Here is a 57671-nt window from a genome sequence, read left to right as displayed (position 1 = left end):
AACCACCGCGAACACATTGTTGAGGTCACCAAGACGGTGAAGAAGCGGGTCGGAGCTCCGGCGGCCAGGCAGTGCTATATTGACCACTCTCCGCCGCCGCCTCCGAGGGAGATTCTCGCCTCGATGCCGATGCGCGACCGCGGTGCCGGGCGGCCTACGAAGCGCGATCGCCGTCAGCTCGATCGTCTTCGGGGACGTCGCTCATAGGCATCCCGGCCTCCGCTAGTTGCTGTAATCGTGCGCGCAAACGAGCTGGTCGACGCTTCGGGTTATGGCTGGTATCCGCAGTGGCCTTAATGTGCTTGTCGCCGCGAGCCGCTAGTAGTAGGTCATCGATAACACGAACATGACCTGGGTTAAAGCGGTACTTCATGGCCTTGCTTACCGCGCTGAGGCGCTGCGGATTAAGTAGCTCTCGCAGCTGCCCGACAGTGCGAATGCCATTGCGTTCGAGCAGCTCTTCTGCCCAGCCGTAGTGCTCTGATTTTGAGCGGGGTGCATCTGGAAGCAGTATCGTCAGCACACCGGGTAGGGTTTCCTCAGTTACCACAATGTCATCGGCGGTCGTCTTTGCCGGAACTGAGGGCTGTTCGCCCTCTCCATTCGCGGAATTGTCGGGTGCAGATTCCTCCAGCACGGCAACGACTTGGTCGAACTGCTGGTCCGCGAGCTCAATAAGACCAGCGGCCAGCGCAAAGGCCCTATCAATCCGCGGGTCTGTCGCTCCTTCAGGGGCCTTGTAGCGAATATCGTGTTCAAACTCTGCCCATGCATGCTGCAGAACCGTGCGCAGTTGCACCTCAAACTGCATGTCCGCATATGGAGTTAGCTCTGCTGGTGCCGCCGTCGACACCTTGCAGATCAAGTGCTGGGAGCCGTATCCCAACCGGCCGCTGATTCGTGTCTCCGCGGTCTTGTCAATCGTGCGCAGCACAGTCAGCGAATCTCCCAGCGCATCCATAATCGCGGGAATCTCCGTCGAATGGTACGTGGTTACACGCACGCCGATGATGTCGTGGATATCGTGCCACGGGTCAGGGTAGACGTAGCTGCCGTCCGCTTCACGACGCAGGGCCTTCTGCCGCAATGAGCGGAAAGACTTCACCCGCGCTGTGACATTGTCAAAGGCCAAACCGGCATCGGAGAGAATCTCTTTAATCGCATCGACAAAGTCCTGCGCGGCAGTGGGGTTCCGAGTTGCCCACGAGTCGTACTTCGACTGCAGCGCACGTGTAACCTCTCGATCCTCCGCCAACTGAGCCTTGCGGTTCTGCTCGCGGGAATCGTCGGCAAGCGAATCCTTCATCCGATTAGTCGTCATCGTCCTCGCGTACCAGCAGTGCTACTGGGAAGGAGCTGAACAGAGAAGCCACGGCGATGGTACCCGACCAGGTATGGCCGGTGAAACGGTCGGTCCAGAATCCCTTGGGAAGTGTCACTGTAGTGTCGCCCCAACCGCCTTCGCGCTGCAGCCCCAGCGGACGGCGCGTCACCAGCGCGATAACATCTTCCGGCTCGCCCTTCGGTCCACGCGCTGCACCGACCAGATGGCGCTCACCCACACCGACGGAAAATACTGGCTGGTAGGCACCGCCGACGAAGGACTCCGGGCGCTCCGCACGCAGCTTCACGCCGTGGTGAGTCACCATCAGCTTTGCGACGTCCGCATCGGCATCCGTAAAGTCCTCCGGCAGCTCAGCTGGGTGCTCTGGACTCTTAGTCACCGACGTGACCTCATCGCGGGCAACCTTATCCAGCGCCGCGACGCGCGCATCGTAGTCGACGAAGCGGCGGTTGTCGGGATCAACCAGGGAGTCCTCTGTGAACTCCGTCCCCTGGTAGGTATCGGGGATGCCGGGGCCGACAAGCTGGAGGAGCTTGCGCGACAGAGACGTGGTCAGGGCAGCTGGCGCAATGGAGCGGACGAACTCTGTGATGGAGTCGGTCAGGGGGCCGTCGAGAAGCGCGTCGATCCAGCTGCGGATGCCGAGTTCGAACTCCTCGACCGGCTCCGTCCAGGAGGTGTGCACATCTGCCTCGCGGATGGCCTTGATGGTGTAGTCGTGGAGGCGTTCACGCAGTTCATCGGTAATTACGCCGTCGGTCGGCCAGACTCCGATGATGTTCTGCAGCAGGAAGTAGCCGGTGGCATCGTCCGGGGCGGGGGTGATGGCCATCCAGTTGCGGACATTTTCAGCCCAGTCGCCGGAGACATCGGAGAGCTGGAGAATGCGGGCGCGGACATCTTCGCCGCGCTTGGTGTCGTGAGTAGACAGCGTGGTCATCGTTCGTGGCCAGAGGCGAGCACGTTCCGACTGCAACAGGTGGAATTCCGCTGCCGACATGCCGTAGCGACCGAGATCACCGCCGACTTCGTTTAGGCTGATCAGGCGGCAGGCGCGGTAGAAGGTGGTGTCTTCGACACCCTTTGCCATGACCGCACCACAGACCTGCGCGAACCGCGTGGCGGCCTCACCACCGGCTACCAAACCTGCCGAAATGAGGTCGAGAGCAAAGACGCGCGAGGGGAAACGCGCTGCCATTTCACCAATGACCGTGGAAGCCACTCGCGACAGGGAGACATAGTCCGAACGGTAGACAGGCATTGCAGCGACCAGCTTGCAGATGGTGTCGATAAGCACTTCATCGCTGACGCTGGTGCCGCTGATAGACCAGTTGTCCCGGCGCAGAGCCCGCGCTAGACGACGGACCTCCGCAGCCAGCTCGTGAGCAGCGACATCGTGCTTGAGAGCCTGCGCAGTTGCCTGCACGGCAGTCTTGTCCCAGGTTGAGCCGGACTGCTGCAGAGCCAACATGCTCATGGCGTCTCGGGAGTCGCGGTTGACGAAGACATTGTCGAACTCACGCAGGGCGTCGTAACCCGTGGTGCCGTCAACCTGGAGCCTTGGATCCAGTGGCTCTTCGGCACCCAGAATCTTCTCGATAACCAGCCACTTGTCATCGCCGAGTAGACGGCGCAGCTCACTGAGGTATCCGAATGGGTTGCTGAGACCATCCGGGTGGTCAATGCGGACACCGTCAATGATGTCCGCAGCCAGCAGCTCGCGGATGATGCGGTGTGTGTGCTCGAATACCACCGGATTTTCCTGGCGGATGCCGGCCAGACCGTTGACGCTGAAGAATCGACGGTAGCCAATGACCCCGTCCTTCCAGTACATCAGGCGATAGGCCTGGCGATCATGTACTTCCTGCGGGGTGCCGTCCTCGGTTCCAGGGCGCACCGGGAATTCATTGTCGTAGTAGCGCAGAAGTGGGTCATCGCCAGAGGTGTCGAGCTCCAGCTTGTCGATATCTTCCAGGGAGCCCAGAATCGGCAACCCCATCTTGCCGTTGGCACCGTTGTCCTCGTGCCAGTCGATGTCGAAGTATGGCTCGAACTGAGAATCCTTGCCATAGGTCAGAACGTCCCACCACCAGGCATTGAGCTTGGGTTCCTCAACACCGAGGTGGTTCGGTACCAGGTCGATAATGATGCCCAGACCGGCCTTGTGCGCCACCTGCGCGAGCTTCTGCAGCTCTTCCATGCCGCCGAGCTCCGGGTTCACAGTCGTCGGATCGATGACATCGTAGCCATGGTTCGACTCCGGTACGGAAGTGAGGATAGGCGACAGATACAGGTGTGAAATTCCGAGGTCTGCCAAGTAGCCGACCTGTTCAGCCGCGTCAGCGAACGTGAAAGCGCGCCCGTTTGGATCGGCCTTGGGGCCACGGAGTTGGAGACGGTAGGTGGACGTAATTGGTCGGCGACTCATGTTCCCCTTTATACCGCCCACCAGGAAAAGCTGCTGCCTGACCGCTGTGGCAGCAGCTAGCCCCAGAGCCTGCGCCCGCCTTCCGAATGCGAATTTCTTCCCGTGAACGTGGCCTAGAAGGGCGGCATTCCGTCATCGCCGGGCAGGGAAGTGGAACCAAACAGCGGAACCGACTCACTGGAGTTGTTTCCGTCGCTGGCGCTAGGCGTCCCTTCCACAGTGCCTCCTGCTTCGGACGCGCCATCCTCTTCCGGATTCAGCCCGAGTGCAGTGAAGAGCTCCTTCTCGCTCCAAATCTGGATTTCCTGGCCTTCGGCCTGCAGCTGTCGAGCCCTCTTCTCCTTCGACGTCACCGAATCCCACGGACCGGCGACCAATATGGTCGTTTTCTTCGTAACACCCTTATTGATATTCGCACCTGCAAAGGCAATCTTGTCCCACAGAAAACCCTTGTCATACGGTGCAAAATCGCCCGTCAGTGTCACACGCTGCTGGTACAGAAGGCCGCTTGGATCCGCGTCCGGATTCGGGTCTGGAATGGTGTCCGGTGTCTTGGCTGCATCCCATTTCGCATTGCGACGCGGCCGACGTGACGGCGTGGAACTGCCGGACTGCGCACCAGCACTAGCACCAGTGCCCGCGTTGGTTCCGGCTCCAGTGCTGGCGACACCAGACGGGTCATAGCGCACCATCCGCACTCGTCCACTGCCAATCTGGCCCAAGCTCAGCGAGACCTTCTTGCTCAAATCAGCCACCGATGTCGCGCGCTGGTGCTCCATCAACCACAGCGCTACCTCAGCACATGCGACCGCATCCGCCGTCGCATCATGATGATTCTCCAGTGACGCTCCCGCGGCCTCCGCCAACGTCGGCAGCTTCAAGTTGGGCAGCCCCAACTGCATCTGCCGAGCCCACATATAAGTACACGCAAAATTCAACTTCGGTGCTGGAATGCTTTCCGCCCGGCACGCCCGCGACAGGGCTGTGAAATCAAACCGCGCATTGTGAGCAACTACGTCCAAATCCCCGACGACGTCAACAAACTTCGCCAGCTGCTCCGGAAATGACGGCTCACCGGCCACATCTGCTGCCGTGATGCCATGAATCGCGACATTGGCTTCATCAAAATACTCCAACCCCTTTGGCGGACGGCACATCCAGGAATAACGCTCCGTCACCTTCCCGCCACGCACGACCGCAACGCCAAGCTGAATAATCGAGCCGGTGTCTTCGTTCGCTGTCTCTACATCGAACGCCGCAAACGGTGCGATGTCCGACACCGCAACCTCATCCCCCGAAGGAAGCGGCGCAAAAGGCACAGAGTGCTTTACGACGTCGCCCGCGCCCTCAACCACACTCACGCCTTCGGTGACCGCCGCGCGCTGTGCCATCCACGGCATCAACGTGGAAGTAAAAGCATCAGCTGAACTGTAGAACTCCGGATTCTTGGCCATCTCCGCCATGAGGTCTGCCAGCAACTGCGCTGCTGCCTGGCGATGAGACATCACACGAGCCTTTGGCAAAGCTACTCCGAGGTCTACCGTGCCGGGGAAGAAGCGGTTGGCCGGAGTGTAGACACCGTTTTTACTTGCCGATGCGACCTCGGCAACGTCGGCAAGCGGGAGGGGCTTCGCGGGGGCGGTGCTAGCCGTGTTGATGGTGTGGGTAAGACGGAGCCCATCTGCGGTAATAGTCACCGTGTCGCCGGTGAGCTCGAAGACGACGGCGGGCTCGGAGGATGGCGTGGTCGTAGTCATGCACTAGATGGTAGCGCCGATGGCGGATTGAGCCCTATAGAGGCTGCGGTACCTGCGGTTCTAGCCGAGTACATGTGGCTTCCGACAATGTGGAAATGTCCACAGAAATAGGAATATTTATGGAGCGTTCGGACAGTGGGGGTGTCTGTACCCCTGAAAACCACATGTTTTGGGAGGTTAAATGTCCGGATGCATTTTGAGCGGGCGCTCCTTATACTTTTCGACGAACGGCGGTAACTGGTCGTTCGAGCTTTCGAGCTCAAGCGAAGGGCAAAGCGGAAACAACGTATGCCAGTGAAGCGATGAAATAAGGAGTAAATATTTTGAGCACGCATCCTGTGCACCCTGGTTCTATCTTGAACGATAATTTCCTCGAGCCGCGACACCTCTCTATCTACCGACTGGCTCTTGCCATCGGCGTGCCAAGCTCAACTCTGGAGCGCTTTCGCACCGGCCGCACTGCGGTCACCACTGACCTCGCAAATCGACTGTCCGACTACTTTGACACCGAGCCTGAGTACTGGTTGAACTCTCAGGCGGAGTTTAATATGCGCGCATCTGCGTAAGAAGACTTCACGCCAGCTCGGCTCCCGCGGTGCTGTGTTGACCCAATGCGAGTTACTGACTGCGTTTATGGCTGGCGGCGGTGGGTCGATGCGAGTTACTGACTGCGTTTATGTCAAAAATGGCCCGAAAAATGGCCTGAAAGCGTCATAAACTCACACAGTTTCAAATTTGCAGCCCTCAATTTTTGCTACGTACCCCTGTTTTGAGTTGAACTCAGAGCCGAAAATCTCCTGTCAGTGGAAGAAAAGTCTTCCGCCGACAGGGGATTTTTGTGTAGGACCCAACGCGGACGCGGCTAGTGTCGCTCGATCAGCACAATGGTCGAACGGGCCGGCACGCGGAGCTCGCCTTCCGGCTCAACGATGCGCTCGCGAGTCGGTCGACCCGTGATCTCTGCGGTGTCGATGATGACTTCCCAGCTGTGTGCGTATTCGGTGCCCGGAATTTGGAACATGATGTCCTCGTGGTGGGCGTTGAAGCACAGCAGGAAGGAGTCATCTTCAATCCGGTGACCTCGGCGATCAGGTTCAGTGATGGCATCGCCGTTGAGCCAGACCATCAACGACTTGCCGAAGTCGAAGTTCCAGTCATCGGTAGTCATGACACGACCCTCATAGGTCAGCCAGGCAATGTCACGATCATCGGTTTCCGCACCGAGCGGGCCACCGCGCAGGAAGCGGCGGCGCCGGAAGACTGGGTGTTCCGCACGCAGTTCAGTCAGGAACTGGGTGTATTCGACCAGTTCAGAGTTGGTACGAGTCTGATTCCAGTCCACCCATGACAAACGGTTGTCCTGACAGTAGACGTTGTTGTTGCCCTTCTGGCCGCGTCCCATTTCGTCGCCATGGCTAATCATCGGAGTGCCTTGGGACAGTAGGAGAGTGGTCAGGAAGTTACGATGCTGACGGGAGCGCAGAGAAAGAACGCGCTCGTCGTCGGTCGGGCCTTCCACACCGCAGTTCCACGAACGGTTGTGGGACTCGCCATCGCGGTTGTCCTCGCCGTTGGCCATATTGTGCTTCTCGTTGTAGCTGACCAAGTCGTTGAGAGTGAAACCGTCGTGCGCGGTAACGAAATTAATCGACGCAGTGGGGCGGCGGTCATTGTTTGCATACAGGTCCGAGGAACCGGTGATACGCGAAGCGAACTCGCCGAGCGTGGATGGCTCGCCGCGCCAGAAGTCGCGGATAGTGTCGCGGTACTTACCGTTCCATTCAGTCCACTGTGGCGGGAAGTTACCGACCTGGTAACCGCCCTCACCGACATCCCACGGCTCTGCGATGAGCTTGACCTGGCTGACAATCGGGTCCTGCTGCACCAAGTCAAAAAAGGCAGACAGGCGATCCACATCGTGGAATTCTCGAGCCAGGGTGGAGGCCAAATCGAAGCGGAAGCCGTCGACATGCATCTCGGAGACCCAGTAGCGCAGCGAATCCATAATCAGCTGCAGGGAGTGTGGGTGGCGCACGTTCAGGGAGTTACCGGTGCCGGTGTAGTCCATGTAGTGCTGTCGGTCACCCTCGACCAAACGGTAGTAGGCCTCGTTGTCGATGCCTCGGAAGCAGATGGTTGGGCCCATGTGGTTGCCCTCAGCGGTGTGGTTGTAGACCACGTCGAGGATAACCTCAATCCCCGCATCGTGAAATGCGCGCACCATGCCCTTGAACTCGCTGACTGCGCCGCCTGGCTTTTGGGAAGCCGAGTAGTCCTGGTGTGGCGCCAGGAAGCCGAAGGTGTTGTAGCCCCAGTAGTTGCGCAGCCCCTTTTCGCGCAGGTGGTCGTCCTGGAGGAACTGGTGGACAGGCATCAGTTCGATAGCCGTGGCACCAAGGTCCTTGAGGTAGTCAATAATCGCCGGATGAGCGAGACCGGCATAGGTACCGCGTAGCTCCTCCGGAATATCCGGGTGAGTCATGGTCATGCCCTTGACGTGGGCCTCGTAAATCACGGTCTCGTTGTACGGCGTGCGAGGTGCGCGGTCAGCGCCCCAGTCGAAGAATGGGTTGATGACCACGGAGGTCATGGTGTGTCCCAGGCTGTCCTCGGTGTTGCGCTTCGAGTGGTCATGAATGTCATAGTTGAACAGTGATGGGTGACCGTCGAATTCGCCGTCGAAAGCCTTGGCGTATGGGTCGACCAGCAGCTTGTTGGGGTCACAACGCTTACCGTTTGCCGGATCGAATGGGCCGTGTACACGGTAGGCGTAGCGCTGGCCCGGCATGATGGACGGGATGTAGCAGTGCCAGATATGCGCATCGACTTCTTCCAGCGCAATGCGTGTTTCTTCGCCTTCGGCGCTGATCAGACAAAGCTCCACCTTTTCCGCGACATCGGAAAAGAGCGCAAAGTTGGTGCCAGCGCCGTCGTAGGTAGATCCGAGCGGGTAAGGCTCACCCGGCCATACTTGATAATCGCCGACTGTATTTGCTTGGTTCATGTGACTACCTTAACCGTTTTGTAAAAAACATGAGCCATTTTCAGTCCAGTGTGAGCGCGCAAACCGACCCATTCGTCGAGCGCACTTCGCAAAAACGACCCCCAGACAAAAAGTCGAGTTGAACGGTTAAGTGCGTAAACTTCGCGCGAAAATAAGTATTTAACCCTGCAAGTGGGCAATTTGACACTCTAAACGCACCTTGGTGGGCACCGAATCCCCAATATTCGCGGTCACCAACGCGCGAAGATTCCCAAAGGCCTTTACTTTTGGAATTATGAGTCCACGAACCATTGGTGTAACGGAAGTAGCGTTCCGAGACGCTCATCAGAGCCTCATGGCAACGCGAATGGCTATGGAAGACATGGTCGATGTCTGTGAAGAAATGGACAAGGCCGGTTTTTGGAGTGTGGAGTGCTGGGGTGGCGCAACCTTTGATGCCTGCATCCGCTTCCTTAATGAAGACCCCTGGGAGCGACTGCGGACATTCCGCAAACTGATGCCGAACAGCCGCCTGCAGATGCTGCTGCGCGGTCAGAATCTCCTCGGCTACCGCCACTACGAGGACATGGTGGTTGACAAGTTTGTCGAAAAGTCCGCTGAAAACGGCATGGACGTATTCCGTGTTTTCGACGCCCTCAACGATCCACGCAATCTCGAGCACGCCATGCGCGCGGTCAAGAACGTCGGCAAGCACGCGCAGGGCACGATCTGCTACACGACGTCTCCGCTTCACGACGTCGACGGGTACGTCAAACTCGCTGGTCGTCTACTGGATATGGGGGCGGACTCCATTGCGTTGAAGGACATGGCAGCGCTGCTGAAACCCCAGCCGGCTTACGACATCATCCGCGGCATCAAGGAAACTTACGGCGAGGACACCCAGATTAACGTCCACTGCCACTCGACCACCGGTGTCACCATGGTGACTTTGATGAAGGCCATCGAAGCTGGTGCGGATGTCGTGGACACGGCAATTTCGTCGATGTCGCTGGGGCCGGGGCACAATCCGACCGAGTCGCTGGTGGAAATGTTGGAGGGAACCGACTACACCACCGACCTGAACATGGATAACCTGATCACCATTCGTGACCACTTCCGCAAGGTGCGTCCGAAGTACGCAGAGTTCGAGTCGAAAACCCTGGTCAATACCGACATTTTCATGTCGCAGATTCCTGGCGGCATGTTGTCGAACATGGAAAACCAGCTCAAGGCCCAGGGCGCGGGCGACCGCGTCGAAGAGGTCATGCGTGAAGTGCCGATTGTCCGAAAGGACGCCGGCTACCCGCCGCTGGTGACTCCGAGCTCGCAGATCGTCGGCACGCAAGCTGTGTTTAACGTGCTGATGGGACGCTACAAGGTCATGACGGCTGAGTTCGCCGACCTCATGCTCGGCTATTACGGGCAGTGCCCGGGTGAGCGCAACCCAGAGCTGATTAAGCAGGCAGCGGAGCAGACCAAGAAGGAAGAAATCACGGTTCGTCCGGCTGATCTCCTCGAGCCAGAGTGGGACGACCTGGTCGAGCAGGCCAAGGAGCTCGACGGTTACAACGGCACCGCCGAGGATGTCCTGACCAACGCGCTGTTCCCATCTGTCGCACCGGGATTCTTCACCGCGCGCGGCGAAGGGCCGAAGAACGTCGGCAAGACCGCCGAGCAGCTCAAGCGCGAGGCAGAGCAGGCCTCTGGTGCTGCCAATGCCATTCGCGAGCCAATTCGCTACAAGGTCACCGTCGGCGGTCGCTCGCAGACCGTCCAGGTGGAACCCGCCTAGGAACATCGGGAGAAGAGATAGCAATGTCGCAAAGTTCAGCAAACCAGCCGACTTCGGCGGATGCCGTCGCGCCGGGCGTCGATGCCTCGATGGCGGAGCGCCTGGATTATTTGGATGCTCAGCGTCGCCGTGTTGAGGCCGGTGGCGGTGAAGCTCGGCAGGCCAAGCAGCACGAACGTGGGAAGATGACGGCCCGCGAGCGTATCGACAACTTCGTCGACGAGGGCACTTTCCGTGAAACCGGCATGTTCATGACTCACCGCACCACCGACTTCGGCATGGATACCGCCGATGCGCCTGCCGACGGTGTGGTCACCGGCACTGCCGCGGTTCTCGGCCGGGCAGTGCACGTGGCCTCCCAGGACTTCACAGTCATGGGCGGCTCCGCTGGTGAAACGCAGTCCCGCAAGGTTGCAGCCACTATGCGTGCCGCTGCCGACAACGGCACTCCGTTCGTGTTTATCAACGACTCCGGTGGTGCTCGCATTCAAGAGGGGATCGACTCTCTGTCGGGCTATGGCCAGGTCTTTTACAACAATGTCTGGCTGTCCGGTCTGGTGCCGCAGATTTCCATCATTGCAGGTCCATGTGCTGGTGGCGCTGCCTACTCGCCAGCGCTGACCGACTTCATCATTCAGACTCGCAAGGCACAGATGTTCATCACCGGTCCGGGCGTTATTAAGTCTGTGACCGGCGAGGAAGTCACCTCCGAGCAGCTCGGTGGCGCTGATGCGCACATGGCTAAGGCCGGTAATATCGACTTCGTTGCCGACGATGACGAGCAGGCCATCCTGATTGCGCAGAAGCTCTTAAGCTTCCTGCCACAGAACAACACCGAAGAGCCGCCGGTTGTTGATCCGGTATTCGATGCCGAGCCGGATCCAGAGCTCCGCGACATCGTCCCCGTGGACGGCAAAAAGGGCTACGACGTCCGCGAGGTCATCATCCGTATCGCCGACAATGGCGACTTCCTCGAGTGCCAGGCGGGTTTTGCCACCAACCTGGTTGTCGGCTTTGGTCGAGTTCTGGGCCGTACCGTGGGCTTTGTCGCAAACCAGCCGAATGTGATGTCCGGTGTGCTGGACATCAATTCCTCGGACAAGGGCGCAAAGTTCATCCGCTTCTGCAACGCCTTTAATATCCCGCTGGTCACCCTGGTTGACGTTCCTGGCTTTATGCCGGGCGTCACCCAGGAACACGGCGGCATCATCCGCCACGGCGCAAAGATGCTCTACGCATACTCCGCAGCGTCTGTGCCCAAGGTGACCGTCGTCATGCGTAAGGCCTACGGCGGTGCGTACCTGGCGATGTGCTCGAAGGACCTCGGCGCGGACTACGTATTCGCATGGCCGACCGCAGAAATTGCGGTGATGGGCGCAGAAGGCGCGGTCAACGTGGTCTTCCGAAAGGAAATTGCGGCCGCGGGCGACGAGGAAGAGCAGGCACGCGTGCGCGACGAGCGTATCGCCGATTACAAGACACGCTTCTCGACGCCGTATGTCGCTGCCTCGCGAGGACTGGTCGACGACGTGATTGACCCGGCGGAAACTCGCCTGCGTGTGGCTGACGCACTGTCGGTTCTGCGTAACAAGCGTGAGGTTCGCCCGGCCAAGAAGCACGGATTGGGGCCACAGTAATGTCGGACAGCATCGGTGAGATTAAGGAGCTGCGAGCGCTCGTCGCTGAACTGACCGACCGGTTGGATGCGACCTCGACAAGCTTGCAGAAGGCCACGGCACGCCTGAATCAGGCAGAAAGCGAGTTGGCTGAACTGCGCAAACGCGTGGACGCAGATATCCCCGAGGACACTGTCATCGCCATTTCGGCAGCGGTGTCTGCGTACCTAGGCAATCGCGGCAAGGTGAAGGCAATTCGTTACAACCGCCACAAGACGTGGGCTGCGCAGGGCCGCCAGATCCAGCAGCAGCGCAACCTGCGTTAGTTGGAAATTTTCGATAACCGACTTATTTGAGCCTGATTCATTGACTTTTGCTACGTGAGGATTGTTGAGCCATGAAATTGAAAGTGACTGTCGGCGGCATTGCCTACGATGTCGACGTTGAAGTAGTTGAGGAGCCCAAGCGTCTTTCGCCCATCGTTTTGGGTGGGTCGTCTAGCGCTTCCGTTGAGCCAGCCACCGCTAGTGTCTCGGGTGTCTCCGCCAATTCGGTGGTGGCGCCACTGGCAGGTTCGGTCAGCAAGATTTTGGTCGAGGAAGGCCAGACGATTGAGGCCGGGGAGGTGCTGCTCATTCTCGAGGCAATGAAGATGGAAACCGAGATTACGGCCCCAGCTGCAGGCACCGTCGGCTCTATTCACGTCGAAGTCGGTGACGCAGTGCAGGGCGGCCAGGGACTCGTCTCGATTGATTAGTCGCATTAGCCGGGGTGTAAAGATTTTGGGGTGAAATCTTTCTAGCCCCGGTTGCTGGAAATACTTAAGGTTGCCTTAATATTTTCCTTATGAATGCCGTTCTTCTCGCCGTTTTGGTGATGCTAATCCTGGCGGTCTGCCGGGTACACGTTGTGCTAGCGCTGTTTATTGGCGCCTTGGTCGGTGGTCTTTCCGCCGGTATGGGGCTCGATGCCACAATGGTTGCCTTCCAGGAAGGCCTCTCTGGTGGTGCGAAGATTGCCCTGAGTTACGCCATGCTGGGTGCCTTTGCCATGGCAGTGGCATCCTCTGGGCTGCCCAAATTGCTGGCCGATTGGCTGATTGCCAAGATTGGCGCCGAGGATGAAGGCGCTAAATCTAAGGCAGAAGCATGGACCAAGTGGGGTATGGTGGCCGGTATTTTGGCCATGGCGATTATGTCGCAGAACCTCATCCCAGTTCACATCGCGTTTATCCCGCTGATCATTCCGCCGCTATTGCCGGTATTTAACCGTCTCAACATCGACCGCCGAATGATAACCAGTGTGATGACCTTCGGTTTGATCACCACGTACATGTGGGTTCCGGTCGGATTCGGTTCTATCTTCTTGAACGACATTCTGCTGGGCAACATCGAAAACGCCGGCCTTGATGTTTCCAATATCAACATCATGATGACGATGGGCATCCCGGCTCTCGGTATGCTGACTGGTCTGGCCATTGCGGTGTTCTTCTCCTACCGCAAGCCACGGCATTACGAAGACCTGCCGATTGCCGAGTCCTCGCATATGGAATCGCAGTCTGATGAACCTGTGTCGAAGTACCGAGTCATCGTTGCTCTCGTCGCCATTGTGGTGACCTTCGTCGTCCAGATTGTGATGAACTCCATGGACACCGATGCCGATCCACTGCTGATTGGTGCCCTCACTGGTTTGGCAATCTTCATGCTTACCGGTGCGGTGCGCTGGCGTGAGGCGGACGACGTATTCACTGCCGGTATGAAGATGATGGCCCTGATTGGTTTCATCATGATTTCCGCACAGGGCTTCGCCTCGGTGATGTCGGAGTCCGGCCAGGTCGAGCCGCTGGTGACCGCCACTGCAGACCTGTTTGCGGGCAACAAGCCTGCCGCTGCATTCGCCATGCTGGTCGTCGGTCTGGTGGTCACGATGGGTATTGGTTCATCCTTCTCGACGCTGCCGATTATCTCCATCATCTACGTGCCGTTGTGTTTGTCGCTGGGCTTCTCGCCGATGGCTACCGTCGCCATCATTGGTACTGCAGGTGCTCTGGGTGACGCTGGTTCGCCGGCATCGGACTCGACGCTCGGCCCGACGATGGGTCTCAATGCCGATGGGCAGCACGACCACATTCGCGATTCGGTTATCCCGACCTTCCTGCACTTCAACCTGCCGCTGTTGGCAGCTGGTTGGGTAGCAGCTCTGGTGCTTTAATGCCAGGGTTTGGCTATGACCGCGAATGCTTCAGTGGGGCTTACTGACCTGCGGTTCCCTTAATCCCGGCAACCCCCGCAATTCCGGCGATAAAGAGCTCGGTTCCCAGTGCAATGCGCTGGCGACCGAGCTCTTTTGCCTGTTCAGCGGCATCTTCAGAGGAAGCCTCGGCCGCAGCGCCCGTACTAGCGTTGTTCTCGCCATTAGTGTCACCCTTGTCAGATACAGACTTGGCGCCGTTCAGATTAAGCGCGATGGCTGTCTGCTGGTCGACTGTCGCGCCGAGAATGAAATACACGAGGACGGACGCGGTATCAGTCGCTGATGGGGTGCTGATGGAGGTTTCGGGTGCGTTCTCCAGGACGTCGGCAAGCAATTGCTCGGGGCGAATCGTGGCGGTGCCCGTAGCCAGCGCGGCCGAGACGACCTCGGCGCCATCCCGATGAGCGGTGAGGCAGGAGTAGAGCAGCTCGGCGATGACTTCGGTGTCGGCGCGCCAATCGCCTGTGGCGGAAAACTCTGTGCAGGGAGTCAAGATGCGGTCAGCGACGGCGCCGAGCAGTGCCTGCTTGGAAGGGTAGTGCCAGTACATTGCGCCAGCGGCGGTACCCAAGTGGCGAGTCAGACGGCGGATTGTGAGATCGCCGAGTCCGTACTCGTTGAGAATGGTAAGAGCTGCGTCGACAATGATGTCCTTGGTCAATTGCACACTGCCTACCGTAGACGAAAGAAGAATCATCTGGAAGATGTCTCAAGACTGAAATGCGGAGCGTAAAACCGCGACACGACGGGAATTGAACCCTGTTCGACATTCTGTAGATGCGGTATTAAGTTTGATAACTGAACAACTTCTCAAACAGTGTTCAAGTTTTATCCCCAGCCTCAAGGAGTGTCGCCCCCATGACTCAACAGCAGCAGGACATTTTGGAACTCGCCCGCGAAAAGGTGCTCGCCCGCGGAGAGGGGCTGAACTACGAGGAGACCCTGGCGGTTCTCAACCTCGACGACGACAGCATCGAGAATCTGCTGGCGCTGGCTCATGAGGTGCGCTTGAAGTGGTGCGGCGAAGAGGTCGAGGTTGAAGGCATTATCTCGTTGAAGACTGGCGGCTGCCCAGAGGATTGCCACTTCTGTTCGCAGTCGGGTCTGTTCGAGTCTCCGGTACGTTCGGCATGGCTGGATATCCCGGCTCTGGTGGACGCCGCCAAGCAGACTGCAAAGTCTGGTGCGACTGAGTTCTGCATCGTTGCTGCAGTAAAGGGGCCGGATGAGCGACTGCTCAGCCAGATGGAACAGGCCGTCGCCGCCATTCAGGCAGAGGTTGACATTAATGTGGCCGCATCGATGGGCATTCTGACGCAGGAACAGGTGGATCGCCTGGCCAAGGCTGGTATTCACCGCTACAACCACAACCTTGAGACCGCCAAGAGCTACTTCCCGCAGGTCGTGACCACCCACACTTGGGAAGAGCGCCATGACACCCTGCGTATGGTCGGCGAAGCTGGCATGGAAGTCTGCTGTGGCGGCATCCTGGGTATGGGCGAGACCCTTGAGCAGCGCGCTGAGTTTGCTCAGGACCTGGCGGCGCTCAACCCGACCGAGGTGCCGATGAACTTCCTCGACCCGCGCCCGGGCACTCCGTTCGCCGGTCGCGAGCCGATGCCAGCCAAGGATGCACTGCGTGCCATCGGTGCCTTCCGTTTGGCATTGCCGAAGACTATCTTGCGTTTTGCTGGTGGTCGTGAGCTCACCCTGGGAGACCTGGGTGCAGAAAAGGGGCTGCTCGGCGGTATCAACGCTGTCATTGTCGGTAATTACCTGACCACGCTGGGCCGTCCGGCGGAGCAGGACCTGGACATGCTTGGCAAGGTACGACTTCCAATTAAGGCCCTCAATGCAACTGTCTAAGCCTCGGACATCTAGCCCGCGCGCGACGTGGAGTAGGAAAGTCGACTCCACAGAGCTGCTCCAGGCCATGGTGCTGGGAGACGAGCCCAAATTCGATCCTTTTACCGGCGCCGACCTCCAAGCTGGTGAAGTGCGCGAACGCTCTTATGGTGCAAAAGCTGGATTGGAGGCACCTCGGTTCTGCCAGCTCTGTGGACGTCGGATGGTGGTGCAGGTGCGTCCGGACGGCTGGACTGCAAAGTGCTCGCGCCACGGCGAAGTAGACTCCGTTATGTTGGAGCAGCGATAAAAGGTGCTGGTTGTGCAAATGCGCCTTTCAGGCGCGCTAGTACTGGATGCGCGCCGTGAGGTAAGTTTGTCAACTATGACTATGAAAAATACCCGAGTCCCACACGTTGAAAAGCAGAGCGTGGCAATGACCTCGGGTATTGTTCTCTTCTCCGTTGTAACGGGATCGGTAACGGGAGTGGCCTGGGCATTCCTGCGGCCCAAGCAGCAAGTGCAAATGCTCCCCAATAACCAACTAGCGATTATTCAGGAAACCGTTGACGCTGGTTTTATTGGGCTGCTCTGGTTTGTTGCTGTCACTGCCATCAGCGGCCTGGTGCTGGGAATTACTACCTTCCGAAACCGTGCCATCACGACCCCTGTACAGATGCTCACGGCAATTGGATGGGCAGGTTTCTCCGCGTTGATGAGTGCAGCAGTGACGTACCTCGTCGGTCAGTCGATTGCGGCATTGCTCCAGCCGAATCTGGCGGGAATGCAGCCGGGCGATAAGTTCTCGGTGATTCCGGACTTCAAAACCTATGTAGCACTGCTGGTCGCGCCACTGGTTGCTATGCTCGCACTGTGGTCCCGGGTGTTGTTCCAAACGGACTTCACGGGAGGCAACGAGAGCGCTGCGGACAATGCTACGGACGCAGATTCGGTCACTAAGTGAGACAGTGAGGTTCTGCGCGGGGGCCGTCGTAAAGCACTACTTCCTACTGAACAGGGGTAGTTATTGGGAAATAGGCTTATACAAGCCTTACAATTTTGGGAAATAGGTTCGTCCTCGATGCCGGTATTCGCCCCGATTTAGGGGCATTTTCGATATTGTGTGGCGAGCTTAGGTCTCTTGCACTTGCCCGTTTGAGTCCGCTGCGAATGCGTCCGGGGATCGTTGCCGGTAACGGTGACGGCGTTTTCTCCGGTCGTAGCCACAGCCCATTGAAGTAAGGACGTAGTTTTCCGTGAATACCAGCCTTGCGGCCAATGCTTCCAGCCTGCCGCGCCTTGAATCGGATCTGTACGAATCGGTAGTCGATAAAGATGGCCGCTACGGTGGCGTAATTGCAGATGAGCGCTGGGCTCAGGAGATTAAGCGCCTCGCCCGCGAACGCAATGCCGTAATTCTTGCGCACAACTACCAGCTGCCGGAGATTCAGGATATTGCCGATTACACCGGCGATTCCCTCGGGCTTTCCCGCATCGCTGCGGAAACCGATGCCGATGTCATCGTTTTCTGTGGTGTCCACTTCATGGCGGAAACCGCCAAAATTCTGAGCCCTGAGAAGACTGTCCTTATTCCGGACGAGCGCGCCGGCTGCTCCCTGGCGGACTCCATCACTGCAGACGAACTGGCCGAGTGGAAGGCTGAGAATCCCGGCGCACTGGTGGTCAGCTACGTCAACACCACGGCAGACGTAAAGGCTCTGACCGACATCTGCTGTACTTCCTCCAACGCCGTCGACGTGGTCAAGTCCATCCCGGAAGACCAGGAGATCCTGTTCAACCCGGATCAGTTCCTCGGCGCACACGTCCGCCGTGAGACCGGCCGCGACAATATCAAGGTATGGGCTGGTGAGTGCCACGTCCACGCCAACATCAACGGTGAGGAACTCGCGCACCGCGCGGAAGAGAACGCCGATTCGCAGCTGTTCATCCACCCGGAGTGCGGTTGCGCGAACTCTGCGATTTACCTCGCGGGTGAAGGCACCATTGAGCCGGAGCGCGTGCAGATGCTCTCCACCGGCGAGATGCTGACCGAGGCGCAGAAGCTGAAGGAGAACAAGCCCAACGGCAAGGTGCTCGTGGCCACTGAGGTGGGCATGCTGCACCAGCTGCGCAAGGCCGCACCGGATGTCGACTTTGAGCCGGTCAACGACCGCGCTTCCTGCTCGTACATGAAGCTCATCACTCCGGCGGCTCTGCTGCGCTGCCTCGTTGAGGGCACCGATGAGGTCGACGTCGCTCCTGAGGTCGCCGACAAGGCGCGCGCCTCGGTCGAGCGCATGATCGCCATCGGTAATCCAGGCGGGGGCGAGTAACACGTTTGGTCTGCGCTCATCATTCGACAGTTGGACACTGACGTGTGACTTCCTCGTCATCGGCGGGGGAGTCGCAGGGCTCAGTGCTGCGCGTAGGGCCCTTGAGCTCGGCCTCGACGTGCTGGTTATCGACAGCGTCGAGTGGCGCGTCGGTGCCCGCAAACAGCTGCGTTTCGCCGATGCCGCCACGAATCTCGCACAGGGCGGGCTCGCGGTCGTCGGGCTTGACGACGACCCCAGCGGCCATGTGGCCAATGGGTTCGAGGACACCACTGATTCCCATATCGCGGACACCCTCGATGCCGGTGCCGGCCACTGCGATGAAGCGGCCGTGGCTTCTATCATCCGTGCCGGCGCTGCGGCGACCGAGTGGCTGATTGGGCTAGGCGCCACATTTGACCCGGCGCCGGATAACCCGGCCGTATATTCCCGCACCAAAGAGGGCGGACACCACGCGCGGCGCATCATTCATGCCGGTGGTGACGCCACTGGTGCTGAAATTGAGCGCGCCCTAGAAGCCTCAGTTACCGGCGTGCGAGTACTGCAGAACGCTACAGCGCGCCAGCTCATCGTTGGCAAAGACGGCCGCGTGCTGGGGGCGCTGGTAGCGGATCCCCGTGGTGGCGGCGCTATTCGCGCAGGTGCAACTCTGCTGGCTACCGGTGGCGTGGGGCATATTTACCGCGCGACTACGGCGCCTTCGGGCGCCCGCGGTGAGGCTATCGGCATGGCCTCCGATGCTGGCGCGGAGATTCGGGACATGGAGTTTATCCAGTTCCACCCGACAGTGCTCTATGACGAGCGATCGGCATCAGACGGCACCGGCCGACGCCATCTCATCAGCGAGGCTGTCCGTGGTGAAGGAGCCATCCTCGTCGATTCCCGGGGAAACAGTGTGACCGCCGGCGTTGACCCACGCGGAGACCTGGCTCCGCGCGATATCGTCTCGCGTGCCATCGCGACTCGCATGCGTCAGCTCGGCGAGGACCATGTCTTCCTCGACGCACGTCACATCGACAACTTCGCCGTCCGCTTTCCGACGATCACAGCGGGCCTGACCGCAGCGGAGATTGATCCGACCAAGGACCTCATTCCCGTGGCCCCGGCGGTCCACTACACCTGTGGTGGCATTGCCGTCGACCCATTCGGTGCAACTAGAGCGCCGGGTCTCTTTGCGGCCGGTGAATGCTCCGCGACGGGGCTGCACGGTGCCAACAGGTTGGCTTCCAATTCGTTGCTGGAGGGACTGGTCGTCGGCAAGCGAGTGGCCGAAAAAGTCGCTGAAACACACGCTGTGCCGGTCGGGGACGAGGAATTCGCAGCGGCGGTTGAAGGCCTGCCGCAGCCACGGCCGGAACTGGAACCGCGCCAGCTTTTCCGGTTGCAGACTGCGATGCAGGAAGGCGCTGGTGTAACGCGCAATGAGCAGAGTTTGCGGCAGGCATTGGCGGTTATCGATCGGCTCCCGCAATCGGTTCAGGTCGTGGCCGCAAGGAAAGTCGTCGAAGCGGCATTGGCACGACCATATACTTTGGGGTGCCACACTTGGTTTGAAAAGGACGGGGATTAGCTAGCCATGACTCTTGAGAAGGACACTCTGCGCGGGGTGCTGAACGAAAACATCACCCGCGGACTCATTCGGACGGCACTGCAGGAAGATATGAGCTTCGGGCCGGATGTGACTTCGCTGTCGACAGTCTCGGCAGCTGCGCAGGCACGCGCCCGCCTGGTGGCCCGGCAAGAGGGCGTTATCGCGGCTATCGATGCGGTGGAGTGGACGCTGCAGGAGGTCATCTCGGGTGAGTTCACCGTCGAAAAGCACGTTGAAGATGGCACCCTGGTGCGTCCTGGCACAGTGCTGGCAACGATTTCTGCGCCGACTCGGGGGTTGCTGACTGCTGAGCGGACAATGCTGAATATCCTCACGCACGCCAGTGGTGTAGCTACTGCGACGCGCCAGTGGGCTGACGCAATCGTTGGCACCGGTGCGCGGGTGCGCGATTCCCGAAAGACACTGCCGGGTCTGCGCAACCTGGAAAAGTATGCGGTGACCTGCGGTGGTGGAATTAAACACCGCTATGCATTGGGCGATGAGGCACTGATTAAGGACAATCACGTGGTGGCCGTCGGTTCCGTGTCCGGTGCGTTGAAGAGGGTGCGGGCTCAGTATCCGGAGCTGCCGTGCGAGGTGGAAGTCGATACCCTCGCACAGCTCGATGAAATCCTGCCGATGAAACCGGACATCGTCATGCTGGACAACTTCGAAGTTTGGGAGACCCAGATTGCGGTACAGCGCCGCTCGCAGATTTCTCCGGCAACCCAGCTGGAGTCCTCTGGCGGACTGACCATCGATGTGGCTCGTGAGTACGCGTCCTGTGGTGTCGATTACCTGGCTGTGGGCGCGCTAACCCACTCGGCCAAGGTGTTCGATGTCGGACTCGACTTCGACGAGCAGTAGCTGAATCAGCCCCGGTTTCGCCTCGTAGCTTCGCCTACAGGCGACGGGCGATCTCTGCCCCAATCTCGCTTAGTGCTGACCCCCAGCGCTCCCGCGATTGCTCATCACAGGTTTTCTGTGCGCGGTAAAGCGCCTTCTCCGCAGCACCGGCATCGCCCAAATGCAGGTGGCACTGTGCAATTTGTGCAAGCAGAGGCACGGCCTGGATATTGAGCTTGTCGGACTGGAAAAGTCCCGCCGCCAACTCCAGGTGATCAATGGCGCGCCCCTGATGTCCTCGACGAATCTCTGCCTGGCCGTTCAAGGTGTGCCACATCGCCCAGCGCAAGTGGCGCGGTGGGGTGTCCGCGGTCGGCTCGAAGCCGTCTTTCTCCAGGTTATCCAGCAGATCCAACCAATCCGCGGCCTTGTCCATCAGCTTTGGTGCAGAGCCACGGATGGGGCGCCCCAGACTGTCGGTTTGCGGGGCATCAGCCTTGTCGCCGAGCTCCTCGAACCCCTGCATCAGAGTTAGGGCTGCTTCCCAGAGGTTGTTTTCCTCAGCCAATGCCGTGGCGGCGTCGAAAAGCTGCTGCGGGCTAGAAGTCGCGGAATCACCAGAAGTAGTCATGACCTAACACTCTACTTTGTGCCACCGCCAGCACCGAAGTGGGCGGGGCGCTAGTATTCGTCGTCAAGCGACTGAATAATGATGACGTCAAGGGCATCGAGAACAGGATGGCCTTCCCACACGTCGCGGGGCAGAAGCTCTTCGACGCGCCGAGCATAGGCGGCGGCACCGTCGGAATCACCCGCGTCGAGACGGTAGCGAACCCCCGCCAGCAGCGCGCGGGCGGCTTCCTCGCCATCGCCGGACTGCAGGTAGCCCTTCGCGGCGGCTTCCACATGGTTGATGGCCAAAGTGTCGCGGCCAGCGGAGTAGAAGACGTAGGCGGCATCGTCGTGCCAGTCGGCGAGTGACCAGTCGTCGGAGATGAGCTTCTGAGAACGCAGCAGAAGGTCCTCAGCCTCGCTGAGCGTGTGGTCAATGGCGGCGGAAGCGTCCTCAGAGACGATCTCGGCGGTGAATTCGGAGCCCTCTTCGGAAATGACCAGGTCAATGACATGAATGATAGAACGCGCAGCCTGACGGTAGGCCTTGGCAGCGCCCTTGGTATCGCCGTTGCGTTCAAGGTGCTCGCCGTGCTCGATGAGCAGCTTTGCCGCCCGGCGGGGATTATTGCCGAGCCCCGCGGCTGTGGAGGCAATAGAAAACGCCGCGTCGGTGCGTTCTTCATCGGCGGTAAATGCTGACCAGTGCGCAACTGGTTCGGCAAAGCGCAGCGCCTCGTCAACCTCGTCGGCATCGAGGAGACTGCGGGCCAAAACGAGCTGGATATCCATGGTGATGGGGTTGACCGGCATGCCCTCGGCGCTGGCGAGCGCGCGGCGGGCAAATTCGGCGGATTCCGCGAAATCGCCGTGGGCGTTGAGAAGCGCACAGAGCAGACGCACGCTGCGAAGCACCGCGACCGTGAGTCCTGCATCGAGACCAGCCTGCACGATTGGGCGTAGCTGGCGGATTGCCTCCGCTTCCTCACCAGCTTCCAGAGAGAGAAAAGCCAGAAATTGGCGCGCTTCAATCGTCGTGGTGACGGGTTCCGACTGAGGAGCCGCTGCGACGCTGGCAGCGATGCGGGCGGCCCTGCGCAGTTCACCACGGCTGTGCGCGAGCTGCGCCTCCAACAGCTTCCGATCGTCGAAACTGCTTCGCTTTGGTGCCCAGCGTGCGGACCATTCAGAGAGCTGACCGGCGATTTCCGCCCGGCGCGCCAGCGATGCTGCGGCGCCGGCAACAGCCGCGCTGACCAGGTAGTAATAGGCCTCGCCGGGCTGTGGAGTGGTGGCGACGATGTCCTTAGTAAGACTGATCAGCTCAGGGATTTCGGAGTCCTCGGGGCGACGGCCGGTGATGGCATCACCGGGGTTGGCGTCGATGAAGGCCTCAGCCTCGGCGAATGCTCCGTAGGAGCGTGCGTGCAAGATCGCGGGGCGAATGTTGGCCTCAGTTGCCCAACGCAGCCACTCGGCGCGTGCAGCAGTGGCTTCTTCTACTAATTCGAGTTGGTCGGCAACTGCATGCCTGAGTGCGTGGAATTCGCCAATGACATCGGGGGAGTTTGTAGGTGCGTCGGCCAACCAGTGCGTGTGGGCGAACTTGGTGACCGCGCGCCAACTGGTGACGTGGTCGAGCGTGGCGCCGGCCTTGCGGGAAATAACCAGCAGCTCCGGGAGGGAGTCCGGCAATGCCTTTAGCGGATTGGGCAGGGGAGGAAAGTCCAAGGGGTCGGACGAGTTCTCCGTCGCTGATGCGTTTTCCGAATTCACTGACACGTGGTCGGCAGCGATGCCGGCTTCCCAATCGCCAACTTGAATTTCAGACTCAGAGTTTTCTTCTTCCCACCAGACCATTGGACTATCTTCGCCCGTGGCATCGGGAAGATGCAAAACTGCTTTGCTTTTCAGACCTGTACAGCCGGATGCGCTGTTAATCCGGGGTTGAAAAGCTACGCATTAGTCCACGAACTTCATCGCGCACCGGGTGATCCGGGCCGACTAGGTCGCCGATGCGAGTCGCGAACCGGCGGGCGCGTTCCTCATTGTTGTCACTAGCAGCAGCACGCACTGCGATAGTCAGCGTGCGGGCGGCATCGGCAGGGGCGTGGGCTTCTAAGAAAAGCTCGGCAGCTTCGTCGGCGTACTTGTACACGCCGTCGTTGTCCCATACCGACCAGCACAGCAGCGCCTGCGACTCGTGCCACTTGGCCGATTCCCAGGACCCAACCACGTAGCCACGCGAGCGTTCCATCAGGTGGTCGGTCAGCTCGCTTGTGGCGCCCACGTTACTGAGCGATAGTGCGGCATCCATCAGAGTTTCCGCAGGTGAAATCGGTGACGAGTATCCGGCACGAATATCGGCCAGCGCGTCGAAGAGCACTGCCGCATGTTCAGTATTTCCCTCTTGGACTGCCGATTCCGCCGCAATAGCACAGGAAAAATCAGTACGCGCGGAATCCTGGGTAGGCTCAGACCACTTTGCAACCGACTCCGCTTCCTGGCCGGCGTGGCGGAAATCTCCGAGCTCGTACAGTGCCGTTGCCTTCAGCAGCGCGATTTCCATGGTGATTTCACAGTCGGGGTAGTCTGCCGACACGTCCTGGGCGCGCTGAGTCAGCTTCAGCATCTCCTCGGCATCGGGCTTGTTGTGTGCCACCTCGAAGTTGATGTCTGCCATCTCACGAACCGCGAGAATATAGTCAGTGTCCAGTCTGTGCTGGTCCGCGACTGCCACGTTGTTCGACAGCATTCGGAACGCGGTATCGCTATTACCGGTCTCTATCGAGTACCGTGCCAAATTCTGCCTCAGCTCAAGGCCCGCGATTACGGAGCGGTTACCGATTGCATTGAGCTGTGAGGCGCAAAGTCGCGCTGCGTCGACGACCTTCCCGGCTCGGTGCAGCAGTGATGCCTCCGTCAGAGTCTTCGCCAGCGCAATCGACTCAAACTTATCCTCATTCGGCAGTGCCCGAATCATCTCGTGCAGCTCCCGTGCCAAGTCCTCGCGGTTGACCTTTCGCAAGGCGCTCGCAATCCGAATCAGCGCGTCAGTCAGTGCCGCCCGCTTCTTCCACTGGCGGGGGCTAAACGGCTCATCCGCTTCTTCGCTTGCCGACGATTCCTGCGGCCGCAGCCCATCCGCATCCGTGGTCACCGCGCTGTGGCTGCCGGTTGGGGCATCCAAATCGTCGGCAAGCACGAGTGCCCGGTACGAGGTGATTTCCCTGCTCATGCGTGCGATGAGGGGGATTTCGGTCTCTGCGGCAGCAGAGGTTTGACCATCGGCGATAAAGGTGGTGTAGCGGCGGGCTTCGTCTGCCGCCAGCCGTGCCCGGGCGCGCCAGTACTCCGGCACGTTGTCGTTATCGGATGCCCATACCATCCAGTTCAGGGCGGCATCGTGCGCAGCTGTCATCATGCCGAGCGATTCGGTGACCTCGCGGACAATGCGGTAAAACGCGCCGACGTGTTCGATAACGCCGTGGGCTTCCGGGGCAGAAAAGAGTTGTGGGTTGTAGAAATGATGCGCGAAAACTGATTCCAGTTGGCGCGTGGCCAGGGAATTGTCGGCTGCGGTCGCGTCTGCGTAGGCTGCGACGAGCTCCGGCAAATCCGGGCTGTTTCCTACCTGGTTCAACAGCTGACCTTTCTACGACTGGTTACTACTTTCCTTAACACTGTAATGGGTCACTGTGGCGGAGCTAACTTGCGCCACAGTATGAGGGGTTAAATGGGGCAATCGGTATGAACCTAACGTGAGAAATATATGCTTAGTTCATACTCAAGGGTGCCTTTAAGGGCGAATAGTAGCGAAAACCGTGGATAAAGTCTTTGGCTTTGACCCAGATTTTTAATACTTTGTTGTCATTTCTTTGTCACTCTGAAGTGCTCACGTATGAATCCATCGTGCGAATAGGCGGTTACTAATTAATTATGTTGTCCACTATTGATCTTCGCGGTCAGACTCCCACCACCGCCACTCTGCGTCGAGTGTTGCCGCGCGGTGCGGCAGACGTTGATTCCATGATTCCCACGGTCAAGCCCGTTGTCGATGACGTGGCAGCCCGTGGTGTGGAAGCGGCCATGGAGTACTCCGAGAAGTTCGACCGGATTCGTCCGGCATCCATGCGCGTTCCAGCGGAGGTTATCGATGCCGCGGAAGCCGCGCTGGAAGACGACGTCCGCTCTGCTCTGCAGGAGTCCATCGGGCGCGTGCGCGCGTTCCACGCTGCTCAGAAGCCGAATGACAAGACTGTTGAAATTCTTCCCGGCGGCATTGTCCGCGAGAAGTGGATTCCGGTTTCGCGCGTCGGTCTTTACGTCCCCGGGGGCAACGCCGTCTACCCGTCGTCTGTATTGATGAACGTCATCCCAGCTCAGGAAGCTGGTGTGAAGTCCCTCGTCGTCGCCTCTCCGCCACAGGCCGACAACGACGGCTGGCCGCACCCGACCATCCTGGCTGCCTGCAAGCTGCTTGGTGTGACCGAGGTGTGGGCCGTCGGTGGTGCACAGGCCGTCGCACTGCTCGCATACGGCGATGAAAATGAGAGCCTCGAGCCGGTCGACATGGTCACCGGTCCGGGCAACATCTTCGTTACCGCCGCTAAACGTCTGTGCCGCTCGGTCGTCGGTATCGACGCCGAAGCTGGCCCGACCGAAATCGCCATTCTTGCAGATAACGCCGCTGATCCTGTCTCCGTCGCCTACGACCTGATTTCCCAGGCAGAGCACGACATCATGGCCGCCAGCGTACTTATTACCGACGACGCCGATTTCGCCGCCGCTGTCGACCGCGAGGTCGAAAACCGCTACGAGGTCACCATGAACGCCGACCGCGTTCGTGAGGCGCTCACCGGCAAGCAGTCTGGCATCGTGCTTGTCGACGACATGAATATCGGCATCCAGGTTGCAGATGCCTACGCCGCTGAGCACCTCGAGATCCACACCGAAAACGCGCAGGCCGATGCCGAACGCATTACCAATGCCGGCGCAATCTTCATCGGTCGCTTCTCGCCGGTGCCACTGGGCGATTACTCGGCCGGCTCTAACCACGTGTTGCCGACCTCCGGCACCGCCCGCCACGCCTCGGGCCTGTCAACGCACACCTTCCTCAAGTCGGTCCACATGATTGACTACAACGAGGCCGCGTTGAAGGAAGTTGCCGACAGCGTAGTAGTCCTGGCCAACGAAGAACGACTGCCAGCGCACGGCGAGGCCATCCGTGCCCGCTTTGAGACGCTTCTCGGCTCTGAGGACAATGGCGCAGAAAAGGGGAACAACTAATGAGCAACCAGCCTGAGAATCAGCCACAGCCGTCGGTAGCCAAGTTGGCGCTGGCAGATTTGCCACTGCGCGACGAACTGCGCGGCGAGGAAGCCTACGGTGCCCCGCAGCTCGACGTCGATGTTCGCCTGAACACCAACGAAAACCCGTACCCGCCATCCGATGACCTCATCGCCGACCTGGTGGCGCAAGTGGAGAAGGTCGCCTCTGACCTCAACCGCTACCCGGACCGTGACGCAGTAGCACTGCGCAGCGCACTCGCCGATTATGTCACCCGCCAGACCGGCGTGGACATCACCGTCGACCAGGTATGGGCCGCCAACGGCTCCAATGAGATTCTCCAGCAGCTGCTGCAGGCATTTGGCGGGCCGGGGCGCAGCGCAATGGGCTTTGTGCCCAGCTACTCGATGCACCCGATCCTCTCGTCCGGCACGCAGACGGAGTTCATCGGCATCGCCCGCGACCCGGAGACCTTCGACATCGACATGGATAGTGCGCTCGCGGCCATTGCCGAGCACCGTCCTGACGTCATCTTCATCACGACTCCGAACAACCCGACTGGCAATCTGACCACGCTCGCTGACCTGCGCCGCATTATTGAAGCCGCGCCGGGCATCGTCATTGTCGATGAGGCCTACGCCGAGTTCACTGAGGAGCCGTCGGCGACAACGCTGCTGGCTGAGTTCCCGTCGAAGCTGGTTGTCTCCCGTACGATGAGCAAGGCTTTCGACTTCGCCGGAGGCCGCCTCGGCTACTTCGTTGCTAACCCGGCATTTATTGATGCTGTGATGCTCGTACGTCTGCCATACCACCTGTCGACGTTGACGCAGGCCGCTGCCACGGTTGCACTTCGCCACTCGGATGCGACGCTGTCGACCGTCGCAAAGCTTGCCGACGAGCGTGATCGCGTCGTAGCCGCCCTGAACAGCTATGGCTACGACGTGATTGACTCGTACTCGAACTTCGTCTTCTTTGGGCGCTTCGCCGATGCCGCCACGGCATGGCAGAGCTTCTTGGACGAGGGAGTACTCATCCGCGATGTTGGCGTGCCCGGTCGTCTCCGTGCCACTATTGGTCTGCCCAGCGAAAATGATGCGCTGCTGGCGGCGGCCAAGAAATTGGCAGCGACCGCGCTGGCTTAAGCGAAATGCTGCCGGTACATCCCACTACAAGGAGAGATCTGACTTATGCACTTCAGTGATAAGGACCATCTGGAGGCAGAGCGCACTGAGCGCGTTGGCCGTGTCGAGCGCGCCACCCGCGAATCGAGCATCGTCTGCTCGGTGAATCTCGATGGCACCGGCAAGACCGATATTTCGACCGGTCTGCCGTTCTTCGACCACATGTTGACCGCTTTCGGCTCCCACGGCAGCTTCGACCTGACTGTGCACGCCAACGGCGACACCGAGGTCGATGCACACCACACGGTGGAGGACACCGGCATCGTTATGGGGCAGGCGTTTGCCCAGGCGCTGGGGGATAAGTCCGGTATTCGCCGCTTTGGTGACAGCTTCATTCCGATGGACGAAACGCTGACGCACGCAGTGGTTGACGTGTCTGGCCGTCCTTATTTTGTTGGCACTGGCGAGCCAGAGCAGATGTTGACTGCCGTTATTGGTGGCCACTACGCAACGGTTATCAACGAGCATTTCTTTGAGTCCTTCGCCCTAAATGCCCGTATTGCGCTGCATGTTCGCTGTCTCTACGGGCGCGATCCGCACCACATCACCGAGGCTGAGTACAAGGCTGTGGCCCGTGCCCTGCGTGCTGCCGTCGAGGACGACCCGCGCGTCCACGGTGTGCCGTCAACCAAGGGCACTCTGTAGGTCGCAGCTGTAGTAGACGGCCGCTGTAGGAAACCGGAAAATCCGCCTTAGCTGGCATTTTAGGGGAATCGATGGTAACAACGTCTGTAGACGTGCTTTTAGCGCAGGTGTCTACCGCATCGACGCTGAGCACTTATTTTTTGTTCATTGTCGCTGGTCTGCTGGTGGGCGGAACATGGTCACTCTATAAGTCCGGATCGAGGGTCGGAACAATTGTCCTTGGTCTCTTATCTGTGATCGCGCTCGCCGGCGCAATTTTGTGGTTGATAGGAGTGATGGAGTAAATGGCGTCCCGGGTGATGGACCGCAGGCAGTTGGACGAACTGGACAGCATGTGGAAAGCGCCCGGACTAGTACCTACGCTAGTCGCCGTGATGGCCGCCTTCGGTGGCTGGTCACTCCTCATGCCTGTCATTCCGCAGGCAATTCTTGACGATGGCGGTGGAACCTCGCTCGCCGGTGCCTACACCGGTGTTTTTATGGCCGCTACCGTTCTCACACAGACGCAGACTCCACGTATGTGTCGCCGTCTTGGCTACGGCATGACCATGCTGATTTCAGGTCTGTTTCTGGGCTTGCCGACGATTCTGCACATCTTTGGCACCGATGCTGCTTTGGTGCTCATCATTGCGGTTCTCCGCGGTATGGGCTTCGGTGCGTTGACTGTCGCCGAGTCCGCATTGATTGCCGAGCTAGTGCCAATGAAATTTCTGGGTAAGGCCTCTGGCGTTCTCGGTGTGGCAGTTGGTTTATCTGAGCTCATTTTCTTGCCACTAGGACTAATCATTGCGGACAAGACGGGTTCTTACACCCCTGTTTATGTCCTGGGCGCCGTCATCTCGCTTGTCGGTTCGTTGATGGCACTCTTTATCCCGAAGATTAAGCCAGCGCCGAAGGAGGGCAAGGGCGGCAAGGAAGACGTCGGCGATCCTGTGCCCGGATCTGCAGCAACTCAGCCGAGCCCCGTTGAGCACGTTGCCACATGGAAGCTGGTAGCCATTCCCGCGCTCGCAATTTGCACGATTGCGATGGGCTTTGGTGGTATTTCCGCATTCCTTGCCCCGGCAGCTCGCGAAATTGATCTGGTCTCCGGTGCGGTTGTGGCTGGCCTGTCGCTGTCTGTTCTCGGTGGCGCGCAGATGGTGTTCCGTTACTTCGCAGGAATCTACGCCGACCGGAAGTCGGAGGCTGGAATTCTGCTGATTCCGGCATTGATCAGTGGTTTTATTGGCCTGCTGATGATGTCCGGCGTGGTTCTCTTTGATCTGTCGGCCTGGCTGCTGCTGGTTGCGGCCATTTTCTACGGCGCGGGCTTCGGCATAGTGCAAAATGAGGCTCTGCTGCTGATGTTTGCCCGCCTGCCGCGTGACCGTACTGCTGAGGCCAGTGCCTTCTGGAACATGTCCTTTGACTCGGGCACTGGTATCGGCTCGTTCGTTCTGGGAGCCGTAGCCGCGGCTGCACTCCGTCCGTACCCGGCTGTCTTTGCCTTTGCGGCAGCTCTGCTGGCAGTTGGTCTCATTGGTGCGGTGCTCGACCGAATCATCGGAAAGCACCGCGTGGCGGAGTACCAGAACACCCGCGCTACGCTGCGTCGTCTGGGGGATGCCGTGAAGCGTCGTACGCCGGAGGCCGCTGTGCGTGTTGCCCGCCCGGCAAAGAATGCAGTGACGCGTTTGACGGTTCGGGACCGCAAGAAGAAGTAACTACACACAAAGAGACATTTGAAAAAGAGTGGCTGCGCAAGTTCTTGCGCAGCCACTCTTTTTGGTTATTAGATGCAACCCCCGGCGTGGGGCAGCCGTGCCTGTTTATGCGACGGCGACGTCCATCTCGGTGAAGAGAGCCCGCAGGCGGGTTTCGATATCGTCGATAAGCGACTGGAGCTCATCGTCTGCGAGATTGTCCGGATCCGCGACATCCCATTCCACGTAGCGGTCGCCGGGGACTGCTGGTGTCTCGTCGATGCCCATGAGTACGACAACATCGGCGCGGTGGGAAACGCGGGGAGTAATCGCCTTTTGGGTGAGGCGTGAGGTGTCCACGCCACGGTCGTGAAGAGCCGCGACGACGCGAGGGTTCAGGCCATCCTCTGGATTGAGGCCGATAGTGCGGATAAAGACTTCGTCACCAACCAGGTGGTAGGCCAGGGCAGTGGCAATCTGGCTACGGCCGGAACCGCGGCTATCGGCAAAGAGAATCTCTTGGCGCGGGGCGAAGTCCTTGCATCCGCTCGCGGCCTTGATGCGCTCGGTGGCCTCGCGTTCGGCGAGGACGGGGAGGAAGTTAGTCACCTTCGCAGAGCTGGACAGCTCTGCAATGACATCGTCGAGGATGGAATCGATAGTCGCAGCATCGCAGGCTGCATCGTAGAGCCGGTGAAGGTCCTCGCGGACAATGGCAAATGATTTACTAAGAACGGATGCGGTAGTCATAGCGTCTGAGTCTCTCTGTGAAAAATAATCAGGAGTATTAGGGATAAATCAATAACTTAGTTAACCTGTTGTTAATCTTGAGTTTACCAAAGTATTCGGTGGGCGTATACCAGCGCTTTTGCCTGTCCAGGCAGTTTTCTTGGGGTAAATGGGAAACATCGATTCCCAGCGCCTTAAAATGTCCAACTATGGAACAAGTCTCACCTTCGACGAAGACCCCGACCGTTGCCATCCTTGATTACGGCTCCGGTAATTTGCGTTCAGCTGAGCGCGCTGTGGCCACCACGGGTGCCGAGGTTATTGTGACCGCCGATCCGAAGACCGTGATGGAGGCCGATGGTCTCCTCGTTCCCGGCGTCGGTGCCTATGCCGCATGCATGGAGGGTTTGCATCGAGTGCAAGGGCCGCGCCTGATTGGCTCTCGACTCGCAGGTGGTCGGCCGGTGATGGGAATCTGCGTTGGTATGCAGGTGCTCTTTGACCGCGGCGTCGAGTACGCCGACGGCATCCATGCAGCGGAGACCGACGCATCCGCAGCTGTCACCGGCACCCCGGGTTGTGGTGAATGGCCCGGTACTGTCGAGCGCCTCGAGGCGTCGATTCTGCCGCACATGGGCTGGAACACGGTTGAGGTGCCGGAAGGCTCAAAGATGTTTAAGGGGCTGGAAGATCAGCGTTTTTACTTCGTCCACTCCTACGGTGTGCGCACGTGGGACCTTGATACGGATTCTCGCATCGCTCCGCCGCTGGTGACGTGGTCTGCCCACGAATCCGATCGGTTTATCGCAGCCGTAGAAAACGGTCCGCTGTGGGCTACACAGTTCCACCCTGAGAAGTCTGGCGAAGCAGGGTTGAAGCTGCTGCAGAATTGGGTGGACACGCTGTAGTTGCCCAATCGGTAGTATCTTCCCTAACCGCACTACCTGGCAGGTGACGGAATTTCGCCACTTAGACCACCTATACTGAGATAACTAGCAACAAGCGTCGTGGCGACTATGGCCACAACGCCCAAAAGTCGAAGAGAGTAGAGCCCCCATGAGTTTGACCCTGCTGCCCGCTGTAGACGTAGCCGATGGCCAGGCTGTGCGCCTTGTTCAGGGTGCTGCTGGAACCGAGACTTCCTACGGTGCACCGCTGGAAGCTGCCATGAATTGGCAGAACGCAGGCGCTGAGTGGATCCACTTGGTCGACCTCGACGCCGCGTTCGGTCGCGGTTCGAACTACGACCTGCTTGCCGACGTTGTGGGCAAGCTCGACGTGAAGGTGGAGCTCTCCGGCGGTATCCGTGACAACGCTTCGCTCGAAGCTGCGCTGGCAACTGGCTGCGCCCGCGTCAATATTGGCACCGCCGCACTGGAGAACCCGGAGTGGTGCCGCGAGGTTATCGCCAACTACGGCGACCGTGTGGCCATTGGTCTGGACGTCCTCAACGAAGAGGGTCAGTGGCGCCTGCGCGGCCGCGGCTGGGTCTCCGACGGTGGTGACCTCTGGGAGGTGCTGGAGCGCCTGGATGCTCAGGGTGCATCCCGTTTCGTGGTGACTGACGTCTCCAAGGACGGCACCCTGCAGGGGCCGAATGTGGAACTGCTGCGCGAGGTCGCTGCTGCTACCGATGCTCCAATCGTCGCTTCCGGCGGTGTCAGCAGCCTGGACGACATTGCAGCTATTGCCACGCTGGTCGATGAGGGTGTTGACTCCGCAATTGTGGGTAAGGCGCTCTACGCAGGGCGTTTCACTCTGGAAGAGGCCCTGGCAGTAGCTCGCGGCTAAAGAGAACACTTTCGTGGCCGGGCCGGGGAGACGTCGTCAAGCGAAAGCGTTAACGAGCAAACGGCACCCCGGCTGAGACGGCGGATGAAGGACTTAGAAAGTATGGATGCCCTGGAACCGCGGGCGATGCTCGCTATTGCTGAAGCGGCGCTCGATGAGGTTGAAGGCCTGTTCACGCAGCAGGTGGGCGCGGACCCGGTTGTCATGAAGCCGCGCGGGGATTTCGCGACGGAGACCGACCTGGAAATTGAGCGTCGTCTGCGCCAGCTCCTCACGCAGTATTCTGGCCTGCCCGTCTACGGCGAGGAATTCGGTGGCAAAGTCCCCGAGGAACATACCGCCTGGGTCATCGATCCGATTGACGGCACCACGAACTATTCCAACGGCTTTCCGCTGTGTGCCATGCTGCTCACACTCATGCATGAGGGGGAGCCGGTGGTCGGCATTACCTCCATGCCTCTGCTGCGCCGTCGTATCACCTCAGCTAAAGGTAGCGGCACATTTGTCAACGGCCGTCGCGTCAACATCGATGCCGAGGCCGGTCGCCCGGTTTCGATTGCCTTCGGCTCCGTCATTGCGAGTACCGACGGCACACTCCCACGTAAGTGGCGCCAACTGTTGCTGTCAAAGGTGGGCGAGCGCTATCCGACGATCCGAATTACTGGCTCTGTCGGAGTGGACTTGGGCTCCACCGCGATGGGGGCATTCGGCGGCACGGTGACTTTCTCACCGCATGTATGGGATAACGCAGCCGGCGTACTGCAGATTTCCGAAGCTGGTGGCGTGGTCACAGACTTGGCAGGCAATCCCTGGCGGCATGATTCCGTAGGCGTGCTAGCGGGAACTCGAGATGTCCATGCCACGCTGCGGTCGATTATTGACCAACTGGGTCGTCCGGAGACTTTCCGGAGCTAAAACTTGGGCGACGCCCCGAGCTGGGTGGTTGCGCAAACCGTCGAGCCACAACTTTGAGCTAACACGAGGAGAACTTAAAAACTATGTCTCTGGCAGTACGCGTGATTCCTTGCCTGGATGTCAACAATGGGCGGGTCGTCAAGGGGGTTAACTTTGAGAATCTCCGCGATGCCGGCGATCCGGTCGAGCTGGCCCGCCGCTATGGCGAGGAGGGCGCTGATGAGTTGACATTCCTGGACGTCACGGCTTCCAAGGATGGCCGTGGCACCATGCTCGACGTGGTGCGCCGCACCGCGAGTGAGGTCTTCATTCCGCTGACGGTCGGCGGCGGCGTGCGCAGCGTCGAGGATGTCGATCAGCTGCTTCGCGCCGGAGCCGACAAAGTCAGTGTCAACACCGCTGCGATTGCACGTCCGGAACTGCTCAGCGAGCTGTCGCGTCGTTTCGGCGCACAGTGCGTCGTCCTGTCGGTGGATGCCCGCCGTGTTCCCGAGGGAGGCACGCCTCAACCGTCGGGCTTCGAGGTCACTACGCATGGTGGTTCACGCTCGGCCGGGATCGACGCCGTCGAGTGGGCGCGCCGCGGCGAGGAGCTTGGCGTCGGCGAGATTTTGCTGAACTCCATGGATGGCGACGGCACCAAGGATGGTTTCGACCTGGAGTTGCTGGAGAAGGTCCGCGCTGCCGTCGACGTTCCGGTGATTGCCTCTGGTGGTGCGGGTAAGGCGGAGCATTTCCCGCCAGCCGTGCGCGCCGGTGCCAACGCGGTTTTGGCTGCTTCCATTTTCCACTTCGGCGAGGTTAGCATTGTTGAGGTCAAGGAAGAGATGGCCCGTGAAGGAATCGAGGTACGTCAGTGACGGACCTAGCCCCAGGAGCTGCAGCTCACGGTGCAGGAGATGATCCGCGGGAGTACACGCTCCCAGCAGATATCGCGAACATCGCCAAGTTCAATGCTGACGGCTTGATTCCCGCTATTGTGCAGGAAGAGTCTACAGGCCGTGTACTCATGATGGCGTGGATGGATTCCCACGCCCTGGCGTACACCATCGCCACCAAGCGCGGCACCTACTGGTCGCGTTCGCGGTCGGAGTACTGGATCAAGGGACTGACTAGCGGCCACTTCCAGACGGTGACATCGCTGGCGTTGGACTGTGATGGCGATACCGTGCTGATGCAGGTAGTGCAGGACGGCGCCGCATGTCACACTGGCTCGCACAGCTGCTTTGACGTGCATCCCGTGTTCGAGGACTAGGCGGTCAACCTTGGCTGCCGAGGTGGGGTTTCGTCGTCAAGCGCGCCCAACTCCGGTGAAGTCCGGGGTTAAGTGATGTGCAATCCGGGGTGCGTGGCACAATAGCGGCTATGACTCGTATCACCATGACCACGCGTGAGCGTTTCCGCGAACTGGCTGCACATCATCGGGTCGTACCCGTGGTTCGCAAGGTTTTGGCGGACGGCGAAACGGCGCTGTCGGCCTACCGCAAGCTCGCAGCCGATCGTCCCGGCACCTTCTTGCTGGAGTCCTCCGATGTGGGGCAGTCGTGGTCGCGCTGGTCGTTTATCGGTTGCGGCAGTCGCGCCGCGCTGACGGTGGATGATGCGGGGGAGGCAACTTGGATTGGCAACGCGCCGTCGGGCGCGCCAGAGGGCGGAAATCCGCTGGATGCGCTGCGTCGCACGCTGGAGCTGCTGCACACGGAACTCCCGCTTGCCGACGATGCTTCGGTACCCAAGCTCACCTCTGGTCTCGTCGGCTACTTCGGGCATGACATTGTCCGCTACATTGAGCCGCAGCTGCCGGATACCACTGACAATGATTTGCAGATTCCGGAGCTCATGCAGCTGCTGGTGGAAGATTTGGCTGCTTTTGACCACCACGAGGGTGTGCTGTGGCTGATTTCCAATGCCGTCAACTGGGACGGCTCGGATGAGCGGATTGATCAGGCGTATGACACCGCCTGTGATCGTGTCAATGCGATGGTGGAGCGGCTTTCGGAGCCCTCTGATCTGCGTCCGGCGGAAGTTAGCTTCCCAGAGCCGGTGATTCGTCGCCAGCGCGCCGCCGAGGACCACATGGATCGTATTGAGCGTTGCAAGGACCACATCCGCGCCGGTGATGCGTTCCAGATTGTGCTCTCGCAGCGGTTCGAGATGGACACGCAGGCCTCCGCCTTTGATATCTACCGCATCCTGCGGGTTTCCAATCCGTCGCCCTACATGTTCCTGGTCAACGTTCCAACCAAGGACTTCTCCGGTACTGCTTTCCAAATTGTCGGTTCCTCCCCAGAGTCGCTCGTGGCAGTCCAGGGCAGTGAGGTCATCACCAACCCCATCGCGGGCACGCGTCCGCGTGGTGCTACGGTGGAGCAGGACAATGCGCTGGAAGCTGATTTGCTGGCAGACGAGAAAGAAAATAGTGAGCATTTGATGCTCGTTGATCTTGGCCGCAATGACCTCGGACGTGTCTGCCGCCCAGGCAGTGTTGTTGTGCACGACTTCCGTCATATTGAGCGCTACAGTCACGTTATGCATCTGGTCTCTACGGTCACCGGCGAGCTTTCCAGCGACGCCACTGCCGTCGACGCGTTCGCGGCCACCTTCCCAGCGGGAACGCTGTCGGGTGCGCCGAAGCCTTCCGCGCTGAGCATTATCGACAAGCTCGAAGACACGCGTCGGGGTGTTTACGGCGGCACTGTTGGATACTTTGACTTCCGGGGCAATACCGATCAGGCAATTGCCATCCGCACAGGTGTGAAGAAGGGCGATACGGTCTATGTTCAGGCTGGCGGCGGAATTGTCAGTGACTCTGACCCGGTGGCAGAGGATGAGGAGACCCGCAACAAGGCCGCGGCCGTGCTGCGAGCTGTCGCGGCAGCTGAGACACTAGTCCCAGCGGAAAGGAGCTAGGTTTTCGATGAAGTCGACAACGATGCTCTCCGGTGGCCTCATTGGTGTGGCCGCAGCGGGAATGTGGTTGTGCAGCCGTAGTGCGTGGCTGACGGTCGATACTGTTGATGACAAGTCCGGTCCAGCGACCACAGATTTGGTGGGCGCAGTCTGGGCTCCAGAGTTGACGTCGATTGCGCTGGCAATGGTGGCTGCACTGTTTGCCACCACCATTTTGGGCTCACTGGGGCGCCGTATCGTCGGTGGCCTCGCGGCGCTGCTCGCAGTTGCGGCGTCGTGGACTCCGATGACTCTGCTTGCCAGCGGAGAAGACGGGGTGGATTCCCAGCGGGCACTGGATTTGTTGACGTCGGGAAGCGCCTCACAACGCGCCAGTGATGCGGTGACTGTGGCAGACTGGGCGCAGATCTCAGCGATTGAAGTGCATGCGATGGGGCCATCCCTGGCCTTGCTGTGCTGCGCATTGGCGCTGGTCGGGGCGGTATTGTTGGTGCGTCGACCGGGTACTGTGAAGAAGCAGAAGTCCAGCGCGTATGAGACCCCGGAGGTACGCCGTCAGCGTATCGCCGAGGACCTGGAGGAAGACCCACAGTCGGGTCGAGTTCTGTGGGATGCTTTGGATGCCGGTGTAGATCCTACGGATCTGGATAAGGAGTAAGGCCGTGGCTAACGTTCTGGACAAGATTATTGAGGGCGTGCGGGAAGATCTCGCTGCTCGGGAAGCCAAGATTTCCTACGGTGAAATCAAGGAGCTCTCGCTGAAGGCGCCGTCGCCGATTGATGCCGTGGCGGCACTGGCTAAGCCCGGGGTGCAGGTGATTGCAGAGGTCAAGCGTGCCTCTCCGTCGAAGGGAGAGCTGGCTGACATCCCTTCGCCGGAGGTCTTGGCGGCAGAGTACGAGCAGGGTGGCGCGGCTGTCATTTCCTGTCTGACTGAGGAGCGCCGCTTCCGCGGTTCGCTCGCCGACCTCGATGCCGTGCGCCGCGCGGTCAACATTCCAGTGCTGCGCAAGGATTTCATCGTCACTCCGTACCAGGTCCATGAGGCCCGCGCACACGGTGCCGACCTGGTGCTGCTGATGTGCTCCGCTTTGGATCAGCCGACGCTGGAATCCTTGCTGGATCGCACCGAGTCGCTTGGCATGAACGCTCTGGTTGAGGCGCACACCGAAGAAGAGGTCGAGCGCGCCGAGGCCGCTGGTGCCAAGATCCTCGGCATCAACGCCCGCAATCTAAAGACCCTCGACGTGGATCTCTCCGTGTACGAACGCCTTGCGCCGATGTTGCCGGATCATGTTGTGAAGGTGGCAGAGTCCGGTGTCAAGGGGCCGGAGGAACTGCGCTACTACGCCTCCCACGGCGCCGACGCGGTACTGGTGGGCGAGGGCCTGGTTACCGCGGGCAAGCCGGGTGAGGCTTGCCGACGTCTCGTTGCCGCCGGTGTCCACCCGACACTCCGCAGCGAGTAGTGATAGACCGCAGTTGCGATAAGCAGCTGTACCGCGCTGCGAACTGCGCCTCTTTGGGTTGCCAGCCACACCTGTTGTGCTGGCACGCCACAGTTTCTTAGGCCTTATGTCCCCGCAACGGGTGGGGATAGTCCACAATAGATAACTGTGAGTGACCAAGATTTCAAGAATCATGATGCCCGCGGTGACCGCCTGCCCACGATGGGTGAGGTAATCGCGGAGCCAACGAACCACGAGTCAGATGCCATTGGGCACTGGGGTAAGTGGGGCGGCCAGTTTGTGCCGGAGGCGCTGATGGCCGTTATCGGTGAGGTCACCGATGGCTACGCGAAGGCCCGCGTTGATCAGGATTTTCTCGATGAGCTCGACCGGCTGCAGCGTACTTATGTCGGACGTCCCTCGCCGCTGTACTACGCGGAGAAGTTTTCCGCTGATATCGGCGCTGACGTCTGGCTCAAGCGCGAGGATTTGAATCACACCGGTAGCCACAAGATTAATAACGTCTTGGGTCAGGTTCTGCTTGCTAAGCGCATGGGTAAGAAGAACATTATTGCCGAGACCGGTGCCGGCCAGCACGGTGTCGCAACCGCGACTGCCTGTGCGCTGCTCGGCCTTAACTGCCGTATCTACATGGGCAAGGTCGACGCAATCCGCCAGCGCCTCAATATCGCCCGCATGCGCCTGCTTGGTGCCGAGGTTATCGAGGTCGAGATTGGCTCGAAGACTCTCAAGGACGCAATCAATGAGGCCATGCGTTTTTGGGTTTCACACGCCGATGACACCTACTACTGCTTCGGCACTGCAGCCGGCCCGCACCCGTTCCCAACAATGGTGCGCGACTTCCAGCGCATCATCAGCGCCGAGGCACGCCAGCAGATCCTTGCGGAAACCGGCTCGCTTCCCGACGCTGTCGTGGCCTGTGTCGGCGGCGGTTCTAATGCGATCGGCGCGTTCCACCACTTCATCGATGATGAATCGGTTCGACTGATTGGCGCTGAAGCTGGCGGTGACGGTGTTGAGACCGGTCGCCATGCAGCACCGATTTCGGCCGCCGGTAATCCGGGTGTGTTCCAGGGCTCCTTCGCCGCCCTGATGCAGAACGAGGACGGTCAGATTACAGAGTCGCACTCGATTTCCGCGGGTCTGGATTACCCGGGCGTGGGCCCGGAGCACTCGTACCTGGCCGATATTGAACGCGCGTCCTACCTGCCGGTGACCGATACCCAGGCGATGCAGGCATTCCAGGACCTGACTCGGATGGAGGGCATCCTGCCCGCTATCGAGTCCGCACACGCGGTGGCTGCCGCCCGACTCATCAGCGATGATCTGAATGAAGAGCTGGGCCGTAAGCCGCTGATTATTGTCAATGTTTCCGGTCGCGGTGACAAGGATGTCGACACCGCTGCTAAGTGGTTTGATCTGATGGAGGAGTCCTAAATGAGTCTGAGTGACGTCTTTGACAAGGTCCGTGAGGAAAACCGCGCAGCATTCATCGGCTACTACCCAGCGGGTTTCCCGACCACCGATAAGTCGATTGAGAACATCAAGGCGATTGTCGACGCTGGCGCCGACATCATCGAGGTCGGCCTGCCTTTCTCCGACCCGATGATGGATGGCCCAACCATTCAGGATGCTGCCAACGTGGCTCTGGATGCGGGCTTCCGCACCCGTGAGATTATGCGCGTGGTTCGCGAAGTCACCGAGTACGGCGGTACCTGTGTGGTCATGAGCTACTGGAATCCGATTCTCCAGTATGGTCCGGAGCGTTTCGCCAAGGACTTGGCCGCCGCTGGTGGTCGTGGCACCATCATCCCGGATCTTATCCCCGAGGAGGCCGGCCAATGGCAGCGTGCGGCAGAGGCCAATGGTCTATCCAACATCATGCTGGTGGCCCCGTCATCGACCAATGAGCGTCTGCAGCTAACTGCCACCGCGTCGACCGGCTTCGTTTACGCCACCAGCCACATGGGTGTCACAGGTGCCCAGGCCAGCGTCGACTCGGCCGCCGGCAAGTTGGTTGCCCGCACTCGCGAGGTCACCGATACACCGGTGTGCGTCGGTTTGGGCGTCTCCAATGGGGAACAGGCCGCGGAGATTGCCGAGTTTGCAGATGGCGTAATCGTTGGCTCGGCACTGATCAAGGCCGCGATGAAGAGCACCGATGACCTGGTAACGCTCGCCCGTGAACTTGCCGCGGGCGTACGAGGAGAGAGCTAGCGCATCTATGAGTTCCACCCTTGTTCTCGCTGAGACTGCAACGACGTATCTGGCCAACATTCCCTCTCCGCCGCAGGGGGTGTGGCAGTTAGGGCTGCTACCACTGCGCGGTTACGCGATTTCCATCTTGGTTGGCGTACTCGTCGGCATTTACTGGATGCAGCGCCGCTACGCGGCCAGGGGTGGAGACCCGGAGTTGGTCCTCGACATTGCCATTGCGGTTATTCCTGCGGGCATTATCGGCGGCCGTCTCTACCACGTCGCCACCGACTGGGAGAAGTACTTTGGCCCCGGCGCCAATCCCGCCGATGCACTGAAGATCACCAATGGTGGTCTCGGTATCTGGGGAGCGGTGGCGCTGGGGGTGCTGGCCGCGTGGGCGGTCGCTAAGTGGCGGAAGGTGCCGTTTGCGCCAGTTCTTGACGCGGCCGCACCCGCAATCATCCTTGGTCAGGCCATTGGGCGTCTGGGCAATTGGTTCAACCAGGAACTCTACGGCGGCCCAACGTCGCTTCCGTGGGGTCTGGAAATTTACCAACGAGTTGATGAGTTTGGCCGAATTGCCCCTGTCACCGGAACGTCGACAGGCGAAGTGCTGGCCGTGGTGCATCCGACGTTCCTCTACGAGATGGTGTGGAACGTCCTCGCCTGTCTGGTCATTGTCTGGGCGGACCGAAAGTTCAAGATGGGCGGCGGCCGCGTCTTTGCACTCTATGTCGCAGCCTACACTTTGGGACGTTTCTTCATTGAACTCATGCGCGTCGATGACGCAACGCTGATATTCGGTGTGCGTATTAATAACATCACGTCGCTCGTGGTCTTCTTCTGCGCTGTGATTGCTTTGTGGATTCTGCGAGCGAAGAGCCGCGAAACCGCAGCTGAAGTCAGGGGAGAGTGCGAGGCTGCTGAAGCTCACAGTGTTTCCAACTGACGCATAGCCCGTTAAGGGACTAGGCTGGAGGCCGTGCTTAGACGAACGAAGATTGTATGTACCCTCGGTCCAGCAGTTGCTTCGCTGGAGGGGATTACCGGGCTGGTCAACGCCGGCATGGATGTTGCCCGTCTGAATTTCTCTCACGGTGAGCATGAGGACCACGCTCAGAACTACCACTGGGTGCGTGAAGCATCCGATGCTACGGGACGTGCGGTTGGTATTCTCGCCGATTTGCAGGGGCCAAAGATTCGCCTCGGTCGCTTTAAGGAAGGCTCGACGTATTGGGCTGACGGCGAGATTGTGCGCATCACCGTCGACGATGTCGAAGGCACGCACGACCGCGTCTCCACCACGTACAAGAACCTCGCTGATGATGCCCGTCCGGGCGATCGCCTGCTTGTCGACGACGGTAAGGTGGGCCTGGAGTGCATCGAGGTAGATGGCAATGATGTGGTGTGCCGTGTCATCGAGGGCGGTCCGGTCTCTAACAACAAGGGTGTTTCCCTGCCGGGGATGAACATCTCGGTGCCGGCTCTGTCGGAGAAGGATATCGCTGACCTGCGCTTCGCTCTGAAGCTGGGGGTGGACTTCATTGCGCTGTCCTTCGTCCGTTCGCCTTCCGACGTCGAACTGGTCCATGCGGTCATGGATGAGGTTGGCCGTCGTGTCCCGATTATCGCCAAGCTGGAGAAGCCAGAGGCAGTCGAGTCTCTTGAGGCGATTATCCTGGCCTTCGATGCCGTGATGGTTGCTCGTGGCGACCTCGGTGTTGAGGTGCCGCTGGAAGATGTTCCGCTGGTTCAGAAGCGCGCTATTCAGATTGCCCGCGAGAACGCCAAGCCGGTCATCGTGGCCACCCAGATGCTCGACTCCATGATTTCGAATTCGCGCCCGACTCGTGCGGAGGCCTCCGACGTGGCCAACGCTGTGCTCGATGGTGCAGATGCCGTGATGCTTTCGGGTGAGACCTCAATTGGTAAGTACCCGCAGGCCACGGTGAAGACCATGGCTCGCATCGTTACCGCCGCTGAGCGCGAGGGGGAAGTTCCTGCGCTGACTCACATGCCGCGCACTAAGCGTGGTGTTATTTCCTACGCAGCTCGCGATATTGGTGAGCGCTTGAATGCCCGCGCTATGGTTGCTTTCACCACCTCGGGTGATACCGCTCGCCGTGTGGCACGCTTGCACTCTCGCCTGCCGCTGCTGGTATTCACTCCGAATCAGCAGGTTCGTTCGCAGCTTGCGCTGACGTGGGGCGCGGAGACCTTCTTGGTGCGCGAGGTTAACAGCACGGATGAGATCATGCAGGTCATCGATGAGCAGCTCTTGACCATGGAAAACTACAACGCTGGTGACACGCTGGTCGTTGTTGCTGGTACCCCTCCAGGAAATGAGGGCAATACCAACATGATTCACGTCCACGTTATTGGCGAGGACGCACGCTAGCTCTTTGGCACATTTGAAAAGCCGGTAAGCCCTTTTGGGGCTTACCGGCTTTTTGCTAGAGCCTTTCAACCTGGGCTGTCTTTTTGTCCCTGTGCGCGGTGGCAAGTGGCCGACAAACAACCTTTACTTTGCCAGGTAGGACAGCACGGCGGCAGCGGCGGCAGAAGTCGCGGAGGTAGCCGTTGGCTTGAAGTCCGGCAGGAAGGTCGGCATGTGGTTCGACGGTACGTCTTCGACCACGCGGTCGGCAGCAACGGCGGCTTCCCACGTATCCCGAGGTGTGGCGCCAACTGTCCAGTAGACATACGGGCAGTTCAGGCCACGGGGAAGGTCTGAGAAGTCCTCCGACGCCGTCCACGGCACGGCATCGGTGGAGTCTTCGCCGAGAACAGCGTCCAAGACCGGGCGAATCGTGGCAAACGCGTCCGAATCATTGTCAGTGACTTCGCCGTGATCCGAGTAGTCAATCACAGGTTCAACCTCAGTACCGGAAGCCAGGCACTCGCCACGAACAACGCGCTCAATGCCCGCAATGAGCTTGGCGCGTACCTCGTTGGAGTAGTAGCGAATGTTCAGCACAATCTTGGCCTGACCTGGGATTGTGTTATTCGAATTGCCAGACTGCAGCGTGCCGACGGACAAAACACCAAACTCGTGGGGAGGAATCTCGCGCCCCACAATTCCTTGCAAGCGCAGAACGATCGCGGCGGCCAAGTACGTCGGGTCAATGGCGTTGTGCGGCATAGATCCATGCGCGGAGCGACCGGTCAGCGTGATGCTGATGGTGTCACAGCCAGCAAGTGCCGGGCCGGGCATGGTCATTACCTGACCTGCGGGGCCGGGAACAATGTGCTGGCCGAAGCACACATCTGGGGTGGGGATGAGGTCTGCCAGGCCGTCGTCAATCATGGCCTGTGCACCGCAGGCCAGTTCCTCGGCGGGCTGGAACAAGGCAATGAAAGTACCCGACCACTCAGACTTAGTCGCTGCCATCAGGCTAGCCAGGCCAAGACCAGCCGTCATGTGCATATCATGGCCGCAGGCGTGCATGACGGCGGTGGCGGAACCATCGCGGGCGGTACCGGTGGCTGAGGAAGCGAAGTCCACACCTGTTTCCTCGAAAACTGGAAGCGCATCGATATCAGCGCGGAACAGCACAGTGGGGCCGGGGCCATTTTCCATGACACCAACCAGTCCGTGGCCACCGATTCCCTCATGCACTGTGTAAGTGCCCATGTCGCGAAGAGCACCGGCCAGATAAGCGGCAGTTTTCTCCTCTGCTTGAGACAGCTCCGGGTGCTGGTGCAGGTAGCGGTAGATTTCCCACTGCCTGTCCAACGGCACTCGATGGGTGGCGATGAGGTCGCGAATGCGGCTCAGTCGTGCTTCATTGTTGCTCACCTGGATTAAGACTCCTTACTTCTTTCTCTATTTTCTGCCCAGAGGCCTACAGTCGCGTTCCGTCCTCGACAAGCGGGTTGTACTTCAGGGAATTCGGCAGGCACTGGCACTCGGTCGCAATGTGAATGCTGTCCGAGATCTTCCCGGTCTCCCGTAGACGGTACATCTCTGGTACGACGCGGTCGCGCAGATCCCATGGGGAGATGGTGTTCAGATAAATCTTGGTGCCACCTTCAAAGCCGGCCAAGTTCGAGGTGCGCCACTTAATCATCACCCGCCATGGCATGCGGGCATCCAAATCGACAGGACGGTGATGCCATTCCTCATTGCATGGAATGGTGGGGCCGGCAGCGGCATGACAGGCGTGAATCAGATCCGACATGGCGTCGATTTCAGCGCGGGTTTGCAGCCACGGTTCGCAGATGTCCGACTTCGAGAAAATCTCCAGCGTGGGGTAGCGGTGTCCGAATCCGGCAAAAGCCACTGCATGCTCATTTTCCGCGATGATCAGATTGTGGCGGGCAGCATAGTCCACTGCGAATTCGTTGTAGATATTCGGGTTCTTGCGCACCGCTTGCACTTCGCGCTTGAGCTGCTCGCCGTGCTCATCGATGGCCACAAGCTGCTTGTGCAAGTGATCGAAGCTCGCGCCTGCCGGCTTCAGCCAGTTTTGGAAAGCGGCCACATAACGCACGTAGCGGTTACGTCGGTACAGGTCAGCAATCGACTCGACGGTAAACGCAATGAGTGCGCGGTGCTCGGCAACGCTCAACGTGCCAGAAGAAGCCAGCTGGTTATCGTGAGTAGCGCCGTCCACAAAGTGACGACGGGCAACGATTACATCGTGGCCACCGGCGAAATAGCTCGGGGCTCGGCGCAGCAACTCCTCGTCGGAAAGCGAGCTGATTTCCTCTTCGCTGCGTCCAGCGGCGCGGTAGCGCGTGCGAATGATGTTGAGCACATGCTCGCGGCCCATCGGGTCGTCGAGGTAGGCCTCCATACGCTGCTGAGTCTCGCGGTCGGGCTCGAATCCGTAGTTGTCCGCCCAGTAGTCATACGAGACGATTTCGAACAGGTTGGGCACGCGGCGGAATTCCGCAGTGGTGTCGAAGAGCTGGTCAGGCAGTACTCCGGTCACTGTGGTGTAACCGCCGAATACTGAGTCATCGAGGACAACGCGGGCCTTCTCTGGTGGGGTTTGCAGCAGATTGTTCCAGCCGAAAGAATCGCGGGAACCAAAATCCTCCTCGCTCAGTGGCTGCGGATCCGTGTGCTTAATTCCCAGCGGCCGATTGCCACGACCGGGGACTGTCCACACCTGGGTACCGGAAAAAGGATTGACTTGCTTCACCGTGCCGTCGGCAAGCGTGATGAGAGGATTGCTGAAAGCCTGCATAGGTTCAACACTACGTCTTTGCTGGCGGTCGGCGCGTCAACGTAGGGGGATAGGAGCTTGACGACGGTTAGTTATTGTCTGGCCGTCTCGCGTGGCTTAGCCTGTGAAGTTATGTCGAAGATTGTTTTTCACTGCCTGGTGAAGCCGACCGAATCGGAGGCGCTGGCCGAGGCATTTCGTACTAAGTTGAGTGAGTTTGACCGCGCCGGGCGAGTTAGTGATGTGGCTGTGTCGGTGGCGTCGGCGGACACTGACGCGCAGTTGGTGGAGCAGTGGGAGCGCGAGAACCCGAAGGAGCCGCTTGGAGAGAGGAAGGTATTCCGTTATCTCTTGAGCTTCGATCAGCACGGTGGTTCTCTCAATGAACTCGCTATGGACCTCTCGGAGCTACTGACTCCGCGTGCAGAATTGCCCCCGGATCCGGTGCTGCGTGAGTTCGACGAATTACTCGAATCTGTTGCGACGTATCCCTGGAATGTTGCCGTATTTAGGTAATTTCCTACCTAATCGGTGAAAAGTGTAACTGGTCACAGTGGCGGTGCTTGGCTCAGAGAGCGGGTGTAGTGCGAAACACTACGAGTTTTCCCAGCAATATGCCGTTGTATAATTATGTCCGCTTCAATATCAACAGTTGCCCAGTCCTTGTGCACACAACCTGTGCCACCGAGATACGGCAACCGAGAAGCGGTTTACAACCGCGGACTGGTTGTTCTTCGTGGGCGCCATAATGGTTACGCAGAGAGGTTTATTTTGAATATCGAGCAGAAGGTTTCGGGACTCTATGACCAGATTCTTACCCGAAACGCCGGTGAGCCGGAGTTCCACCAGGCAGTGGCAGAAGTTCTGGAGTCCCTGAAGGTCGTCCTGGAAAAGGATCCACACTACGGTGACTACGGCTTGGTTCAGCGTCTGTGTGAGCCGGAGCGCCAGATCATTTTCCGCGTGCCGTGGGTCGATGACCAGGGCCAGGTTCAGGTCAACCGTGGCTTCCGCGTTCAGTTCAACTCTGTGCTGGGCCCGTACAAGGGCGGTCTGCGCTTCCACCCGAGTGTGAACCTCGGCATCATCAAGTTCCTGGGCTTCGAGCAGATTTTCAAGAACTCCCTGACCGGCCTGCCAATCGGCGGCGGTAAGGGCGGCTCCGACTTTGATCCGAAGGGCAAGTCTGAGCTGGAGATCATGCGCTTTTGCCAGTCGTTCATGACTGAGCTGCACCGCCACATCGGCGAGTACCGTGATGTCCCGGCCGGTGACATCGGCGTCGGCGGCCGCGAGATCGGCTACCTGTTCGGTCAGTACCGCCGTATGGCCAACCAGCACGAGTCCGGTGTCCTCACCGGTAAGGGCCTGACCTGGGGCGGCTCCCTGGTCCGCACCGAGGCCACCGGTTACGGCTGCGTCTACTTCACTGAAGAGATGATGAAGGCCAACGGTGCTGACATCAACGGTGCCAAGGTCATCGTTTCCGGTTCCGGTAACGTCGCTATCTACGCCATTAAGAAGGCTCAGGAGCTCGGCGCTACCGTCATCGGTTTCTCTGACTCCTCCGGTTACGTCTCCACTCCGAACGGTGTCGACGTCGAGCTGCTGAAGGAAATCAAGGAAGTCCGTCGTGCTCGTGTCTCCGAGTACGTGGCCGAGGCTGAGGGCGCTGAGTTCCACGAGGGTGGCAACATCTGGGAGCTCAAGGCCGATGTTGCACTGCCGTGTGCAACTCAGAACGAGCTGAGTGGCGAGTCCGCCAAGCTGCTGGTCGAAAACGGCTGCCGCTTCGTTGCCGAGGGCGCAAACATGCCGTCCACCCCGGAGGCCATCGAGGTCTTTAAGTCCAACGGTGTCCACTTCGCACCGGGCAAGGCTGCCAACGCTGGCGGTGTTGCTACCTCCGCTCTGGAGATGCAGCAGAACGCGACCCGCGATTCCTGGTCCTTCTCCTACACCGATGAGCGCCTGAAGCGCATCATGACCAACATCTTTAAAAACTGCGAGACCACCGCAGCTGAGTACGATCACGAGGGTAACTACGTGCTCGGTGCCAATATCGCAGGTTTTAAGAAGGTCGCTAACGCAATGCTGGCTCAGGGCGTCATCTAGTTCGCATCGAGTCCGCTAACGTCTCCGCTTTACGACGGGTTCCCGGAGACCCCGCCCGTGGAGTAGCCAAAAAGCCCACGCTGTAAACTCCCTCCCATGGAGTTATCAGTGTGGGCTTTTGTCTTTATCGTGGCAACGATTTTCATCGGGGCACTGATGCAGCGAGTAGCTGGCATGGGACTCGGCCTGCTGGGAGGGCCAGTCCTCTCACTGATTGCAGGCCCAGTAGCAGGTATTTTGATTATCAACGTGCTCGCCACCGTCAATGCGGTCATGCAGACTATCTCGGTGCGAGAAAACGTCGACTGGAAGAAGTTCTGGCTAATTGGTCCGGTGATGGCTTTTGGGGCGCTGCCAGGCGCCTGGGTGGTTCACAACACGCCCAGCGGGCCACTCCAGGTTCTGGTCGGTGGGCTAGTGCTGCTTGCGCTGCTGGTGACATCCTTTATGCATCAGCGCATGCGTGTTGACGGCCCACAGTACGCCGTTGCCTCTGGCGTTGCCGGCGGCTTTATGAATACCTTGGCCGGCATCGCGGGCCCGGCCATTACCGTTTACGCGCAGGCCTCTCGTTGGCCAGCGCAGACGTTTGCGGCCACCTTGCAGCCGCTTTTCTTTGTCTCCGGCGCATTGTCCTTGCTGTTCAAGGAAATCAGCGCTGACGTCTCCGTCTTCTCCACCACGCCGGTTATACTCTGGCCGCTGTGTCTGGCTGCCATGGTGGTGGGTATATTTTTGGGCACTCGCGTTTCTCGGCGAGTGCCCATTGTGCAAGCCCGAAAGCTCGCGGTCATTCTGGCGACTACCGGCGCGGCAGTCACTATGCTTCGCGGAATCTCCGCAACTTTTGGCGCTTAGGCTTGCTGTTCCGCCTGCCAGCCTCCCCTGGCTGTTACTTCAACGGCTGTTACTTCAACAGCGAAGACAGGAAGTTGCGGGTGCGTTCGTGCTGTGGATTCCCCAGCACCTCATCCGGGGTGCCCTTTTCCACAACCACGCCGTCAGCCATGAACACAACCTGGTCGGCGACTTCGCGGGCAAAGCCCATCTCGTGCGTCACGACGACCATGGTCATACCCTTATCGGCCAGACCATGCATGACGTTGAGAACCTCACCGACGAGCTCCGGGTCAAGAGCGGAAGTCGGCTCATCGAAGAGCATTAGCTTCGGTTCCATGGCCAGTGCACGAGCAATGGCAACTCGCTGCTGCTGGCCGCCCGAGAGCTGAACAGGGTAGGCGTCGGCCTTGTGAGCCAGACCAACAGTCTCCAGCAGCTCCATGGCACGCTTTTCAGCCTGCTCCTGGGAGACACCCTTTACCAGCACTGGTGCCTCGGTGATATTTCCCAGCACCGTGCGGTGCGGGAACAGGTTGAAGTTCTGGAACACCATGCCAATATCGCGACGCTGACGGGCAGCTTCTGCGGAGGAGATTTCGTAGAGGCTACCGTTCTTTTCGCGGTAGCCAATCAGGGAACCATCGACGTAGAGACGGCCTGCATTGACCTTCTCCAGGTGGTTGATACAGCGCAGCAGTGTGGACTTGCCGGAGCCCGAAGGGCCAATGAGGCAGGTAACCGTACCGCGTGGAACCTCCAGGTCGATGCCCTTGAGGACCTCGAGACGGCCGAAGTTCTTCCGAACCCTTTGCGCCTCAACCATCAAATCTTTGGTAGTCATTTACTGCGGATCCTCTCGGTAGAAGTGCTCTTCGTCCTTATCGACAACGCGAGCATTTGCAAGCGGTACACCTTCGGCGTCGGCAAGCGCGGCCAGCTGGCGGGCGGTGAGCTGACGGGTAGCGCCGCGGGCGAAGTAGCGCTCAAGGTAGAACTGGCCGACCATCAGAATCGATGTGATGACCAAGTACCAAGTGGCGGCGACCAGCAGCATCGGCACCGGCAGGAATAGAGCATTGGCGATATCCGTGGAGCGGCCGTAGAGTTCCAGCGAGAACGGCACTGCGATGACCAGCGAAGTGGTCTTCAGCAGGGAAATGAACTCGTTGCCCGTCGGCGGGATGATGATGCGCATGGCCTGCGGCAGGATGGTGCGGCGGACGGTCTGCCACCAGCTCATACCCAATGCTTTCGATGCCTCGGTCTGCCCCTCTGGGACAGCCTGGATGCCGGCACGGACAATTTCAGCCATGTATGCGGACTCGTTCAAGCCGAGACCGACGAATGCCAGCACGAAGGTATTGGAGAGAATGGTGCTTAAATCAACCTCGGTAACGCCCAGGTCAATCGTCGAGTAGATAGTGCCGAGGAGACCCCAAAAGACCAGCTGCACGTAGACCGGCGTTCCTCGGAAAACCCACAGGTAGAACCAAGCAACTGTGGACAGAACGGGGTTTTCCGACATGCGGAGCACTGCGACGATGGCACCGCCGACGACACCGATGAGCATGGCCAAGACTGTCAGTGCAATGGTCCAGCCAGCGGCAGCGGCGATTCGTGTGTCGAACAGGTACTGGAAGTAAACATCCCAGTGGTAGGCCTCATTGCGGGCGGCACCGATGATGAACCACAGGAAGAGCACCAGCAGCACTGCTGCGGTAATCCAGCGCCCCGGGTGTGGCAGCGGTTTGGCCTTAATTTCTTCGTTGAGTTCCGCCTGTGTGGCCTCGTAGCGGGCGCCAGACGCAGATGAGTCGCTCACTTAAAGTTCCTCTCCGTTAATAGTGGCGCGTTCCAAAGCACCGTCTTCCAAACCCCATGTGGTCAGGATTTGCTTGTACTGGCCGTTGTCGATGAGGTACTGCAGTGCCTGCTGCAGCACTGGGCCGAGTTCTGAATCCTTCGGAATAGCGAAGCCGAACGGGGCACCATCGTAGATATCTCCGGCAAGTTCGAGTTTGCCCTCGGAGCGATTGACCGCGTAGGCACTGACTGGTGAGTCAGCGGCCAATGCATCAGCACGCCCCAGCACCACGGTGGTAGCGGCGGTACCAGCATCCTGGTAGGCCAACTTGTTAATTGGTGGCAACCCACGATCCAGACAATCCTGATTCTTTACCGGCAGGTCCTCCATGTCAGCGACGGTATTGCGCTGAACGGCGACAGTTTTGCCACAGTAGTTGTCGGAGCTGGCGTCGCTGCCCGGGCGACGTGCCCACTGCAGGCCGGTATCCAGATAGTCGACGAAGTCGTAAGTCTTGCGGCGCTCCTCGTTTGAGGTGAATCCGGATACGCCAACATCGACTGCACCGGCCGACAGGGCCGGCAGAATCAGTGCGAAATCCTGTTCTTGAATTTCAATCTTCAGGTCCAAGACACTGGCCATGGCTCGGATGAGATCGATGTCGAAGCCGATGATGGAACCGGCGGAATCCTTAAACTCTGCCGGGGCGAATGTTGGGTTGGTGCCGATGCGCAATACTTCGCGCTTACGAAGATCTGCTGGGACCTGTTTCGCCAGTTCGGGGACCGCTGCCGGTTTGATTTCTGACCAGCCCTCGGGGTTACCGCTTTCGTCATTGGTGACGCAGCCTGTAAGCCCTAAGAACAAGGTCGCAGTCAGCGTGGCAGCCGCCAATGCGATGGGTCTTTTCATATCTGAATATGTTACCTAGGCGCAGTAATACCTTAAATTCGGTACCCCTATTCAGCTGCGCTTCAGGCTGGTGTAGGAAAACCGCACACTTTTCAGGCTTCTGGGAGTGGGGAACTGCAGGTACTGGCTGCGAAACACTGAACAAGACTCGGGCCTGGACAAGGAACAAAACCTTATCCAGGCCCGATTTACAAGGGGACGCTGAGCATCGCCGGATTTCTAGTTTGCGTCAGCAGAAGCTAGCCCTGAGCCGGTGACATCGAGCGGCTCGACCGCGCCGGAGGCCGGGTCGCTCAGCGCAGCATCGCGGACAGCCTTCGCCACGGCCGGCATGACGCGCGAATCCAGCGCCGACGGGATAATGCGGTCGGCACGCAGGTCTTCTACACCGACATTTGCAATCGCCTGGGTAGCAGCCAGCTTCATGGCCTCGGTGATCCGCTTGGCGCCCGCCTCCAGTGCGCCACGGAACAGACCCGGGAAGGCCAGCACATTATTAATCTGGTTCGGATGATCCGAGCGGCCAGTGGCCACCACTGCGCCGTACTTACGTGCGACTTCCATCGGAATCTCCGGAATCGGATTGGCCAGCGAGAACAGAATCGGGTCAGCGGCCATCTGGCTAATCGCATCTTCGCCGATACGGCCGGCAGAGACACCGATGAACACGTTAGCATCGACAAGCGCATCGTTGATCGAGCCGGTGATGCCGCGTGGGTTGGTCATGCCGGCGACCCACTGCTTGATGTCGCTCAGCGGCTCGCGGTCCGGGTGGATGATGCCGCGCGAATCGACGACGATGATGTCGGACACGCCAGCGGACAGCAGCATCTTCGTCGCAGCGACACCAGCGGCACCAGCGCCGGAGATGACCACGCGGAGATCCTGGAAGCTGCGGCCGGTCAGCTTGCAGGCGTTGATTAGGCCGGCTGCGATGACGATGGCGGTGCCGTGCTGGTCGTCGTGGAAAATGGGTATGTCGAGCTCTTGGTCGAGACGCTGCTCAATCTCGAAGCAGCGAGGCGCGGAGATGTCTTCGAGGTTCACACCGCCAAACGACGGTGCCAGCGCCTTGACCGTCTTGATGATTTCCTCCGTGTCGAGGGTATCCAGGACGATTGGCACAGCGGAGATACCGGCGAACTGCTCGAAGAGCTGGGCCTTTCCTTCCATAACTGGCAGTGCAGCCTTGGGTCCGATGTCGCCAAGGCCAAGGACTGCGGTGCCGTCGGACACCACTGCGACGTTCTGGCCGGTCCAGGTGTAGGTGCGGGCCAGGGCCGGATCTTCGTGGATGGCCTCACAGACACGGGCGACACCTGGGGTATAGCCGATGGAGAGGTCGCGAATCGTCTCGAGCTTCATGGTCGAGTGCGAGCGGAGCTTACCTCCGCGGTGTGCCTCGAAGATTTCCGCATCTGTGATGGTCGACGGATCTGTGGGGGCGGTGTCCTCCGGTACTGCGTGAAGCGGCGTCTTAGCGGAGTTCGCGTTCGCAGTGTGGTCGGAGGAGCTAGAGGAAGAATTCGCAGCAGGCATGATGACAGTCCAAAACGTGTTGAGTACTTTGAGAAAACTCGATCGCGGCGTGAGCTGCTGGTGGGCAGTGCGTAAAGCCGGGAGCAATCGCTGGAATGAGATACGTAGTGGTGTGCGTAAAAACTAAACCAGTCTTGCTATACGGGATTGGTATCTCATTATATGGACAATGGGGTGTGAAAATAAAATCTTTTAGGAAAATCTGCGGGAATTGGGGAGTGCGGTGGGGTTAAAGATTGGGGAGCTGGGGCTGTGGTGGGGCTGGCGGTGGGGGTTCTTATTGCCGGTGTCATCTTATGGTTCGTGAATCGAAAATATTTGTGTAATAGCGGAAAGTTGAATCCGGGGTTCCTGGGATAGTTCCAACTGACGGCAGAGAGCTGTTCGTTTATTGCAACTTCTACACAGGAAGCTTTTTACGATGTCCGATTCTACTTTCCCCCAGAACCCACGGGATCCGTATGGGGCCCAGAACCCGCAAGATTCGCTGGGGCAGCAGTCCTATCAGCACAACCCGCAGGATCCCCTCGGCCAGCAGCCCTACCCGCAGGGGTCGTCAGCAGCTGGGCAGGTGCCACCGACTCCGAAAGAAAAGAAGAAGGGAGGCTGCTTCAAATGGGGCGGTATCGCCGCGGGTGCTGTCGTGGTCCTAGCTGTGGCGGCCAACTTGACTGGTGGCGGCGACGCTGATTCGGGTTCCGATTCTGAAGCTGCTTCTCTCTTCGACTCGGATACTGCCGTTGCGACTGACTCTGGCGCTGTTGAGAACGCCGATTTCGCTGAGTCTCCCGAGGCTGGTCTGGGGGAGAATCAGGAGACGCCGGAGAAGTAGGATGAGAAGATCCCTACCGAGTACAAGAATGCTCTCCGAAAAGCCAAGAGCTACTCGGATTTGATGCACATGTCGAAGGCAGGTATCTACGACCAGCTTACCTCGGAGTATGGCGAGAAGTTCTCGTCGGAGGCTGCCCAGTATGCAATGGACAACCTTGAAGTGGACTGGAATAAGAATGCACTGGAAAAGGCGCGCTCTTACCAGGATTCGATGGCAATGTCCCCGGATGCGATTTACGAGCAGCTGACTCCGGAATACGGCGAGCAGTTTACTCCGGAGGAAGCTCAGTACGCGGTGGATAACTTATAAGAGAACACCCGCTCCCGACTATTCGACGCGGCACTAACCCGTGAGGTCATAGAGGGCGACGTCGTTGGCGTTGACCTGTGGCTATCAGACCAGGTTGTTAAGGAACGCAGGCAACGTCATGGTTCCCCATGGGAGATTGTCGACCGTCAGCGCAACAACCTCGGTACCGTGCAGATTGTGCCGTTTATCAATCGTGCCCGTATTGGGGATCGTGGCGGCAAGTCTGAGGTGACTGCTCCTTTGCGTCGGTACGCGGACGCGACGGTTCGCACTCTTATTTCCATGGACGTCAACCGTGAGTTCTTCTCCGCGCCGCAGCGTTATGCGATTGGTATGAGTGTTGATGACTTCGTTGGCCCTGACGGGCGCCCGTTGAATCCGTGGCAAATCCTCACCGGCCGCGTGTGGTCAACAGGCGAAGTCGGCGACGATGAACGCGAACCAAAACTCGGCAAATTCGCCCACCCGCCACCAGGGCCATTCCTTAAGGTGGTCAGTTCGATGAGACGAACTTGACGCAGTACATCAAGGCGCGTGAATCGAGTGTGCGTGACTTCGCTGCAGTCGCCCAGGTTCCAGTACAGTCACTCGGTGCGAACGCTATTTCCAATCTTTCTGCTGACGGTTTGGTGCCGTTGGAGACCTCTAAGGATCGTAAGGCTTCTGAGATTCAAACATCGCTGGGTGAGTCGCATGAGCAGATGCTGCGCTTGTGTACGCATATTGCTGGTGATGAAGAGGAAGCCGGGGACTTCGCCTCTAAGGTTAAGTGGGTGGAAATGTCGGCTCGCTCGTTTGCTCAGACGGTTGATGGTCTCGGCAAACTCGCCACCATGCTTGGTGTACCAACAGACGAGTTGTGGTCGGATATCCCTGGTTGGACGGCGGGCTAGGAAAGCACAAACCAGCCGCGGAAGCGGCCTATTCGACCCCGACAAGGAGTCACCTAGAGCGGTGGGTGAGCAATAGTGGCGGATTCTAAAGAAGCGCTCTACCGAACCGATAAGCGACTGCAAGCGGAAAACGAGAAGGCTGTCGACGAATTCGGTGTACCTACTGATGCTGAAAGTGCCTATCGTCTCACCAAAGTGCTGCACCCTATTATCCCGACTTACCCAGACGAATACTATGAGCATGAGATTTCCGCCATGGGGCAATCCGTAGCGGAGAGCGGTTTAGAAAACGCACCTGCAACTCAGCGAAAGTAGGAGTCACACGCGGCTTAAAATTTGTTTCGCGCGCCGTTGGGTTCGGCGAGAAGCCGACCAATGTCGTCCTCGAGCTTGTCGATGACGCCGCTCGAGAGCTGATTAAGCAATCTGTACCTGCTTCCGCTTTGCCTAATCACCCCAAGGTCATTGAAAAGGTTAAAGTCAGAATTGTCCGTTCTTTGACCCGGCATGCGCGTTGGGCTGGGCGTGATGGTGTTGCTGATTCTGTGATGGCTGCGCAGGGTAAGGGGCGCGCGGACAAAGCAGACATATCGTGGTCGGGTTGCGTTCGCACGAGTGCTCACTGGTCGCGAGTCGTGCCCGTTTTGTGCGATGTCGGCGTCGCATGGCCCCGTCTCTGCAGAGGACACAGTGACGCGGGGTGAAGATGGGCGGAAGTATCACAATGGATGCGATTGAATTGTTTTCGCTGTTGTGGAGGGTAAACCGTGGTACGGCGAACAAGCGTATAAGAAGCTTGAGACTCAGTGGAGGAGAGTCTCGGGTGATTTAACGGGGGCTGACCAGTGGAAAGCGCGACAATATTCCTACCGTAGCACAGCGCCAGTTCCTGCCACAGCGCGAAGGGAAATTGGATAACTCGGCACCGTACTTCGATGACGAGCCGTTGCCACGGCTATCGGATCTGGTGAAGCATTCGGCGTAGTGAGGATCAGATCAGGATATCGCTGATGCGATTGCGGCGACCTTGGACAGCCCTGATTTCATCGAGAAGTCCTTTATGCGTCGGCGCGCATACAAGGAAATTGATGGGGATACTGTTCGGGGCGGATGAGAGTTGATGCAACCGCGTCATGTCAAAGCAACAAGCGCATATCCAAAGTCCGGCAAGGGAGTAGAAAGGTTCTCCAGAAGTGACAACCCGCGGATATTTTGGAAATCAGTTTCTAATAATGAGATGAAGAAAGCGGCGACGTGGGAAGATGGCTAACTATCTAGATGAAATAGAGCGAATGGCGCATGTCCCCCGCTTCTCAGGAACCAATGCAGCAAGTCTATCCGAATCGGCTGAGTATGGAATCGCCGCTACCGAGCTGATTGAAGAGGTCTACGACCAAAATGCTTCTGCGTCAGCCTTGCAGAAGGAAACTCCGCGATGGAATATGGTCATGGTGACAAGGGTGTCTTTGACGCTTATGTGGATTTGTTGAACCAGGAAGACTGGTAAATCTGGGAATCGAGCTTTCTTCACACGTCTATGTGTGTGAGATAAAGTTTCCCCATCCTTCGGTCGTGTCCCCTACGGGGTGGGGTGTCACCATCCACATCTCCACAGGTCAGTCGCGTAATCTTCACGGGATTGTTAATGTGTACTCTGATGTTCAACCGCGGCTTGAATCTCCGCAACACTGCGAGGAGATGGACTCTACTAGTGTGCGCCTGCGATTATGGGCAACCAGACTGGCAAGTCCAAGGATTTCCAAGACCCGCCTCGCCCGCTGCACAACCCTGCGCGAGCACCGAGTCATCTTCATAAGCCGACGAAGCGATGGCCAGCAGTTGCGGCCCGTGCGAAAATCAGCGAGTGACGCCATTGCCTCAGCGACATGCGCAACAGAGTCTTTACTCACCCCCGGACGATATAACTGGCCTGTATCGAAGCAGATAGGATCAGCCGTAGGCGGCTTTGGCTGCACCGAGATAGCGAGCTTTCGACCAGGCTGGAATGCCCCGGAGTTGCTCGAGGCAGCCTCCAAGCGTGGGCGCACCTTCAGGGCACGCCAAATTGGCCGCGCGACGAGGAGCGGAGCGGTGAAAAACCCCACGCGGGGGCGAAAAACTGTCCGCGGGACCGGCACTCTTGTGGGCACGCTGGGAAAATGCAGGCGTGGCTGCTGCGCCTGAAAAGGGTGTGCGGTACTGTGGGCGCGGCTAGGCATTGCTGATCTCTTCTTAAATGATGGGGTGGGAATTAGACGCCTGCTGGGAACAGGGTCTAATTTTTGAGCTTTTTAGCTAGTCAGGGGCAACTCCTTCTGAGCATCGGCGATGCGCAATTCGCGTACAAGATCGGGGCGACCGTACTCGATGCAGAGTTTGTCAGCTAAGAACTGAAACAGCCCTCCATTTCCAAACGCTTTGCGAACGTCGGCCTCTAGCAGGGGTAGATTTCGGATTGGCACACGCAACGTAATCGAGGTGCGAGCACCTTTGCTGCGACGTGCCATGACTCCTATTTAATTGACCTAAGCTATGCAACTACCCATGCCTATTGGCGGAGTTTCCGACACACCAAAGCTGAATCAGAAACAGTCAAAACTCTTGTTCTTTCTTAAGGAATGACCATTGTTCCTTGAATTTTCTTGCTCTTATTCCTTCAGGTCCGGCTGCACATATTCAGCGGAGGTCGCATTCTCTCTGGCACAGATTTACCCACAGAGACGTAGTTATCTACAGCCGTTGGCTTGGTGCAACGGGAAAAGCTCAGATGGCATGTGCAATATAACTGTATATCAGTAGTGTAATAGACTCCCGCCTCGCTTAGCTCGTTGGACTGCCGTTGAAGTGCAAGCGCTTTGTTGGCCCAAACCTCGCCGGGGAGGGGATGCCTGAAGGGCAGCGCGTTCGCGGGTAGTAGACATTGCTGTCTGCGCGTGAACTCAGAAAGGGGGGTCGTCTCGTGGGGTGGTGTTGTCGATGTGGAAATCGAGGCGTTTCAATTGGGGGGGTGTCCCTATGTTTTTGTCAAGTGTCAGG

52 protein-coding genes and 1 pseudogene (1 of these 53 running past the window's edge) are annotated in these 57671 nt (G+C 59.0%); 36 read left to right on the top strand and 17 right to left on the bottom strand.

Translation table 11 applies throughout. From position 1 onward, the window contains the following. Positions 1 to 207, top strand: the 3' portion of a protein-coding gene (locus tag HMPREF2651_RS10840) for an RNA-binding S4 domain-containing protein (RefSeq protein WP_080972914.1). Its footprint begins 186 nt before the window's first position; 207 of the gene's 393 nt are visible here — the last part of the coding sequence; the start codon falls outside the window, past its left edge; its stop codon occupies positions 205 to 207. On the opposite strand, the gene HMPREF2651_RS09075 is transcribed toward HMPREF2651_RS10840, so the two are convergent. The 3 genes from HMPREF2651_RS09075 to HMPREF2651_RS09065 all read right to left on the bottom strand — a co-directional run bounded on the left by HMPREF2651_RS09075 (position 155) and on the right by HMPREF2651_RS09065 (position 5530). After that, positions 155 to 1321 (bottom strand): GTP pyrophosphokinase, encoded by a 1167-nt coding sequence (locus HMPREF2651_RS09075; protein WP_065422999.1) that lies wholly within the window; start codon positions 1319 to 1321, stop codon positions 155 to 157. The genes HMPREF2651_RS10840 and HMPREF2651_RS09075 overlap by 53 nt on opposite strands. Continuing rightward, positions 1311 to 3773, bottom strand: a complete 2463-nt coding sequence (treY, locus tag HMPREF2651_RS09070) for a malto-oligosyltrehalose synthase (RefSeq protein WP_038625750.1) — start codon at positions 3771 to 3773, stop codon at positions 1311 to 1313. The genes HMPREF2651_RS09075 and treY overlap by 11 nt, the downstream gene beginning before the upstream one ends. Before the next feature lie 113 nt (positions 3774 to 3886). After that, entirely contained in the window at positions 3887 to 5530 is a 1644-nt protein-coding gene (locus HMPREF2651_RS09065) for an exonuclease domain-containing protein (protein WP_038625748.1), read from the bottom strand. Positions 5531 to 5853: 323 nt separating this feature from the next. Here HMPREF2651_RS09065 and HMPREF2651_RS09060 point away from each other — a divergent pair, with 323 nt between their 5' ends. Further along, entirely contained in the window at positions 5854 to 6096 is a 243-nt protein-coding gene (locus tag HMPREF2651_RS09060; RefSeq protein ID WP_005510305.1) for a HigA family addiction module antitoxin, read from the top strand. Between the two features lie 296 nt (positions 6097 to 6392). Here the strand turns inward: HMPREF2651_RS09060 and glgX are convergent, their stop codons facing one another. After that, positions 6393 to 8534, bottom strand: a complete 2142-nt coding sequence (gene glgX / locus HMPREF2651_RS09055; protein ID WP_049182116.1) for a glycogen debranching protein GlgX — start codon at positions 8532 to 8534, stop codon at positions 6393 to 6395. A gap of 274 nt (positions 8535 to 8808) precedes the next feature. Between glgX and HMPREF2651_RS09050 the strand changes: the two genes are divergently transcribed. The 5 genes from HMPREF2651_RS09050 (at position 8809) to HMPREF2651_RS09030 (ending at position 14132) form a co-directional block, all read left to right on the top strand. Further along, positions 8809 to 10305, top strand: a complete 1497-nt coding sequence (locus HMPREF2651_RS09050; protein WP_038625744.1) for a methylmalonyl-CoA carboxytransferase subunit 5S — start codon at positions 8809 to 8811, stop codon at positions 10303 to 10305. 23 nt (positions 10306 to 10328) lie between these two features. Beyond that, positions 10329 to 11942: an acyl-CoA carboxylase subunit beta gene (locus tag HMPREF2651_RS09045; RefSeq protein ID WP_049182114.1), complete on the top strand. Its 1614-nt coding sequence runs from the start codon at positions 10329 to 10331 to the stop codon at positions 11940 to 11942. After that, positions 11942 to 12247, top strand: coding sequence for a hypothetical protein (locus tag HMPREF2651_RS09040; protein ID WP_049182113.1), 306 nt, complete (start codon positions 11942 to 11944; stop codon positions 12245 to 12247). The genes HMPREF2651_RS09045 and HMPREF2651_RS09040 overlap by 1 nt, the downstream gene beginning before the upstream one ends. Before the next feature lie 71 nt (positions 12248 to 12318). Then, positions 12319 to 12678, top strand: a complete 360-nt coding sequence (locus HMPREF2651_RS09035) for a biotin/lipoyl-containing protein (protein ID WP_038625742.1) — start codon at positions 12319 to 12321, stop codon at positions 12676 to 12678. Positions 12679 to 12767: 89 nt separating this feature from the next. Continuing rightward, complete coding sequence (locus HMPREF2651_RS09030) at positions 12768 to 14132, top strand: Na+/H+ antiporter family protein (RefSeq protein ID WP_038625739.1); 1365 nt, start codon at positions 12768 to 12770, stop codon at positions 14130 to 14132. A gap of 40 nt (positions 14133 to 14172) precedes the next feature. Here HMPREF2651_RS09030 and HMPREF2651_RS09025 read toward each other — a convergent pair whose 3' ends face one another. Beyond that, complete coding sequence (locus tag HMPREF2651_RS09025; protein WP_038629043.1) at positions 14173 to 14841, bottom strand: TetR family transcriptional regulator; 669 nt, start codon at positions 14839 to 14841, stop codon at positions 14173 to 14175. Positions 14842 to 15032: 191 nt separating this feature from the next. Between HMPREF2651_RS09025 and bioB the strand changes: the two genes are divergently transcribed. From bioB to nadC, 6 genes are all read left to right on the top strand, one after another. Then, positions 15033 to 16040, top strand: a complete 1008-nt coding sequence (bioB, locus tag HMPREF2651_RS09020; protein ID WP_038625737.1) for a biotin synthase BioB — start codon at positions 15033 to 15035, stop codon at positions 16038 to 16040. After that, positions 16027 to 16329: a biotin synthase auxiliary protein BsaP gene (locus tag HMPREF2651_RS09015; protein ID WP_038625735.1), complete on the top strand. Its 303-nt coding sequence runs from the start codon at positions 16027 to 16029 to the stop codon at positions 16327 to 16329. Before bioB ends, HMPREF2651_RS09015 begins: the two co-directional genes overlap by 14 nt. 75 nt (positions 16330 to 16404) lie before the next feature. Further along, positions 16405 to 16983, top strand: a complete 579-nt coding sequence (locus tag HMPREF2651_RS09010) for a hypothetical protein (protein ID WP_038625733.1) — start codon at positions 16405 to 16407, stop codon at positions 16981 to 16983. 292 nt (positions 16984 to 17275) lie between these two features. Further along, entirely contained in the window at positions 17276 to 18352 is a 1077-nt protein-coding gene (gene nadA, locus HMPREF2651_RS09005; protein ID WP_038625731.1) for a quinolinate synthase NadA, read from the top strand. Continuing rightward, complete coding sequence (gene nadB, locus HMPREF2651_RS09000; RefSeq protein ID WP_038625729.1) at positions 18333 to 19922, top strand: L-aspartate oxidase; 1590 nt, start codon at positions 18333 to 18335, stop codon at positions 19920 to 19922. Before nadA ends, nadB begins: the two co-directional genes overlap by 20 nt. Positions 19923 to 19928: 6 nt before the next feature. After that, a complete protein-coding gene (gene nadC / locus HMPREF2651_RS08995; protein WP_038625728.1) occupies positions 19929 to 20810 on the top strand; it encodes a carboxylating nicotinate-nucleotide diphosphorylase in 882 nt (293 codons plus the stop codon). A gap of 34 nt (positions 20811 to 20844) precedes the next feature. Here the strand turns inward: nadC and HMPREF2651_RS08990 are convergent, their stop codons facing one another. From HMPREF2651_RS08990 to HMPREF2651_RS08980, 3 genes are read right to left on the bottom strand one after another with little or no spacing between them, the layout of a single operon-like run. Beyond that, complete coding sequence (locus tag HMPREF2651_RS08990) at positions 20845 to 21420, bottom strand: hypothetical protein (protein ID WP_038625726.1); 576 nt, start codon at positions 21418 to 21420, stop codon at positions 20845 to 20847. A 50-nt stretch (positions 21421 to 21470) separates the two neighbouring features. Continuing rightward, positions 21471 to 23297, bottom strand: a complete 1827-nt coding sequence (locus tag HMPREF2651_RS08985; RefSeq protein ID WP_224786580.1) for a hypothetical protein — start codon at positions 23295 to 23297, stop codon at positions 21471 to 21473. A gap of 40 nt (positions 23298 to 23337) precedes the next feature. Further along, a complete protein-coding gene (locus HMPREF2651_RS08980) occupies positions 23338 to 25044 on the bottom strand; it encodes a hypothetical protein (protein WP_038625724.1) in 1707 nt (568 codons plus the stop codon). Positions 25045 to 25340: 296 nt separating this feature from the next. Between HMPREF2651_RS08980 and hisD the strand changes: the two genes are divergently transcribed. The 4 genes from hisD to HMPREF2651_RS08955 all read left to right on the top strand — a co-directional run bounded on the left by hisD (position 25341) and on the right by HMPREF2651_RS08955 (position 30222). After that, positions 25341 to 26690, top strand: a complete 1350-nt coding sequence (hisD, locus tag HMPREF2651_RS08975) for a histidinol dehydrogenase (protein ID WP_049182110.1) — start codon at positions 25341 to 25343, stop codon at positions 26688 to 26690. Further along, a complete protein-coding gene (locus HMPREF2651_RS08970) occupies positions 26690 to 27832 on the top strand; it encodes a histidinol-phosphate transaminase (protein WP_016422951.1) in 1143 nt (380 codons plus the stop codon). The genes hisD and HMPREF2651_RS08970 overlap by 1 nt, the downstream gene beginning before the upstream one ends. 45 nt (positions 27833 to 27877) lie before the next feature. After that, the gene (gene hisB / locus HMPREF2651_RS08965; RefSeq protein ID WP_049182108.1) at positions 27878 to 28516 is read left to right on the top strand and encodes an imidazoleglycerol-phosphate dehydratase HisB; all 639 of its coding nucleotides are present in this window, start codon (positions 27878 to 27880) and stop codon (positions 28514 to 28516) included. A 284-nt stretch (positions 28517 to 28800) separates the two neighbouring features. Beyond that, the gene (locus tag HMPREF2651_RS08955) at positions 28801 to 30222 is read left to right on the top strand and encodes an MFS transporter (RefSeq protein WP_049182106.1); all 1422 of its coding nucleotides are present in this window, start codon (positions 28801 to 28803) and stop codon (positions 30220 to 30222) included. Between the two features lie 105 nt (positions 30223 to 30327). On the opposite strand, the gene HMPREF2651_RS08950 is transcribed toward HMPREF2651_RS08955, so the two are convergent. Then, positions 30328 to 30951, bottom strand: a complete 624-nt coding sequence (locus tag HMPREF2651_RS08950; protein WP_049182105.1) for an arsenate-mycothiol transferase ArsC — start codon at positions 30949 to 30951, stop codon at positions 30328 to 30330. A gap of 188 nt (positions 30952 to 31139) precedes the next feature. Here HMPREF2651_RS08950 and hisH point away from each other — a divergent pair, with 188 nt between their 5' ends. The 12 genes from hisH (at position 31140) to pyk (ending at position 42612) form a co-directional block, all read left to right on the top strand. Next, complete coding sequence (hisH, locus tag HMPREF2651_RS08945; RefSeq protein WP_038625717.1) at positions 31140 to 31838, top strand: imidazole glycerol phosphate synthase subunit HisH; 699 nt, start codon at positions 31140 to 31142, stop codon at positions 31836 to 31838. Positions 31839 to 31986: 148 nt separating this feature from the next. Next, on the top strand, positions 31987 to 32721 hold the full coding sequence (priA, locus tag HMPREF2651_RS08940) for a bifunctional 1-(5-phosphoribosyl)-5-((5-phosphoribosylamino)methylideneamino)imidazole-4-carboxamide isomerase/phosphoribosylanthranilate isomerase PriA (protein WP_016422946.1): 735 nt from the start codon (positions 31987 to 31989) through the stop codon (positions 32719 to 32721). A 102-nt stretch (positions 32722 to 32823) separates the two neighbouring features. Continuing rightward, positions 32824 to 33636: an inositol monophosphatase family protein gene (locus HMPREF2651_RS08935; RefSeq protein WP_038625716.1), complete on the top strand. Its 813-nt coding sequence runs from the start codon at positions 32824 to 32826 to the stop codon at positions 33634 to 33636. A gap of 83 nt (positions 33637 to 33719) precedes the next feature. Continuing rightward, positions 33720 to 34496, top strand: coding sequence for an imidazole glycerol phosphate synthase subunit HisF (hisF, locus tag HMPREF2651_RS08930; RefSeq protein ID WP_038625715.1), 777 nt, complete (start codon positions 33720 to 33722; stop codon positions 34494 to 34496). Continuing rightward, complete coding sequence (gene hisI, locus HMPREF2651_RS08925; protein ID WP_038625714.1) at positions 34493 to 34891, top strand: phosphoribosyl-AMP cyclohydrolase; 399 nt, start codon at positions 34493 to 34495, stop codon at positions 34889 to 34891. The genes hisF and hisI overlap by 4 nt, the downstream gene beginning before the upstream one ends. Before the next feature lie 110 nt (positions 34892 to 35001). After that, entirely contained in the window at positions 35002 to 36546 is a 1545-nt protein-coding gene (locus HMPREF2651_RS08920) for an anthranilate synthase component I (RefSeq protein WP_049182102.1), read from the top strand. Between the two features lie 7 nt (positions 36547 to 36553). Next, on the top strand, positions 36554 to 37204 hold the full coding sequence (locus HMPREF2651_RS08915) for a TIGR02234 family membrane protein (RefSeq protein ID WP_049182100.1): 651 nt from the start codon (positions 36554 to 36556) through the stop codon (positions 37202 to 37204). A 4-nt stretch (positions 37205 to 37208) separates the two neighbouring features. After that, the gene (trpC, locus tag HMPREF2651_RS08910; protein WP_016422942.1) at positions 37209 to 38015 is read left to right on the top strand and encodes an indole-3-glycerol phosphate synthase TrpC; all 807 of its coding nucleotides are present in this window, start codon (positions 37209 to 37211) and stop codon (positions 38013 to 38015) included. Between the two features lie 147 nt (positions 38016 to 38162). After that, positions 38163 to 39452, top strand: a complete 1290-nt coding sequence (gene trpB, locus HMPREF2651_RS08905) for a tryptophan synthase subunit beta (RefSeq protein ID WP_080972913.1) — start codon at positions 38163 to 38165, stop codon at positions 39450 to 39452. Continuing rightward, positions 39453 to 40232, top strand: coding sequence for a tryptophan synthase subunit alpha (gene trpA, locus HMPREF2651_RS08900; protein WP_049182099.1), 780 nt, complete (start codon positions 39453 to 39455; stop codon positions 40230 to 40232). 7 nt (positions 40233 to 40239) lie between these two features. Beyond that, a complete protein-coding gene (lgt, locus tag HMPREF2651_RS08895) occupies positions 40240 to 41163 on the top strand; it encodes a prolipoprotein diacylglyceryl transferase (protein WP_049182097.1) in 924 nt (307 codons plus the stop codon). A gap of 33 nt (positions 41164 to 41196) precedes the next feature. Then, complete coding sequence (pyk, locus tag HMPREF2651_RS08890; protein ID WP_038625706.1) at positions 41197 to 42612, top strand: pyruvate kinase; 1416 nt, start codon at positions 41197 to 41199, stop codon at positions 42610 to 42612. Between the two features lie 123 nt (positions 42613 to 42735). On the opposite strand, the gene HMPREF2651_RS08885 is transcribed toward pyk, so the two are convergent. Both HMPREF2651_RS08885 and HMPREF2651_RS08880 read right to left on the bottom strand, forming a co-directional pair. Further along, a complete protein-coding gene (locus HMPREF2651_RS08885) occupies positions 42736 to 44013 on the bottom strand; it encodes an amidohydrolase (RefSeq protein WP_049182096.1) in 1278 nt (425 codons plus the stop codon). Positions 44014 to 44059: 46 nt separating this feature from the next. Then, the gene (locus HMPREF2651_RS08880; RefSeq protein WP_038625704.1) at positions 44060 to 45409 is read right to left on the bottom strand and encodes a DUF4921 family protein; all 1350 of its coding nucleotides are present in this window, start codon (positions 45407 to 45409) and stop codon (positions 44060 to 44062) included. Between the two features lie 111 nt (positions 45410 to 45520). On the opposite strand from HMPREF2651_RS08880, the gene HMPREF2651_RS08875 reads away from it, so the two are divergent. The 3 genes from HMPREF2651_RS08875 (at position 45521) to HMPREF2651_RS08865 (ending at position 48361) form a co-directional block, all read left to right on the top strand. Next, positions 45521 to 45904, top strand: coding sequence for a hypothetical protein (locus HMPREF2651_RS08875; protein WP_038625702.1), 384 nt, complete (start codon positions 45521 to 45523; stop codon positions 45902 to 45904). A 255-nt stretch (positions 45905 to 46159) separates the two neighbouring features. Beyond that, positions 46160 to 47503, top strand: a complete 1344-nt coding sequence (gene gdhA / locus HMPREF2651_RS08870; protein WP_038625701.1) for an NADP-specific glutamate dehydrogenase — start codon at positions 46160 to 46162, stop codon at positions 47501 to 47503. A 96-nt stretch (positions 47504 to 47599) separates the two neighbouring features. Next, positions 47600 to 48361 (top strand): sulfite exporter TauE/SafE family protein, encoded by a 762-nt coding sequence (locus tag HMPREF2651_RS08865; RefSeq protein WP_049182094.1) that lies wholly within the window; start codon positions 47600 to 47602, stop codon positions 48359 to 48361. Between the two features lie 49 nt (positions 48362 to 48410). Here the strand turns inward: HMPREF2651_RS08865 and HMPREF2651_RS08860 are convergent, their stop codons facing one another. From HMPREF2651_RS08860 to HMPREF2651_RS08845, 4 genes are all read right to left on the bottom strand, one after another. Next, positions 48411 to 49184, bottom strand: coding sequence for an amino acid ABC transporter ATP-binding protein (locus tag HMPREF2651_RS08860; protein ID WP_049182093.1), 774 nt, complete (start codon positions 49182 to 49184; stop codon positions 48411 to 48413). Further along, positions 49185 to 50102 (bottom strand): amino acid ABC transporter permease, encoded by a 918-nt coding sequence (locus tag HMPREF2651_RS08855; RefSeq protein ID WP_370547264.1) that lies wholly within the window; start codon positions 50100 to 50102, stop codon positions 49185 to 49187. Between the two features lie 63 nt (positions 50103 to 50165). Beyond that, a complete protein-coding gene (locus HMPREF2651_RS08850; protein WP_049182092.1) occupies positions 50166 to 51059 on the bottom strand; it encodes an ABC transporter substrate-binding protein in 894 nt (297 codons plus the stop codon). A gap of 219 nt (positions 51060 to 51278) precedes the next feature. After that, the gene (locus HMPREF2651_RS08845) at positions 51279 to 52598 is read right to left on the bottom strand and encodes an NAD(P)-dependent malic enzyme (protein WP_049182091.1); all 1320 of its coding nucleotides are present in this window, start codon (positions 52596 to 52598) and stop codon (positions 51279 to 51281) included. A gap of 421 nt (positions 52599 to 53019) precedes the next feature. Between HMPREF2651_RS08845 and HMPREF2651_RS11255 the strand changes: the two are divergent. The 4 genes and pseudogenes from HMPREF2651_RS11255 to HMPREF2651_RS08825 all read left to right on the top strand — a co-directional run bounded on the left by HMPREF2651_RS11255 (position 53020) and on the right by HMPREF2651_RS08825 (position 54950). After that, positions 53020 to 53742 (top strand): annotated as a pseudogene (locus tag HMPREF2651_RS11255) (Ltp family lipoprotein). A 177-nt stretch (positions 53743 to 53919) separates the two neighbouring features. Further along, positions 53920 to 54258, top strand: a complete 339-nt coding sequence (locus HMPREF2651_RS08835) for a hypothetical protein (protein ID WP_141746495.1) — start codon at positions 53920 to 53922, stop codon at positions 54256 to 54258. Next, on the top strand, positions 54255 to 54635 hold the full coding sequence (locus HMPREF2651_RS08830) for a phage portal protein (RefSeq protein ID WP_049182088.1): 381 nt from the start codon (positions 54255 to 54257) through the stop codon (positions 54633 to 54635). Before HMPREF2651_RS08835 ends, HMPREF2651_RS08830 begins: the two co-directional genes overlap by 4 nt. A 75-nt stretch (positions 54636 to 54710) precedes the next feature. Beyond that, positions 54711 to 54950: a hypothetical protein gene (locus HMPREF2651_RS08825; protein ID WP_049182087.1), complete on the top strand. Its 240-nt coding sequence runs from the start codon at positions 54711 to 54713 to the stop codon at positions 54948 to 54950. 1346 nt (positions 54951 to 56296) lie between these two features. Here HMPREF2651_RS08825 and HMPREF2651_RS11250 read toward each other — a convergent pair. Next, complete coding sequence (locus HMPREF2651_RS11250; protein ID WP_371325855.1) at positions 56297 to 56509, bottom strand: helix-turn-helix domain-containing protein; 213 nt, start codon at positions 56507 to 56509, stop codon at positions 56297 to 56299. Positions 56510 to 56926: 417 nt separating this feature from the next. Further along, the gene (locus HMPREF2651_RS08810) at positions 56927 to 57142 is read right to left on the bottom strand and encodes a hypothetical protein (RefSeq protein ID WP_049182083.1); all 216 of its coding nucleotides are present in this window, start codon (positions 57140 to 57142) and stop codon (positions 56927 to 56929) included. Positions 57143 to 57671 lie beyond the last annotated feature (529 nt).

The organism is Corynebacterium sp. HMSC063A05, assembly GCF_001809695.1.
Classification (GTDB): domain Bacteria; phylum Actinomycetota; class Actinomycetes; order Mycobacteriales; family Mycobacteriaceae; genus Corynebacterium; species Corynebacterium amycolatum.
The sequence above is the reverse complement of the archived record's forward strand: the minus strand, read 5'-3'. Positions and strand labels throughout refer to the sequence as shown.

What these genes read in the sequence shown, in the direction of transcription:
- HMPREF2651_RS09075 (WP_065422999.1), bottom strand. Translation starts at nt 1,321, where the DNA reads ATGACGACTAATCGGATGAAGGATTCGCTTGCCGACGATTCCCGCGAG.
- treY (WP_038625750.1), bottom strand. Translation starts at nt 3,773, where the DNA reads ATGAGTCGCCGACCAATTACGTCCACCTACCGTCTCCAACTCCGTGGC.
- HMPREF2651_RS09065 (WP_038625748.1), bottom strand. Translation starts at nt 5,530, where the DNA reads ATGACTACGACCACGCCATCCTCCGAGCCCGCCGTCGTCTTCGAGCTC.
- glgX (WP_049182116.1), bottom strand. Translation starts at nt 8,534, where the DNA reads ATGAACCAAGCAAATACAGTCGGCGATTATCAAGTATGGCCGGGTGAG.
- HMPREF2651_RS09050 (WP_038625744.1), top strand. Translation starts at nt 8,809, where the DNA reads ATGAGTCCACGAACCATTGGTGTAACGGAAGTAGCGTTCCGAGACGCT.
- HMPREF2651_RS09045 (WP_049182114.1), top strand. Translation starts at nt 10,329, where the DNA reads ATGTCGCAAAGTTCAGCAAACCAGCCGACTTCGGCGGATGCCGTCGCG.
- HMPREF2651_RS09040 (WP_049182113.1), top strand. Translation starts at nt 11,942, where the DNA reads ATGTCGGACAGCATCGGTGAGATTAAGGAGCTGCGAGCGCTCGTCGCT.
- HMPREF2651_RS09035 (WP_038625742.1), top strand. Translation starts at nt 12,319, where the DNA reads ATGAAATTGAAAGTGACTGTCGGCGGCATTGCCTACGATGTCGACGTT.
- HMPREF2651_RS09030 (WP_038625739.1), top strand. Translation starts at nt 12,768, where the DNA reads ATGAATGCCGTTCTTCTCGCCGTTTTGGTGATGCTAATCCTGGCGGTC.
- bioB (WP_038625737.1), top strand. Translation starts at nt 15,033, where the DNA reads ATGACTCAACAGCAGCAGGACATTTTGGAACTCGCCCGCGAAAAGGTG.
- HMPREF2651_RS09015 (WP_038625735.1), top strand. Translation starts at nt 16,027, where the DNA reads ATGCAACTGTCTAAGCCTCGGACATCTAGCCCGCGCGCGACGTGGAGT.
- HMPREF2651_RS09010 (WP_038625733.1), top strand. Translation starts at nt 16,405, where the DNA reads ATGACTATGAAAAATACCCGAGTCCCACACGTTGAAAAGCAGAGCGTG.
- nadC (WP_038625728.1), top strand. Translation starts at nt 19,929, where the DNA reads ATGACTCTTGAGAAGGACACTCTGCGCGGGGTGCTGAACGAAAACATC.
- HMPREF2651_RS08990 (WP_038625726.1), bottom strand. Translation starts at nt 21,420, where the DNA reads ATGACTACTTCTGGTGATTCCGCGACTTCTAGCCCGCAGCAGCTTTTC.
- hisD (WP_049182110.1), top strand. Translation starts at nt 25,341, where the DNA reads ATGTTGTCCACTATTGATCTTCGCGGTCAGACTCCCACCACCGCCACT.
- HMPREF2651_RS08970 (WP_016422951.1), top strand. Translation starts at nt 26,690, where the DNA reads ATGAGCAACCAGCCTGAGAATCAGCCACAGCCGTCGGTAGCCAAGTTG.
- hisB (WP_049182108.1), top strand. Translation starts at nt 27,878, where the DNA reads ATGCACTTCAGTGATAAGGACCATCTGGAGGCAGAGCGCACTGAGCGC.
- HMPREF2651_RS08955 (WP_049182106.1), top strand. Translation starts at nt 28,801, where the DNA reads ATGGCGTCCCGGGTGATGGACCGCAGGCAGTTGGACGAACTGGACAGC.
- HMPREF2651_RS08950 (WP_049182105.1), bottom strand. Translation starts at nt 30,951, where the DNA reads ATGACTACCGCATCCGTTCTTAGTAAATCATTTGCCATTGTCCGCGAG.
- hisH (WP_038625717.1), top strand. Translation starts at nt 31,140, where the DNA reads ATGGAACAAGTCTCACCTTCGACGAAGACCCCGACCGTTGCCATCCTT.
- priA (WP_016422946.1), top strand. Translation starts at nt 31,987, where the DNA reads ATGAGTTTGACCCTGCTGCCCGCTGTAGACGTAGCCGATGGCCAGGCT.
- HMPREF2651_RS08935 (WP_038625716.1), top strand. Translation starts at nt 32,824, where the DNA reads ATGGATGCCCTGGAACCGCGGGCGATGCTCGCTATTGCTGAAGCGGCG.
- hisF (WP_038625715.1), top strand. Translation starts at nt 33,720, where the DNA reads ATGTCTCTGGCAGTACGCGTGATTCCTTGCCTGGATGTCAACAATGGG.
- HMPREF2651_RS08920 (WP_049182102.1), top strand. Translation starts at nt 35,002, where the DNA reads ATGACTCGTATCACCATGACCACGCGTGAGCGTTTCCGCGAACTGGCT.
- HMPREF2651_RS08915 (WP_049182100.1), top strand. Translation starts at nt 36,554, where the DNA reads ATGAAGTCGACAACGATGCTCTCCGGTGGCCTCATTGGTGTGGCCGCA.
- trpA (WP_049182099.1), top strand. Translation starts at nt 39,453, where the DNA reads ATGAGTCTGAGTGACGTCTTTGACAAGGTCCGTGAGGAAAACCGCGCA.
- lgt (WP_049182097.1), top strand. Translation starts at nt 40,240, where the DNA reads ATGAGTTCCACCCTTGTTCTCGCTGAGACTGCAACGACGTATCTGGCC.
- HMPREF2651_RS08880 (WP_038625704.1), bottom strand. Translation starts at nt 45,409, where the DNA reads ATGCAGGCTTTCAGCAATCCTCTCATCACGCTTGCCGACGGCACGGTG.
- HMPREF2651_RS08875 (WP_038625702.1), top strand. Translation starts at nt 45,521, where the DNA reads ATGTCGAAGATTGTTTTTCACTGCCTGGTGAAGCCGACCGAATCGGAG.
- HMPREF2651_RS08865 (WP_049182094.1), top strand. Translation starts at nt 47,600, where the DNA reads ATGGAGTTATCAGTGTGGGCTTTTGTCTTTATCGTGGCAACGATTTTC.
- HMPREF2651_RS08860 (WP_049182093.1), bottom strand. Translation starts at nt 49,184, where the DNA reads ATGACTACCAAAGATTTGATGGTTGAGGCGCAAAGGGTTCGGAAGAAC.
- HMPREF2651_RS08850 (WP_049182092.1), bottom strand. Translation starts at nt 51,059, where the DNA reads ATGAAAAGACCCATCGCATTGGCGGCTGCCACGCTGACTGCGACCTTG.
- HMPREF2651_RS08845 (WP_049182091.1), bottom strand. Translation starts at nt 52,598, where the DNA reads ATGCCTGCTGCGAATTCTTCCTCTAGCTCCTCCGACCACACTGCGAAC.
- HMPREF2651_RS11250 (WP_371325855.1), bottom strand. Translation starts at nt 56,509, where the DNA reads ATGGCGTCACTCGCTGATTTTCGCACGGGCCGCAACTGCTGGCCATCG.
- HMPREF2651_RS08810 (WP_049182083.1), bottom strand. Translation starts at nt 57,142, where the DNA reads ATGGCACGTCGCAGCAAAGGTGCTCGCACCTCGATTACGTTGCGTGTG.